The organism is Streptomyces sp. NPDC031274, from assembly GCF_055570235.1.
Genome location: NZ_JBVIHP010000008.1, coordinates 227,047 through 283,054 on the forward strand (window position 1 = coordinate 227,047; position 56,008 = coordinate 283,054).

The following is a 56,008-nucleotide window of genomic DNA, read 5'->3' on the forward strand; positions in this document are numbered from 1 at the left end:
TTGCCGATGTTCAGGACGTCGGGGCCCTGGCCCGACGTCGTCGCGGTCAGAATCCGGTTCAGCAGCTCCGACCAGGGGATGACCTCGAGCTTCACCTTGATCCCCGTCTGCTTTTCGAACTTGGCGAGTTCGGGTCCCAGGATCTTCTTGTCGGCCTCGAGGTTGGGCCCTTGGTTCGACGCCCAGTAGGTCAGCGTCTTCGGCGAGTCGTTGGACCCCTCACCACCCGTCGACGAACCTCCGCCACAGGCGGACGCGGTGAGGGCGAGCGAGAGAGTGACGGCGCCGACGGCGGCGGCTCGGATTCTGCGCATGGCTCCAGGTGTCCCTTCCGGAGGGAGTCATGGGGCGGATGGCTCAGCGCCGGCTGGAGGCAGCGCTGCGTTCAACTCTTGAATGACCTCATGACTTAATTTAGGACGTGAGTTAAACCGGCAGGGAAGATACCGTCAAGGGGTCGCACAGAACCAACTTCGAGGCAGAGCAGGCCGGAAGGAACCACATGGCTGGGCAGCGCAACGGGCGCACGGTGCACGACCTGCGGCGGGAGAACCGCGCCGCCGTACTGCAGCGGTTGTACTTCGAGGGGCCGATGAGCCGCTTCACGCTCGGCCCCGCCACCGGGCTGAGTTCAGGTTCCATCAGCAACGTCGTGGCCGAGCTGGTGACGGAGGGGTGGGTGGAGGAGGCGGGCAGCGTGGAGTCCGACGGCGGGCGCCCGCGCACGCTGCTTCGGGTCGCGCCGGGCCGTGGTCAGCTGATCGGGGTGGACGTCGGCGAGACCCGCGTACGCGTCGAACTCTTCGACCTCTCCCTCTCCGAACTCGCCCGAACCGAACGGCCGTTGACGCTCAAGGGCCATGACGTCGGCGGCATCGCGGAGCACATCCGCGACGGGATCGGCGAGGTGCTCGCCGCGGCGGGCGTCACGGACGAGGGACTGCTCGGCGTCGGGATCGGCGTACCCGGAATCGTCGCGCGCCAGGGCGAACTCGGCGCCGTCGTGCACGGGCAGACCATCGGCTGGAACGCGGTCCCGCTGGAGTCACTGCTGCGGGATTCGAGTCGGGAGGCACACCAACTGCCGGACTCCGTACCGTACTTCATCGACAACGGAGCCAAGACGCTCGGCCAGGCGGAGATGTGGTTCGGCGCCGGGCGCGGGACGCGCAACGCGGTGGTGGTCCTGTTCGGCTCGGGTGTCGGAGCGTGCGTCGTCACCGAGGACGTGGAACAGGGCCGCGCCGTCGAGTGGGGGCACCTCACGGTGCGGGTGCAGGGCAGGCGGTGCCGGTGCGGGTCGCTTGGGTGCCTGGAGGCGTACGCGGGTGCGGAGGCGCTGCTCGAACGGTGGCAGGAGGCGGGCGGGCGGCCACCCGGGGGGACGGACGAGGAGCACGCGCTCACCGCCATGCTCAACGCCGCCTACCCGCAGGACGACGGCGCGGCCGACCCGACGGCCCTGGTGGTCCTCGAGGAAACCGCCGAGTACCTCGGCGCCGGTCTCTCCGACCTCATCAACCTCTTCCAGCCCGAGCGGATCCTCGTCGGCGGCTGGGCCGGGCTCCAGCTCGGGCAGCGCTTCCTGACCGCGGTGAAGCGCTACATCCCCACGTACGCCCTCTCCTACCCGGCGGGGCGCGTCACCATCGACCTGGGCCGCCTCGGCCCGGACGCGGTGACGGTGGGAGCGGCCACGCTGCCGCTCGCCGACTTCTTCGCGCGGGGCGGGCGGCGTGCGGCGCCGGTGCGCGAGGCCGAACTGCCGGGCTGGCAGACCGCGTTGCAGGGGCGCGGGCCGTCCTAGGTCTGCTCTCCTCCGAGGCCACGGGAGACACTCACGGCGGTGGCGGAACCGGTGGCGGTGTCAGTACCGGTGGCGGTGGCGGCTTGTCCGAGGAGGGTCACCGCTTCCCTCGACGGTGAGCCGGGCTCGGTGACGGCGAGCACCAGGATCTGGTCCGCCGCCTGGGGGAGATGGAGGCTCTGCTGGGTCACGGTGAGGGTGCCGACGAGGGGGTGACGCATCTCGTAGCTGGCGAAGTCGCAGGGGTGCACCCCGTGATCGGTCCACATGGCGGCGAACTCGTCACTCTTGACGGTGAGTTCGCCGATGAGTGAGGTGAGCAGCGTGTCGTCGGGGTAGCGTCCCGCGACCATCCGCAGATTCTCGACGACGGCCTTGGCCTTCCCGGTCCAGTCGGTGTACAACGCGCGGGTGTGGGGGTCGAGGAACAGCATCCTGGCGAGGTTCGGGCGCTCCGCCACCCGCTCGGGGCTGTCCGGACTCATGTGCGCCGCGAACAGCGCGTGGCCGAGCCGGTTCCAGGCGAGCACGTCGGCGCGACGGCCGCTGACCAGCGCCGGGACGCTCTCCAGCGTACTCAGCAGGTGGAGCGTGGTGGCCCCCACGTGCTCGGGCCGCGGTCGCCGGGCCGGGGCCCGCCTTCTGCCGGCGTCGGCGAGGTCGTGCAGATGCCCGCGCTCCGACTCGTCGAGGCCCAGGGCCCGGGCGACGGCGTCCAGGATCTCCGGGGACGCCCCTACCGACTGGCCCTGCTCCAGCCTCGTGTAGTACGAGGCACTGACACCGGCGAGCAACGCGAGCTCCTCCCTGCGCAGGCCGGTCACGCGCCGCCGCTCGCCGTAATCCTTCAGGCCGACGTCCTCGGGACGCAGCTGGGAGCGCCGTACGTACAGGAAGTCGCCGAGCCGGCCTCGTTCACCCATGTCCCCCAGTCTGCATCGGCCCACGCGCGACAGCCTGACCCTGTGCGGGGTAGGCAGCGGCGGGTCTGGCTGACCTGCGGGGATGCGACGACGGTGGTGGTCCGAAGCCATTCCTCCCGGCCATGGAGCACCTCGATGGAACACATGGAACACATGGAACACATGGAACACATGGAACAGACGGACCTGACAGACCTGACGGAACAGACGGAACTGACCGAGCAGATCGAACTCGGCGATGTCACCGTCACCCGAGTCAAGGAGTACTACGGCCCCGTCGGCATGACGCCCGGCGCCTTCCTTCCCACGAGCCCGGAAGACGCCTGGCGCGACAACGCGGCCTGGCACGCGCCCGACTTCCTCGACCCTCGGACGAACGTCGTCAACGCCGCGGTCCAGAGCTGGCTGCTGCGCAGCGAAGGAAAGACCATCCTCGTCGACACCGGCGCCGGCAACCACAAGGAGCGTCCGTACTCCCCGGTGTGGAGTCACCTGCGCACCGATTTCCTGGCCACCCTGGGGCGCGCCGGTGTCGCCCCCGAAGACGTGGACATCGTGATCAACACGCATCTGCACGTGGACCACGTCGGCTGGAACACCTACCTGGACGACAGGGACTGGGTGCCCACCTTCCCGAACGCCACCTACCTGCTGCCCAAGGACGACTTCGACTTCTGGAATCCCGAGAACGGCCACAAGCCTCTGCTCGGCCGCGGCAACCAGAACGTCTTCGAGGACAGCGTCGCCCCCGTGCACCGGGCGGGACAGGTGCACCTGTGGGAGGGAGGCCACCGGATCGACGCCCATCTGCGCCTCGACGCGGCCCCCGGACACACTCCCGGCTCCAGCGTTCTCACCCTCGTCAGCGGCACGGACCGCGCGGTCTTCGTCGGCGATCTGCTGCACAGTCCCGTCCAGCTCGTCGACCCGGAACACAACAGCTGCTTCTGCGAGGACCCCGTCGGCGCCCGCGCCACCCGCCGTCGGGTCCTCGGCTGGGCCGCCGACCACAACGCGCTCGTCGTCCCCGCACACCTGGGAGGCCACGGCGCCGCCGAGGTCGAACGCTCGGGCGACGCGTTCGCCATCAAGGGGTGGGCGCCCTTCACGCCGTACGTGCGTACGGAGGGAGACGAGGCACAGGTGATGACCGCATGACCACCGCGAACCGCGCTACGCACCGCCACACCACGAATCGCCACACCACGAACCGCCGCACCGCTCACCACACCGTGTCCACAGCGCAGGGCGCAGTCGTCGGCGCCCGCCACGAGAACGTGACGGTCTTCCGCGGCATCCCGTACGCCGCGCCCCCGGCCCTGGCCGGACGCTTCGCCGCGCCCGCGCCGCACGCCCCGTGGGACGGAGTCCGGGACGCGACCGCCGCGGGCCCGACCGCACCGCAGGCCGAGCGGAACCTGGGCGCCATCGACATGTCGCCCTACTTCGGGCCCGGTTGGATCCCAGGCGACGACTACCTCACCCTCGACATCTGGACCCCTGACCACCCCGGCCGCCAAGGGCAGGACCAAGCCCTTCCGGTCATGGTCTTCGTGCACGGCGGAGGCTTCGTGGCGGGCTCGACCAGGGCGGGCCTGTACGACGGCACCGCTTTCGCGCGCGACGGCGTCGTCCTGGTGACCGTCAACTACCGCCTCGGGATCGCCGGTTTCCTCGACCTGCCCGGAGCTCCGCGCAACCGCGGTCTCCTCGACATCCTCGCCGCCCTGCGCTGGGTGCGCGAGAACATCGCCGCGTTCGGCGGGGACCCCGACCAGGTCACGCTCTTCGGCCAGTCCGCCGGCGCCACCCTCACCGGTGCCGTCATCGCCACGCCGGAGAGCAGGGGCCTGGTCCGGCGGGCCATCGTGCAGAGCGGCAGCGGCCTGGGGGCCTTCTCGCCCGAGCAGGCCGCCCGGGTGACGAAGGCGGCAGCGTCCGCCCTGGGCGTCGCGCCGCACGCCGACGCCTTCGACTCGGTCCCCGACACGCGCCTGGTCGAGGCCGCGTCCCGAATCGGCGGGATCGGCCTGCGGACCACGACCGCCCACGACCCGCTGATCGGGCTCAGCCCCTTCAGCGTGGTCGCGGACCGCCAGCCCGCCGACGCCGTCGCCGCCGGACAGGGCAGCGCCGACATCGATCTCCTCATCGGTACCAACGCCGAGGAGGGCAACCTCTACCTCGTCCCCTCCGGCGCCTACGCCAGCTCGACCATGGCCGATGTCCTGGCCGCCGCTGAACGCTCCCACCCCCGGCCGGACTTGCTCGTCGACACGTACCGCGCGGCGCACCCCGAAGCAGGACCGGGGCAGCTGCGGTCCGCCGTCATGGGTGACGCCCTGTTCGGCGCGGGAAGCTGGGCCCTGGCGGATGCGCACGCCGACCGGTCCTCGGGCGCCACCTACAGCTACCGGTTCGAATGGCGCTCGCGCGCCTTCGACGGCCTGCTCGGCGCCACGCACACGATGGAACTCCCCTTCGTCTTCGACCTCGACACGGAGCAACTGCACGCCCCTGGTGCCCTATTCGGCTCCGGTGCCGTCCCTCCTCCCGACCTGGCACCCCGCATGCACGCCGCCTGGGTCCGCTTCGCCCGCACCGGCGACCCCGGCTGGGTCCCGTACGACACCGTCCGCCGGACCACGATGGTCATCGGCCACCCCTGGACGCCCCGGGAGGACCTCCGTGGCGATGTGCGCCGAGCCTGGGAGGTGAGGAGGTAGGCGCACGCGGGTCGGGCCGCCGCGTGTCCCTGCCGAAGAGACGGTATGAACTCATTGCTCGGCCGGGCCGCCGCTTTCCTCTTCCCCGACGCCGAGGGGCACCACGGCGTGCTTCCTCCGCTCCTCGTCCTGTTGACCTTTGTCACGGGCCTTGTCGACGCCGTCAGCTATTTGGGCCTCGACCGTGTCTTCGTCGCCAACATGACCGGCAATGTGGTCTTCCTGGGCTTCGCGCTCGCTGGCGACGTACAGCTGTCCGCGACGGCGTCGCTCCTCGCGGGCGGCGCCTTCGTGGTCGGAGCGTGGGCGGGCGGCCGCATCGCGCCCCGGGTCGCGGATCCGCACCGGCTGTTCGCGCTCCTCGTCGCGGCGCACGCCGTGCTGGTGGCCGCGGCCCTGGTGCTCGACCTGGCCGCCGACGTCGGTCACGTACTGATCGCGCTGCTCGCGCTCGGCATGGGGGCGCAGAACGCCGTGGTCGGCAGACTCGGCGTACCCGACCTGAACACCACCGTCCTCACCCGCACCCTGACGGGCCTCGCCGCCGACCGTTTCGGCCCGGCTTCCGTACGCAGGTTCGTGTCGGTCGCCGCCATGTTCGCCGGTGCGCTCGTGGGTGGGCTGCTGCAGCTCCGTCACGGCACGGCCGCCGCGCTGGCGCCCGCGATCGCGCTGCTCGCCGTCGTCGCCCTTGCGGCACACCCGCCCGGACGTACCCGCGGCTGAGCCACCCGATCCACCACGCGGCTGCTACCGCGCCCCTTCGACGACCGCAGCCCGCGGCGCGTTCACGTGACCGGACGCCTGTGTCGAGTACCTGAGCGCAGATCTAGAGCGTCCCTCGCCGGACGGCGACATCGTCCTCGGCCGGGAGCTGGTTCCCCAGGCGCGCCAGCGGGGAGAAGGCCATGAACAGCGGGGAGAGCGCCAGACAGACGGCGGTGAGCAGCAGACTCGTGCGCAGCCCCCACGCGCCTGCCAGGAAGCCGCCGAGCAGCGAACCGAGCGGTGTCAGTCCCATGCCGACGAAGTTGATGGTCGCGACGGCACGCCCCTGCATGCGGACGGGCGTGATGGCCTGCCGTACGGCCATCATCGTGACGTTGACCAGCTGGCTGAAGACGCCGAAGACGAAGTTGATCGCCATGAGCGAGCCGATGGTGACGGCCGAGGGGCCGTGCAGCGCGGGAACGCAGAGCATCACGCCGTCGGCAAGCACCGCCGAGGCCACAAGGACCCTGCCGTAACCGAACCTCCCCGGCAGTCTCGCCGAGAGCAGGGAGCCCACCACCGCGCCCGGCCCCATGGCGGCGAGAGCCAGGCCGACCGCCATGCCCGACAGGTGCAACTCGCGCGGCAGGAAGAGCAGATAGACGGTCATCGCGGCGGCGAACGAGAACTGGAAGAGGGCTGTGGCGACACCCGCGGCCCGCAATGACGTGTTGCCGACCACGAGGCGGAGACCTTCCAGGATCTGCCGCCGGACGCGCGAGGGCCGCTCGCTTTGCTCGGCGCCCGCTGTCCCCTCGACCGGCTCCGGCAGCGACTCACCTCGTCGGATGCGCCGGATCGACAGGAAGGACAGCGCGAAGAAGAACGCGGCGACCACAGTGGCGATCGGCGCGGAGAACAGCGACACCGTCGCGCCGCCGAGCGCGGGCCCGCCGATCTGCGCCGCGGATCTGCTGCCCTCCAGCGCGCTGTTTCCCGCCAGCAGCTGATCACGGTCCAACAGCCGTACGAGCGAGGCCTGGTAGGCCACATCGAAGAACACGCTGAGGACGCCGACGAGGAAGGCGACCACGAGCAGCGCCGGAATCCCGAGCACTCCGAGTACGTACGCGAGAGGGACCGCGGCCAGCGCGAGAGCGCGCCCGAGATCCGCGACGACCATCACGCTGCGGGAGCGCCGACGGTCCACCCACGCCCCGGCGAAGAGCGAGAAGAGCAGGATCGGCGCCTGTTCCACCGCACGAAGGGCACCGACCTGACCGGCGCCCACGTCGAGTGCCACCACGGCGATGAGCGGCAGGGTCACCTGCCCTGCCTGCGCTCCGAGTTGCGAGGCGGTCTGCCCCAGCCAGAGCCTTCGGAAGTCGGCGTCCCGCCACAGGCTCGAAGGAGGACGCGCGGAAACAGCACGAGAAACGGCACGGGAGAGGGACGGCACAGGGACCCCTTGAGGCAGCGAAAGGTTCGCCGTGCCGCAGCTCGATGGCAGCACGCGATGACAGGCCGACAGCGGCCTACGACGTCAACGCGTGCTCAGTGACCGGGCATCTCGATCTCGACTCCTCGGGGATCATGCGGAGTTGGCAGACTAGCCTTCCGCCCGCGTGCCCCGGAAGCCCCTGCAACGGCCGGCCTGCACGGAGTGCGGCCGGCCGATGGAGCCATCTGCTGTCCGAAGCCTTTCCGAAACCTTTCGGAAGCGTCAGGCCGCGGCGGGTGCCGCCTTCTCGGTGAGGCGGGTGACGACCTCGGTGAGGGCCGCGGTGACCTCGGCGTCGTCGGCCGGGTGGGTTTCGGCGAAGCGCGTCAGGGAGGCGGGGATGGACAGCTTGACGTCCTCCAGGACCGCGCCACCGGCGAGGCCCGCGGCCTTGCGGGCCTCGTCCTGCGCCCACACGCCGCCGTACTGGCCGAACGCGGTACCGACGACGGCGACCGGCTTGCCGGAGATCGCACCGGCGCCGAACGGGCGGGACAGCCAGTCGATCGCGTTCTTGAGGACGGCGGGCATGGTGCCGTTGTACTCGGGCGAGAAGAGGAGGAAGGCGTCGACGCCGCCGGCCACCTCGCGCAGACGGGCCGCGGCGGCCGGGACGCTGCCCTCGACGTCGATGTCCTCGTTGTAGAAGGGCACGTCCGCGAGACCCTCGAACAGCTCGACGTCCACACCCGTGGGCGCGTGCTTGGCGGCGGCCTCGGCGAGCTGGCGGTTGTGGGAGCCGGCGCGGAGGCTGCCGACGAGGGCGAGGATGCGTACAGACATGGCGGAACTCCTGAAAAAGGTGCGGACGGAACTCACCTGCGGGACATGAGAACAAGCGGACCGGGGTCCGTTTAAAGTTGTACCACCTATCCGGACCGCGGTCCACTTAGCTGCTCACGGCGTTACGCTGGTCCCATGACCGGCTCCCTTCCCCCACCTCTCCCCCCACCCGACCCGCCGGGCGGGGCGGCTGAGCTCGTCATCACCCCGGTCGGCGGACCGCCGTCGCTCAGGGCCGACGCGGCACGCAACCGCACACGCCTGCTGGAGGCCGCCTCGCAGCTGATGGCCGGGTGCGGGGCCGCGCAGCTGACCATGGACGCGGTGGCCGCGGCGGCCGGCGTCGGCAAGGGGACCGTCTTCCGGCGCTTCGGTGACCGCACCGGGCTCCTCGTCGCGCTGCTCGACCACCACGAGCAGCAGCTCCAGGCCGCCTTCCTCTCGGGCCCCGCCCCACTGGGCCCCGACGCCCCGCCCCTGGAGCGCCTGCACGCGTTCGGTCCCGCCCTCATCCGCCACGAACGCGACCACCACGAGCTGATCCTGTCCTCACGGACCGATCCACTGCGCACCTACGACGTCCCGGCGAACCGGCTGCGCTTCACGCACATCGCGATGCTGCTGCGCCAGGCGGGCGTCGCGGGAGACACGGAACTCCTCGCGCACACCCTGCTCGGCTCCGTCGACAGCGCGCTGGTCCATCACCTGGTCGTCGAGCGCGGCCTGCCGCTCGACCGCGTGGAGGCCGGGTGGCACGACCTCGTCACCCGCCTGGTGGCGCGACCGCGCTCATTCCCAAGGAGCCACAGCGGGTGTGGGCCCATGTCGGGGCCGAGCAGCCAGGCCGAGTCGTAGCCGGACGAGCGGGAGTATCGGTCCGGGCGTACGAGGTCGTCCAAGGCGTTCATGTGCCCACTGGTCATGCGGCCATCCAACCCGGAGGATCAGGTGCGGGGCCAGTGGTCATCGGCGGCGGCCGGGGCGATCATGTGGTCGTCGCGAGGAACTGCGTCGCCGCAAGCTCCCCGTACAGCGGATCGGCCGCCACCAGCTCCTCGTGGGTGCCGGAGGCGCGGATCCGTCCCGCGTCCATCACCACGATCCGGTCGGCCAGCGTCACCGTCGAGAGGCGGTGCGCCACCACGAGGACCGTCACATCGCGGGAGACTTCGGCGACGACGTCGCGCAGGGCCAGTTCGTTCACCGCGTCGAGCTGTGAGGTCGCCTCGTCGAGGAGCAGGAGGCGCGGCTTGCGCAGCAGCGCCCTCGCGATGGCCACGCGTTGGCGTTCGCCGCCGGACAGCTGGGACCCGCGGTGTCCGACCAGCGTCTCCAGGCCGTCCGGCAACCGTTCGACGAGCGTGTCGAGACGGGCGCGTACGAGTACGTCCTGGATCTCGTCGCCGGTCGCGCCGGGCGCCCCGAAGAGGAGGTTCTCGCGCAGGGTGCCGGCGAGGACGGGCGCGTCCTGCTCCACGTATCCGATGACGGAGCGCAGTTCGGCGAGCGGCCACTCGTGCACGTCACGGCCGTCGACGAGGACGCGGCCGCCCGTCGCGTCGTAGAAGCGCTCCAAGAGGCCGAAGACAGTGGTCTTGCCCGCGCCCGACGGGCCGACGAAGGCGGTCATGCCGGGGCCCGGGATGTCGAAGCTCACGCCGTGATGGACGTACGGAAGGCCCTCGCGGTAGCGGAAGGTCACGTCCTCGAAGGCGACGGCGGCGGGTCCTTGCCGCTCCTGCGGGTGCGCGGACTCGGTGACCTCCTCCGTCTCCAGGCGTTCCGCCCGTACGATCCGCGCGACGGCCGCCGAGCCGACCTGGTACTGCGTGACACCCTCGACGAGTCGGGACACGGGGTCGATCAGATAGAAGAGGAAGAGCAGGAAGGCCACGAGCGTCGAGACCGAGATCGCGCCGGACGCGACCCGCGCGCCGCCGATGCCCAGGACGGCCAGGAACGAGACCTGCACGGCCAGGCCCACCGAACTCCAGGCCACCGCCTGCCACTTGGCGGACCGCACTCCGTGCCGCCAGGCCTCCTGGGCGGCGGCCTGCACGACGGCGGTCTCGCGCTCTTCGGCGCCCGAGGCCTTGAGGGTGCGGAACGCGCCGAATGCGCGCTCCAGCGCGGTCGAGATGGTGCCGACCGCCTCCTGGGCCCGCTCGGTCGATCGCGCGATCTTCGGCATCACCAGGCTCACCGCGCCGCCGATGAGCACGATCACGCCGAGTGTGACGCCGAGCAGGACGACGTCCATGAGGCCCATCATCACGATCGTCGCGATGAAGGTGAGCCCGCCCGCCACGGCGGCCACCACGGACTGTGTGGTGACCGCGCGCAGCAGTGTCGTGTCCGAGGTGATCCGGGACATCAGGTCGCCGGGCTGGGTGCGCTCCACCTCCGGCAGGCGCAGCCGCAGCAGCCGCCCTATGAGGGTGCGCCGCGCCGCGAGCACCACGGATTCGGCGGTGCGTTCAAGGACGTACGCGCCGACGGACTCGATGGCGGTGCCGAGCACCACGAGCGCGGTGAGCAGGAGGATGATCCCCGCGATCGAGTCGTCGCTGCCGAGCCGGTCCACCAGGGCTTTCGCGGCGAGCGGCTGGGCGAGGCCGGTCGCCGCGCCGATCAATGTGCACAGGGCGCCGAGGGCGACGGCCGCGCGGTGCGGGCGGAAGTAGCGGTACAGCGCCCGCCAGGTCTCGGCTGCGGGGAGCCGCTCCCGCGTCGGTCTCGTCGGCGTCGACGTCGGCCTCTCCTGGGCCGGCTGCTCCGGCTCGCTCTTGGTCACGTCAGGCAGGACGCGGACAACGGGTGATCTGCCTGACAGCTGTTCGCCGGGATCGAACGCGGCCGCGCACTTAGGTGATGAGCCGTCAGATCCTACACTCCGTCACCCGCCTGGTGGTGCAGCACCTCCGCTTCCGCGTGTCACACCCCGCGGCGCTACCCGTTTCGGGTCAAAATGCGTAAAAACATATATTCATCTGATTCGTTCATCTTCCTGCGGTCTACACATGGTTGCGAACAGGAAGCGAGCGAACGGAGTGAGTATGCGCTCAGTCGGCCGAAGGCACGCGCTGGGTCTCGGACTTGCGGTGACAGCGGGCGCGGGTCTTGCCGGGTGCGGTGCGAAGGAGTGGGGATCCGAGGATTCTGCTTCCCCGTCGCCGTCGCCGTCGCCGTCGGGACGGGGGCAGGGGCATGGGCACGGGCATGGCCGCGAGGGAGAGGACGGTCAGCACGGCGCCCAGCGGAAGCAGCATCCGGCGAGGCCGATCGGCGACGGTTCGACGACATACACGGGGAAGCAGCCGAAGCAGCCGGACACTCCCGTCCCCCTGGAGCCGGGTGAGAAGCCCCCGCAGTTCGTGGTCTTCTCCTGGGACGGTGCGGGCGAGGTCGGCAACGGCCTCTTCCCGCGCTTCCTGAAGCTGGCCGAGGACCACGACGCGCGCATGACGTTCTTCCTCTCCGGGCTCTATCTCCTTCCCGAATCCAAGAAGCGTCTCTACAAGCCGCCGAACAACGCGGTCGGCGCCTCCGACATCGGTTATCTCACCGACGGCCACATCAAGGAGACGCTGAAGTACGTCCGGCAGGCCTGGCTCGAAGGCCATGAGATCGGCACGCACTTCAACGGACACTTCTGCACGGGCACGGGCAGCGTCGCCAACTGGACGCCCGCGCAATGGCACAGCGAAATCGACCAGGCCGCCGCCTTCGTGAAGGAATGGCGCACGAATACCGGCTGGACCGATCTGCCGTCGCTGCCCTTCGACTACGACAAGGAACTCGTCGGCGGCCGCACCCCCTGCCTCCTCGGCCAGAACAATCTGCTGCCCGTCGCCCGCGAACGCGGCTGGCGTTACGACTCCTCGTCACCCGGCGGATCACAGCGGTGGCCGGGAAAACGCCACGGTGTATGGGACCTGCCGCTCCAGCAGATCCCTTTCCCCGGGCACCGTTTCGAGGTCCTGTCCATGGATTACAACGTCCTGGCCAACCAGTCGAAGAATTCGACGCGGGCACCCTCGTACAACTATCCCGGCTGGCGCACCCAGGCGACCCACTCGTATCTCGCCGGTTTCCGGCGCGCGTACGAGACGAACCGTGCCCCCTATTTCATCGGCAACCACTTCGAGGAGTGGAACGGCGGCATCTACATGGACGCCGTCGAGGAAGCCTTCAGGGGAATGGCCGGGAAGAAGGACGTACGTCTCGTCTCCTTCCGGCAGTTCGTCGACTGGCTCGACGTCCAGGACCCAGCCGTCCTCGCCAAGCTGCGCGGGCTGGAAGTGGGAGAGCGTCCCGAAGGCGGCTGGCACAGCTTTCTCGGTAAGTCGACCAAGCGAGAAGTCAACAGAGAGACGGAGACAAGAAGTTGAGCGTGAATCGGTTGAAGCTGAAGTACGCGCCGGTGAAGTACACATCGGTGAAGTACGTGACGGTGGCGGGAGTCGCGGCCCTCGCCGTTCTGGCGGGCCCCGCGGCGGCCGGTGCCGACGCCGTGAGCCCGCATGCCTCGCACGCGCCCGGGGCCGCCGCGGCCACGGCCCCGCGACCCACGCTGACGGCGAAGTCCACCGTGGGCAGCGTGCACGCGTGGCACGACTTCCACATCTACGGCGTCAGCCACCACATGCGGGCGGGCACGCGCGTCACGCTGCAACAGAAGCAGGGCAAGCGGTGGGTTTCGCTGCCCGCGTCGGTGTACACCGCGCGCTCCGGGGCGTACAACATGCGGGTCAAGCTCGGTTGGAAGGGACGCAACTCCCTGCGCGTCGTCGGCGGCGGCGCCATCTCGCCCGTCATCTATGTGACGGTGCTGCGCTGAGCCGACGGACCCACCCGGTTGCCCGAACCCGGGCATGAGCTCACGAGCCCGTGCCCGGGAGACGGTCGGGGGCCTCAGCCGACGTCCCGCTTGCCGAGCCCGGTCCGGGGCGCGAGCCCGAGCACGCCGACCTTTCCGGTGTGGCGGTTGGTCTGGACGAGGCGGGCGGCTTCGGCCGTGTCCTGGAGGTCGTACGTCACCGAGAGCGCGGGCCGGATGTGTCCGAGGTCGAGGAGCCGGGCCACCGCGGCCTGTTCCTGGAGGTTGGCTCCGTGGCTGCCGATGACACGCTTGAGGCGCATCCAGAGGTAGCGGTTGTCGAACTCGTGGAGATATCCGGTGCTCGATCCGCAGGTGACGACGGTGCCGCCGCGGCGCACCACGAAGACGGACACCCCGAAGGTCGCCCGGCCCACGTGCTCGAACACGATGTGCGGGTCCTCCCCCACCGCGGCGCGGATCCGCCTGCCGAGCTTCTTGCCGACCGCCGTCGGATCGGCCGGAGCGGTGCCGGTCAGGCCGATCTCCGCACGGTTGATCACCGCGTGACAGCCGAAGGCGCGGGCCCGCTCGGCCTTCTCCTCGCTGCCGACCACACCCACCGCGATGCCGCCGCCGCCCCGCACGAGCTGCGCGGCGTACGCGCCGAGGCCGCCCGCCGCGCCCCAGATCAGCACGATGTCGCCCTGCGTCATCCGCGCGCCGCGGTCGCTGACCAGCATGCGGTAGGCGGTGCCCGCGCACAGCGGATTGCCGGCTGCTTCCTCCCAGGTCAGCCGCCCTGACTTGGGCAGGAGTTGACTGGCACGGGCCACGCAGTAGTGGGCGAGCCCACCAAAGTTGGTCTCGAAGCCCCAGGCCAGCTGGGAGTCGCCGAGCATGCCGTCGGCGTGGGTCGCCGGTTCCTCGTCGTCGACGTAGGCGGGCGTGACCACGACCTCGTCACCGACGGCCCAGCGGCGCACCCCGGCCCCCGCACGGACGACGACACCCGCCGCGTCCGAACCGACCACGTGATACGGCTGATCGTGTCGCGCGGCCCATCCGCCCTTCGCGCCGAAGTGCCGCAGAAAGGCGAACGTGGATATCGGCTCGAACATCGCCGACCACACGGTGTTGTAGTTTATCCCGCTCGCCATGACCGCCACCAGGACTTCGTCCGGGGCGAGTTCCGGCATCGGAACCGGTCCCACGTGGAGCGTTTTTCGGACGTCTTTGTCCGCCACCCCCGTGAAACTCTCCACGTCCTCCCTCCGCAGATGCGCGGCGGTGAATTCGGCGGGTAAGGGAAGACGGCGCAGCTCGTCCGCGCCGGCCCCCGCTACGACTGCCTCTGCGAGCACATCCATGACGTTCCTCCTTCGGTACAGCTGTCCGATGGTGTGGGTTCGTGCAATGTGGATTCGTACGGTGCGGGTTCGAACAGTGCGGCGTAAAACCCGTCTTTCACAAGCCGATCGGCTCCAATTCACCAGGATCGCTAACCGACCCGTCGCACTGTCATCACTTTCCGAGTAGAGGCCCCCTCATTTCCGTCGCTAATGTCCGGCTCACCCGCACTGAAAGGTGAGAACTCACATGGCAGAAGAGAGCGCGAACGCCGCTTGGGGCGAACGCATGGGCACAGCTGACCGGGTCGTGGTGGGAGTGTTCGTCGGCATCCCCTTCGTCGCGGTGATCGCGTCCGTCGTCGTGCTGTGGGGATGGGGTGTCACCTGGCACGATCTGGTGATCGGCGCGGTGATGTACGCCATCGCCGTGCACGGCATCACCATCGGCTACCACCGCCTGTTCACGCACAAGGCGTTCAAGGCGGCCCGCCCCCTGAAGATCGCCCTCGCGGTGGCCGGGACGATGGCCGTCGAGGGCGACGCGATCACCTGGTGCGCCGACCATCGCCGCCACCACCAGTTCGCGGACCAGGACGGCGACCCGCACTCCCCCTGGCGGTTCGGCACCTCGGTGCGCGCGCTGCTCAAGGGCATGGTGTGGGCGCACGTCGGCTGGACCTTCAACAACGACAGGACCAACCAGCAGAAGTACGTTCCCGACCTCCTCGCCGACCGCGATCTGGCCCTGGTGGCGCGGTGGCAGCCACTGATCGTGCTGTTCTCGTTCGGTGCGCCCGCCGTGGCGGGCGGGCTCTGGGGCGACGGCGTCTGGGACTCCGGCGCCGCCTGGTCCGCCTTCTTCTGGGCCGGGCTCGTCCGCATCGGTCTGCTCCATCACGTCACCTGGTCGATCAACTCGATCTGCCACATCAGCGGCGCCCGGCCCTTCCGGGTCCGCGACCGCTCGGGGAATGTGTGGTGGCTCGCTCCGCTCTCCGGCGGCGAGTCCTGGCACAACCTCCACCACGCCGACCCGACGTCCGCCCGGCACGGCGTGCTGCGCGGCCAGCTCGACTCCAGCGCCCGGCTCATACGGCTCTTCGAGCTGGCCTCGTGGGCGAGTGCGGTGCGGTGGCCGGACGAGCGGAGGCTGGCCCGGCTCTTTGACCCCGACGTCAGGACCCCTCAGCGGGCAGCCCAAGGCCCGCCGCGAGGGTCGGCCAGGAAGCCTTGAACTCCTGCTGCCAGGAGGACCAGGCGTGCGAGCCGCCGCGGTAGAAGTGAACCGTCGCCGGGACCCCGGCGTGCTCCAGCTTCCGGGCGAACCCGTGCGCCTGGCCCCACAGCGTCCCCTCCAGGACCGCTCCTTCGAGGTTGCCGAAGTCGCTGCTGGGGATGCCGCTGCCCTGCGAGACGTAGAGCCGGGTCCCTGCCAGATGCTCGGCCAGGGCGGCGGGGTTGTGGCGGTTCCAGTTCTCGCGGTTCAGGAAGGGGCTGCCCCAGAGTGCGGAGGGAAGTTGGAGCTCCCGGGCGACGATGGCGCTCATCACCGTCGGCATGCCGAGGGCGGTCGTGTCCACGACACCGCTGTACGAAGCCGCCGCGCCGAAGGTGCCGGGGTGCCGGGCCGCGAACGCCAGGGCTCCGTAGCCACCGGTGGAGACTCCGGCGACGGCGCGGATGCCGTTGGCGCGGTAGGTGTCGCGCAGAAGAGCCGTCAACTCCTCGACCTGGAAGGTCTCGTAGTCGGGGGCGGTGGTGCTGCCGTAGTTCCACCAGTCGGTGGGGATGCCGGTGGGGCCCGACGCAGGAAGGACGGTGATGACGTCCTTGTCGGCCAGGAAATCCTCGACGTCCGTCTCGCGGGTCCATGAGGTGTAGTCGTCGTGGGCGCCCTGGAGGAGATGGAGCACCGGCCATGTGCGGTCCTTCTGTTCCTTGAAGCGGGTCGGCAGGATGACGCGCACGGGGAGCTGTTTGCCCACGGCGGGTGAGTCGACGGTGAGGTCGACGGTTCGGGAGTCGAGCCACTTCTCCCTGACGACGCGCGCGCCATCGGCCGCTCGGGCTGCCACGGGCGACGCGGTGGGGGCTCCCAGGGCGGTGGAGGTGCCCAGGGCCCCGCCGGTGGCGAGGAGGGCGGCGACCGCGGCGAGGGCGGCGAGCTTCTTGCGGGGTCTGCGGTGCTTCTGCGGCATGGGGGTGACCTCTTCTCGGGCGTGCGGGCGTGGTGGGCGTGCGGTCAGGCGTCGTGCAGGTCGCGGGTCAGGAGTTCCGCGAGCGTGTCCACGACCGGGGGGTCGAGCAGGGAGAGGTGGTGGCCCGGCAGTGGGGTGACCGTGAGGTCGGTGCAGTGGGCGTCCCAGCCGAGGCTTTCGTCGTCCCTTTCGTAGCGGAGGTCGCGCACGGTGTGCGGGGCCGGTTCGGTCGCCCTGTAGAGGAGGGTCCGGCCCGCGTACGGGCCTGGCGTGTGGCGTTCGCCGCTGCGGAGGTCGAGAGCGGAGGTGCGTTGGTGGTCGAGGACGGCCTGGGGCAGGTCGACGGCCTGCTCCAGGAGTTTCATGACGAGGGCGATCTGCTCCGCGTCGTCCAGTCGCGCCAGTTCCTCGAAGGGCAGGGGGAGATGGGTGCGGTAGATGCGGGTTATGTACGCGGCGAAATCGGCGTAGCGGCGGCGGGCTTCCGCTACGGGGGTCAGGCCCCGGGGCGCGGGCAGGGGCAGTACGGAGTCGAGGAGGACCAGAGCCTTGACGGCGCCGTGCCGCGTGAGGAGCCTCGCGGCCTCCTGGGCGAGAAGACCGCCGTAGGACCAACCACCGACGATCCAGGGCCCGTTGGGAGATACGGCACGGATGCGTTTCGCGAAGTGCTCTGCGCGGGTCTTCAGGTCCTCGGGAGTGGTCAGCCTGTCGAAGCCGTGGACGGGACGGGTCCCGGACAAGCGCTCGGCGAGGCGTGCGTACACCTCGGACGTGCCGCCTGCGGCGTGGGCCAGGAAGAGGGGGGTGCCATCCGCCCTGTCGGCGAGGACGCGTAGCGGGCCCTCTCCCTGCGTCTCCCCCGGCGCCTCCCTTACCGCCCGCGACAAGGGGGGCTCCACCTCGCGGCACCGGGTGGACCGGGAGCCCGGCAGCAGATCCGCGACCCCTCTCAACGTCGCCTGCCGCAGCAAGACCCCCGGCTCCACCTCCACCCCGAACTCCCGCTCCACCGCGGTCCGGATGCGTGCCGCCGTGAGCGAGTCGAGGCCCAGGTCGGTGAGGGGGGTGTCGGCGTCGATGCGGTCGGGGGTGTAGCCCATGACGTCGGCCACGCAGACGCGGAGCCGGTCAAGTGGGCCCGCGCCCCGGGCGGGGGCCGGTACGCGACCTGGCGACTCCTGCGGGCCGGGCTCCTCCCCGGCCCAGAAGCGGCGGTGACGCCAGCGCGGTGGGGGTACGTCGGCGATGCGCGCGCCCGGATGCAGGCTCTGACGGGGTACGGGAACGCCCACACCTCTCACGAGCAGCGAGGCGAGGGACGTACGGAAGGTGAGCGCGTCGTCGGTGTCGCGGTGCAGGGTCGGAAGAATCAGCGAGCCGTCGGCGTCCGCGTCCCGCAGGGTCTCGGTCAGCGGGTGCAACTGCGTGGGGTGCGGGGCCACTTCGACGAACACCCGGTGACCGTCGTCGGCGGCGGCGCGTACCGCCTGACTGAAACGGACGGGGCGCCGCAGATTGGCCACCCAGTAGTCGGCGTCGCAGGGTGCCGGGTCGCGGGGGTCCGCCAGGACGGTGGAGTAGCGGCGGAAGGCGGGCCGCGCGTGCCGTACGGTGCCGAGCTCTTGGGCGAACTCGTCGAGCAGTGGGTCGACGTGGGACGAGTGTCCGGCGCCTGTGACGCGCAGGGAGCGGGCGAAGCCGCCCTCCCTGGTGACGTGGTCGATGAGTCCGCGCACGTCGTCGGCCGAGCCGGTGACCACGCTCTGCGCCGGGGACGCGTGCACGGCGACCTGGAGCGTACGGAAGTCGGCGGTCAGGGCCTCGATGTGCTCGCCGGGGCGGTCCACCACGGCCATGGCGCCGCCTGTGAGCCCGGCGAGGAGCCGCGACCGGATCGCGATGACGCGCGCGCCGGTCGCCACGTCCAGGGCGCCGCAGACGACTGCCGCGGCGATCTCCCCCATGGAGTGGCCGATCACGGCGGCGGGCTCGAAGCCGTACGACTTCCACAGTTCGGCGAGGGCGACCTGCATCCCGTAGAGCGCGGGCATGACGACGGCGGGCGAGGTCAGTTCGGCGCCAGGGGCCATGCAGCCCCGCAGGGAGATGTCGGCCTGATCCCGCAGGAGCGGCTCAAGGCGGTCGACCGCGGCGGCGAACTCCGGCTCCTCAGCGAGGAGTTCGTTCCCCATTCCGGCCCACTGCGACCCGTACCCGGAGAACACCCACACCGCACCGGGGCCGATGCCGGACGACGCGCCCCCGGACGACACAGCCCCGACCACCACCCGTCCATCGGGCTCCCGCCCGGCCAGGCGGGCCAGCCCCGTGGTCAGTTCCTCCCGGCCGCGCGCGACGACCGCCGCCCTGTGGCGGCCACGTCCGACGCGGCCCGCCAGGGTGCGGGCCAGGTCCTCGGGGCGGACGGATCGGCTCTCCGGCCCTTGCAGCCATGCGGCCAACTCGCCCGCGTACGTGCGTACGCGGTCCTCGGTGACTCCGTCGAGCAGGGCTACGGCGGGGCTTGTGGCCCTCTGGCGTGCGCCGCGCGGCACGCGGTGTTCAGCGAGGACCACATGGGCGTTCGTGCCGCCGAAGCCGAACGCCGACACTCCCGCCCGTGCCGTGCCCGAGTAGCGGGGCCACGGCTCGGGGCCCGTGACGACGCGCAGGCCCAGGGCGTCGAGGTCGGCGTGCGTGCCGGGGGCGGTGAAGTGCAGATGGGGCGGGATCTCGTCGTGGTGCAGGGCAAGGACCGTCTTGATGAGCCCCGCGATGCCCGCCGCGGCCTCCAAGTGGCCGATGTTCGTCTTCACCGAGCCGATGAGCAGCGGCTGGTCGGCGGCCCGTCCACGCCCCGCTCCGAGCGCGGCAGAGAGCGCGGACGCCTCGATGGGGTCGCCCAGGGCCGTGCCCGTGCCGTGTGCCTCGACGTAGTCCACGACCGTGGGCCCAGTGCCATGGCTCTGCTCCAGGAGTGTGCGCTGGGCCTGTGCGCTGGGGGCCGTGAGTCCGTTGGAGCGGCCGTCCGAGTTGACGGCGGTGGACTCGATGACGGCGAGGACGCGGTCGCCGTCGCGCTCGGCGTCCGCCAGGCGCTTGAGGACGACGACTCCGCAGCCCTCGCCTCGCACCATGCCGTCGGCCGACGCGTCGAACGCCTTGCACCGGCCATCGGCGGCCAGCGCACCCGCACGCTGGAAGCCGAGTGTCACCGCGGGGGAAAGGAGCAGGTTCACCCCGGCGGCGAGCGCCATGTCGCTCTCCCCCGCGCCGAGGCTGCGTACCGCGTGGTGCACGGCGACGAGCGACGAGGAGCACGCCGTGTCGACGGCCATGCTCGGGCCGCGCAGGTCAAGGAGGTAGGAGAGGCGGTTCGCGGCGATGCTCAGGGCCGCGCCGGGCGGGGTCCAGGCCCCGATCGACTCCGGGTCCGCGGTGGTGAGATGGGCGTATTCGTTGCCGCTGATGCCCACGAAGACGCCGGTACGGCTGCCCGCGAGGGACGGCGCGGACAGCGCCGCGTGGTCGACGGCCTCGCGGGCGACCTCCAGGAGCATGCGCTGCTGCGGATCCATGGCGGTGGCCTCGTCCGCCCCGATGCCGAAGAACTCGGCGTCGAAGCCCGCCACATCGTCGACGCCCCCGTCGCCGAGGAAGCCGCCGTGTCTGCTGATGTCGTCCGGCAGGTTCCTCCCCTCCCGCACGAAAGGCACCCAGCGGTCGTCGCCGACGCTGCCCACGGCGTCACGTCCCTCGCTCAGGAGCCGCCAGAAGGCGGCGGGCGAAGTGACTTCGCCGGGCAGTCGGCAGCCGATGCCGATGACCGCGACGGGTGAATCGCCCTGCGCGACCGGCACATCCGGCCGTGCGGGTGCACCGCCGTGCTCCGGTTCGCCGCGTGCCACCCGCTCCGCGAGCGCGCCGATCGTCGACGCCTCCCAGAGCAGCGTCGCGGGCAGCCGCGTACCCGCGAGGTCGCTGAGGCGCGCCGTCAGGACGACCGCGTCACGGGAGGTGAGACCGAGCTCCGCGAGCGGGCGGTCGTCGGCGATCTCCTCGGCCGCCAGGCCGTACCAGGCGCTCAGGCTCTCGACCACGGCGGCCCGGATCGCCCGGATCTCCGTGTGGCCCGCCCCCCTCATCGCGCACTCTCCGCGCCGCCCCGGCCTTTCTCACCGAGGGCGCCGAAGGCGCCGCGCAGGTAGTGCGCCCGGCCCGCCGCTCTGGCGACCTTGCCGCTGCTCGTCCTGGGCAGCGAGCCCGGCGGGATGAGGAGGAGTTCGGCCAGGCGCAGTCCGTGCCGGGCCGATACGGCGGCCGTGGCGTCGCGCAGCGCGGCGATTCGGTCCTGTTCCGTAAGCTCCGCGCCGCGCCGCTGCTCGGCGACGACGACCAGGACGTCGGTCTCGGTACCCGTCCAGGGCACGCAGAACGCGGCGAGCCGGTCGCGGCGTACGAGGTCGACGGCCGACTGCACGGTCTCCTCGATGTCCTGGGGATAGTGGTTGCGGCCGTCCACGATGATCAGGTCCTTGAGCCGCCCGGTGACGTACAGCCGTCCGTCGTGGAGCGCGCCGAGGTCCCCGGTGCGCAGCCACCCCGCCTTGCCCTCGTCCCGTGCGGCACCGGGCGGGCGTACGCCGAACACCTCGTCGGAGAGCCCGCTGCGCTTCCAGTAGGAGAGGCCGATGTTGGGCCCGCGCAGCAGGATCTCGCCGACCTCGCCCGGCCCCACCGGGGCGCCGGTCGTCGGCTCTGCGATGCGCAGCTCCTGCCCTGCCGGGGTGCCGCAGGCGACCAGGTGCGTCGCTTCCGGGTCCGTCGACTCCCTCACTTCGAGCCGCCCTTCGGACAGGGCGAGCGGATCGCACGCCAGGACCGTGGGGGGCGCGGCGAACGTGTCGGTCGTCACGAACACGGTGGCCTCGGCGAGGCCGTACGCCGGGCAGTGCGCCTCGGGCGCGAGCCCTGCGTCTGCGAACGCGTCGCGGAAGCGGTCGACCGTGCCGGGGCGTACGGGTTCGCTGCCGTTGATGAGGACCTTGACCCGGTCGAGGCGCAGCTCGGCGGCCTCGTCCCGGTCGATCCTGCTCGCGCAGTAGTCGTACGCGAAGTTGGGGGCCGCACTGATCGTCCCGGGGTATGCGGCGAGCAGCCGCAGCCAGCGCACCGGGTGCTCCAGGAAGGCGACCGGGTCCATGAGGACCGAGGGGAAGCCGCCGACGACGGGCGCGGCCACGCTCAGGACTAGGCCCATGTCGTGGAAGAGCGGCAGCCAGCCGACCGTCGTGTTGCTCGCCGCGTCGGCCGCGAAGGCGTCGATGGCCTGACGGGCGTTGGCCACCACGTTGGCGTGGCTGATCACGACGCCCGCCGGGCTGCGCGTGGAGCCGGAGGTGTACTGGAGGTAGGCGATGTCGTCCGGTGCGATCCGCTCCGGAAGGGCGACGGCGGACCTCTCGCTCGGCCGGTCCACCAGGACCACCGGCACCGGTGGCAGCCCCTGCTCGGTCATGAATCGCGCGACCCCGGCGGCGGTGCCCGATTCGGCGAGCACGCACGTGGGCTCACAGTCGGCGAGGACAGCGGCCAACCTGCCTTCATGTCCGGGGAGTTCGGGGCCGAACAGCGGCACCGCGATCACTCCCGCGTAGAGACAGCCCAGGAACGCGGCCGTGTAGTCGAGGCCCTGCGGGAGCAGCAGGGCCGCTCGCTCGCCGGGACCCGCGCTCGCCGCGATCCGTCCGGCGATGGCACGGGCGCGGGTGTCGAGGCCCTGCCAGCCGAGGGTGTGGTGCAGGCCTGGCGACGAGGGTTCGGGGAACTCCACGTAGGTGAAGGCGCGTTGGTGCGGGCGGGCGGCCGCCCAGTGTGCCAAGTGGTCGGTCAGCAGTGGGCCTTCGGGCGGCTGGAGGGTCTGGGTGCTGGACATGGCGGCTCCAACTGGACGGCGCGGGGACCGGAACGGGGCGTGGCGAGTACTGAGGCGGGGCTCGGCAGGGACCGGGACGAGCGGTGAACCAGGTTCCGCCCGGATGTGACCCGTGAGTAAGACGGCTTGCTGACAGATCGTCTGACACCCTCTGTCACTTCACTGACAAGTCCCCGCGCCGGATTCGGCGTCGAGGGCAGCAGCCACGGCCGCCGCGGCCCCGGAGAATCCGGCAGCGGAACCGCGTCACGTTCGGCGGCACCACCGCATCGCGATCGAGGGGAGCCGCACGTGGGCCGGGGAAGGCTGACCGCTCTTCTGGCGATGCTCGCCCTGGCCGGATTCATCACGACCCTGGACAACACCGTCATCAACGTCGCGCTGCCGACCGTGCAGCGCGACCTCGGCCTGACGGTCACCGACCTGGAATGGGTGGCCACCAGCTACGTACTGAGCTTCGGCTCGCTCCTTCCGGCCGGGGGCAGGCTCACGGATCTGCTCGGCCGGCGGGTGGTCCTCGCGGCGGGGATCGTCGTCTTCACCACCGCCTCCCTTGCCGCCGCCCTCGCGGACAGCGGCGGGACGCTCATCGCGGCGCGCACGGTGCAGGGTGTGGGCGCGGCGCTCGTCATCCCGGCGTCGCTCGCGGTGGTCGCCGCCGATCTGCCCGCCCGCAGGCGCGCCATGGCGGTCGGCCTGTGGACCGCGGCGCTCGCGGTCGCGCTGGCGCTCGGCCCCGTGGTGGGCGGGTTCGTGACCGAACGGTGGGACTGGAGCTGGGTGTTCCTGCTCAACGTCCCCTTCGGCGTCCTCGCCCTGCTCCTGGTGCCCGCGGTCCCCCGCGCCGTCGCCCGCGTGCGGCACGGGCTGCTGCCGCTCCTCGATCTGCCGGGGGTCGCGCTCTCCACGACCTCTCTCTTCCTCCTCACGTACGGGCTCGTCAGGGGCGGCGAGCACAGTTTCAGCACCCCGCCCGTGCCGCTCTGCCTCTGGCTCTCGGCGGCCACCGGGATCGCGTTCCTCGTCGTCGAGTCGCGGACGTTTCTGCCCCTTGTGGATCTGCGGCTGCTGCGCAACCGTTCGCTGAGCGGGGGCGCGGCGGCCCAGGTGCTGTGGGGCATCGGTGTCAACGGCGTGTTCTTCTTCACCGCGCTCTACCTCCAGCGGGTGCTCGGCTTCTCGCCCACCAAGGCGGGCCTCGCCTTCCTGCCGCTGGCCGGTGCGCTGCTCGTGACGACGCCGTTCGCCGAGCGGGCGGCCAAGGCGGTGGGGGCGCACTGGTCGATCGCCGGTGGGCTCGTCCTTGTCGCGGGCGGGCTCGTGTGGGTGTCGGGGGCGGGGCTGCACGCGCAGTACTGGGATCTGCAGCCCGGGCTCCTCCTGATCGGCGCGGGGTCGGCCCTGACGACTCCACTGACGGTACGTTCCGTCGTCGATGTCCCCGCGACGCGCACCGGAATGGCTTCGGGCCTGGTGAGTGCGGCCCGTGAGATCTCCGGGGTGTTCGGGGTGGTCCTGGTCGGCGTGGTCCTCACCCGCACGGAGCGCACGGCACTGCGGGACGGCGCCGATCCACGCAGCGCCTTTCTGGACGGCTACGACACGGGGCTGCAACTGGCCGCGCTCTGCGTCCTGTTGGGAGCCGTCGTCACCGCCGTCACGCTGCGTCGGCCTGCCCGGCACCGGCGGAAAACCGGTACCACGGGCACCACCGGCACCGATTCGGTCCGCGTCAGGGGCGTGACGCGACATCCGGGGCGGCGTCGGCTGCTCCGATGACGGTCACGTAGCCGTCCGGGCCGATGACCGCGACGTCTCCCGTACGCAGCCATCCGCCCGGCAGCAACCGCCGCCTCGTCTCGGCCGGGTCGCGCCAGTACTCCGCGCACACCTGCGGGCCCCTCACCAGGAGTTCACCGGCGTGCCCCAAAGGCAGCTCGATTTCCGGGGCTCCCTCCCGGCCGATGCGGACCTCGGTGCCGGGCAGCGGCAGGCCGGATGTGCCGGGTCTGGCGTTGGCGCCCCGTGGATTGGCGAGGACGGCGCCCGCGGCTTCGGGGATGCCGTAGCCCTCGACGAGCACGGCGTCCGCCGAGTCCCGGATGCGGTCGGCGGTGTCGGCGTCGAGGCCGTCGGTCAGCCAGGTCCGCACCGTGGCGAGGGCTTCCCACTCATGGGCGGGGCGCGCGAGAAGGCGTCGGCAGTCATCAGGTTCGGCCGACAGGAGGGTCACCTTGCGGCGGCGCGCCGTGCGCAACAGCGCCTGGGGTTCGGGGTACGGCAGGAGGACGGTACGCGTCCCGGTGAGCAGCGGTGCGGTCAGGCCGAACAGCATCCCGCGCGGCCGCCACAGGGGCGTGACGGCCAGAGCGGTCTCCTGTCCGTCGCGCAACTGAGGGTGCCACAGGGCGAGTTGGTGGGCAGCTGCGACCAGATTCGCGTGCGTGAGCATCGCCGCGGGGCCGTCGGCGGCGACGTACGAGAGGACTGCCGGATCACCCGGCTCCGGCCCCACGCCGACCGCCTTCGGCCTGAGCGTCTTCCGTATACGACCGCTCCCCGGCCACTCCCCGCCGATCGGGACCATGACGACGCCCCGTACGCACGTTTCACCGCGCACCGCGTCGATCCGCTCCCCCGCGAAGTCGCCGGAGACCACCAACACCGCTTCTGAGTCGGCCAGTTGATGCGTCAAAGCCTGCCGTGGCGCTCCCGGGTCGATCGCCACGACGACCGCCCCGAGCCGCAGCACCGCATGCCACGCCACCGCGAACCACGGGCAGTTGGGCAGCACCAACGCCACCCTGTCACCGCGCCGGACACCCAGCGTCCGCAACGTATCGGCGCACGCGCCCGCAGCGCGGTGCAGCCCCCGGAAGCCGGTCCGGCCGCGGTGTCGCCCGGCGGCCGCGTCAAGCAGATCGGGGATCGTGACGTCGGGGACGTGCAGGCGGTGCGGCACCCCCGCGGCATAGAAGCGGAGCCACGGTCGTGGGTCCTGGGCCTTCACCTGTGGCTCGGTCATGACCTGATCGTGGCGCAGGATGCCGGGCCGCCACTTGTACCTCACGCACAGTTCCCGCCCGGTGGGCTGTGGTTCCACTGACTATCGACGCCTGGTTACCGCTCCGTAACTTCACGGCGGGCACAGCAATCTCCCCTTGAGACGAAGGAGCACCCCGTGCACAGGCCAAGAGCGAAACGGAAGAAGAGGCTGCTCGCGCTGACCGCGGCCGTCGCCCTGGCGGGCCTGGGGCTCGGCGTGCCGACCCTGACGGCGGGCGCCGCCGCGACGCCGGACGCGTCGGCGGTGTGCGACGCCCCGGACGAGCGGATCTACCAGGTACCCGGTGCCGTCCCGACCGATCCCGGCAGCGTCATCGCCTGCCGGGCCACCCAACTCCCCCACGTGCCGGGCGATGTCGCGATGCACGCCTGGAAGGTCCAGTACAGCTCGAAGGACAACGCGGGCAGGGCGGTCGCGGTCTCCGGCACCGTCGCCGTGCCGGACGCCCAGTGGAAGGGACGCGGCAGCCGTCCTGTCGTGGCCTTCAACCCCGGGACCCTTGGGCTCGGTTCGCGGTGCGCGTTCTCCAAGCAGCTCGCGGGCGCGTTCCAGGACGAGTACGAGGGCGAGAACATCGCGGCGCTCCTGAAGGCCGGATACGCCGTCGCCGCCACCGACGGTGCGGGCTATCTGGACGGCCAGACCCATCCGTACGTCTCCGGTGCCGACGCCGGGCACGCGCTCCTCGACATCGTGCGCAGTGCGCCCGCGATCCCCGGCAGCGGCATCGACCCGAAGACGAAGGTCGGCCTGTGGGGCTACTCCGAAGGCGGTGCGGCCAGCCTGTGGGCGGCGCAGCTCGCGGCTTCGTACGCTCCTGAACTGAACGTCGTCGGCGACGCGTCCGGCGGCGTGCCGGGCGACTTGAAGGTGGTGGCCAAGGGGCTCGACGGCGGCCCGTTCGCGGGCTTCCTGGTCGACGCCGTGCTCGGCCTCTCCTCCTCGCACCCCCACATGCCGTTCGAGGAGCTCATGAACGACCAGGGCAAGGAGACGCTCAAGAAGGCCAGGTCGCACTGCCTGCTCGGGACGATCTCGACGCTCGCGGGCCAGAAGATCGAGGACAACACCACCGACGGGCTGAGCCTCGAGCAGCTCTACGCGCTCAAGGGAACGGACGGCAGGACGTGGGGCCAGGTCGTCGACGAACAGAAGCTCGGCGTCGGCATCGGCCGCGCGGGCTCCGGCGCCACGCACGAGATCGACTTCCCCGTGCTGCAGTACCGCGGCTCGCTGGAGGAAGTCATCCCGATCGAGACCGAGGACGCGACGCGCAAGGCGTACTGCAAGGCGAACATCACCACCCGGTGGATGACCTATCCCGGTGAGCACCTGACGACCGATCAACTGGCGAAGGACGACACGGTGAAGTGGCTCGGCGACCGCTTCGACGGGAAGCCGGAGTTCGGCAACTGTCTGCTCCCGTGAGTTGTCTCGCACTCGCTGCCTCTTGTCACCCGGGTGACAAGAGGCAGCATCATGTCCATCCGTCCCCGATGGGCCGCCACGCACCCGTGGCGGTATCTTCACCAAACCTTTGTCCCCCGCGCGCAGAGGGAGCACTCCATGGTGAACGGTTCGACGCTGCCCGCCGGTGTACCCCCGGCAGGCGGCCCCGCATCCGCGGGCACCCCGGCAGAGGAGTCGCACGCCGCGTTCAGAGCGTTCCCCTCGGGCCTCCACGATCACGTGAGACCGTTCCTCGACGACATCACCTCGGAGGTGGTGCGGGCGATCCGCACGGAGATACCGGAGTACGCGCGCCCGACCAATGACACGTACATGCATGTCGTGAACCGGGGCGTGGAACAGGCCCTGGAGGGTTTCCTGGCCCGGATGGCCCACCCGGACACCGACTGGGAGTCGGTGAAGGCCACGTACCAGAACATCGGCAGGGGCGAGGCGGACGAGGGCCGCAGCCTCGACTCCTTCCAGTCGGCACTGCGTCTCGGCGCGCGCGTCACCTGGCGCCGAGTGAACGCGATGGTCGACGCCGACCTGCTGCCCCGGCACGTACTCGCCGCCTTCGGCGAGGCGCTGTTCCTGCACCTGGACGAGATGGCCGCGGCGACGACCGCCGGCTACACCGAGGCCAGGCTGCACGCGGCGGGCGAACTGCAGCAGCGCCGGGCCCGCCTCATCGACCTGCTGACCGCCGATCCTCCCGCATCGGCGGAGGCGATCGCCGACCTCGCGCAGACCGCCCAGTGGCCCATCCCGCGCGAGGTGGCCGTCGTCGTCATCGACCACGCCCTCACCCCGGAGACCGTCAGGCCCATCGTGCCGCCGGAGTTCCTCGCGCGCTTCTCCGAGCAGCCCGGCTGCATCGTGGTGCCCGACCCGGAAGGCCCGGGGCGGGCCCGCTCGATCGCCGCCGCGCTGCAAGGGCTGCGTGCGGTGATCGGCCCGACGGTCCCGCTGCACGAGGGCGCGCGCTCCCTGCGCTGGGCGCTCGACGCCCTGGAGCTGTCCCGGCGCGGCATCCTGCCCCGGGCGGGCCTGCTGCACTGCGCCGACCATCTGGCGACGCTGCTGCTCTTCCATGACGAGGCGCTGATCGACGCGCTCGCACAACGGCATCTGCTGCCCCTGGACGAGGTGCGCTCACCGCAGCGGGAGCGCCTGGCCGAGACCCTGCTGTGCTGGCTGCGGTGCGGGCACAACGCGAGCGAGGTCGCCACGCGCCTGGCCGTGCACCCGCAGACGGTCCGCTACCGCCTGCGGCAGCTGGAAGAGGTCTTCGGCGACCGGCTGCACGATCCGGTGGCGCAGTTCGAGATGCAGTTGGCGCTGCACGCGTTGAGCCTGCGGCCGGTTCCCGGTTAGGGCCCCAGGCCCCAGGGGCGCGTCACCGGCACGTCACCCGGACGCGCCGCGAGGGCGGCGGCCCCCGACCGTTATCGAGCCGTAATGTCCCCTTCGTCCCAAGTCCCAGGCGAAGGAGAGTTTTTACGTGCGTGCCCGTCTCATGGCCGCTGCCATCGAACCGACTGCCCCGGCCGTCCTGACCACGACGCGGACCCCCCGGACCCCCACCCGGCCCCTGCCGCGCCTCGTGGTTCTCTTCCTCCTGCCCCTGCTCACCGCCCTCAGCGGCCCCTTGCTCGCCCCGGCGCACGCCCACGCGGACGCGCCGGTACGGCACGTCCCGTCCGCCACCAGCCTGCTGGCCCCGCCGCGCGTACCCGACGACCCGTGCACCAGCAAGGACCCAGCGGTCTGCCTGATCCGGCAGATGACTCCGGAGGAGCGGGAGCGGGCGCGCGAGGTGCGGCTGCGTTACCACGCACTCCTGGACACCATGGAGCGCGTGGCCGACCGTATGCACGAGGAAGGGCGCTCCGACGAGGAGATCGCCCGCGTCCTCGTCGACATGCGCAACGAGGCCAAGGACATCACCCGCGCCGGAATGACCCCCGAGGCGGTGCAGGCCCTGGAGCAGCGGAACATGAAGAAGTACGGCAATCCCCTGGGACCGACGGCGGAACAGCAGTTCCTCAAGTACGGCAGCTGGCACAAGGTCATCGAGGCGGCGACCCGCACCAGCGCCGCCGTCGACCAGGAACTCGGCATCCCGCCGCGCGTCTGACCTCCATGCTGCTTCAGGATTACGACCGTCACGGCCGGACGTGGGCCCTCGACCCCCGGACGGGTCTCGTCTCCCCCGGGTCCGGCCGCTGTCACGGCTTCGCCCACGTGAGCGACGAGGCGACGGCGGCGCTGTACGCCGACCCGTCCGACGGCGAACCGACCCTCTGGCTCCAGTACCGCCAACGCCGCTGGAACTGCGCCACAATGACGGCCCATCAGTCCCCCGGACCGAACGGCACCCGCCGCTTCACCGTCGAGGACGCGCGGGGAACAGCTCTCGAACTGCTCTACCCCGCACCGGATCCCGGTCCCTTCGACCCGACGTACGACTGGATCGACGCGGAGGGCGACGACTTCTTCCTCTGGGCGGCCGGTCGTCTGACGGACATGAACGCGGACACCACGGCGCGTACCACACTCCTGACGCACTTCCGGGCCGGTTTCCTCCCCACCTAAGGTCGCAAGTAACCTTTCCGAGCGATGAGTTGATGCCTCCCGCCGAGTCTTCACTCACACAAGGAGCAACCGAACAAGACCGGGCCGCGCACAAGGTTCGCGACCCTCACCCGGAGGTACACCATGTGCGCCCACCAGCCCCCGTGCCCGCTCGCCGAAAGCCCCGACCACGTCGCGGCCCGGATCCTCTCCGCCCACCCCGAACAGGGCTGGAGCCTGCTGTGCAACGGCACGATCGTCTTCGACGACACCGGCGAACTGCTGCCGGACGGACGCGTGGTGGCGGTGGCGCGGCCGCTGGCGATGGCGGCCTGATCCCCCCAGGGTCACCTCACGGCGCGATCGCGCCCAGCAACGCCCGCGCGCACAGGTCCCGCACCTGTGCGCGCGCCAGTTGCTCCGGCTCCTCGAGCCACTCCAGGCACACAGCCACCATGAAGGCGAGCCAGCCGCGCACGGCCAGGCGCAGGGTGGGCAGTTCGTGCGGCGTGGATGCCGTCTCGGGGTCCGCGGCAAGGGCTTCCAGGATCTGATCCTCGTGGGCCGCCAGACCCTCGCGGTAGATCCTGCGGACCGTGGCGTCGCCCGTCTCCTCCGCCCGGTGGAAGGCGCGGAAGCCCTCCGCGTGCGATTCGACGTACGCGAGGAACATGTCGAGGCCCGTGCCGATCTGGTCGCGGACCGGCACTCCGGGCACGGCCGCCGTCAGGCGCAGCATGCGATGGCTCTCGCGCCGCACCACGGCGGCGAAGAAGTCGCTCTTGGTCGGGAAGTAGTGGTAGAGCAGGCCGCGTGAGACTCCGGCGATCTCCGCCACCCGCTCGATCCATACGTCGTCGTACGGATTCTGCGCGAAGAGACGCGCCCCCGCCGAGAGCAGTTGCTCCCTGCGCTCCTCGCTGCTGAGTCTGCGGCGCGTGCGCTCCTGCGGGTTCGTGCGCTCCTGCGGTTCCGCGGCCATGGGAGCACCTTACTTGACGTGGATTCAACAGCGGGACCAGACTGTGGGTCCTTATTGAATCCGCGTACAACAGGCTCAATGGGTCTGCGGCACAAGGGAGATGGCACACATGGCGCAGGTGTCGCAGTCGTCGCAGGCGGCGGAGGGAGCCGAGCGGGCCGGGTCCGCCGGGCCCACTGAGCCCGCCGGGCCCACTGAGCCCGCCGGACCCGCTGGACCCGCCGGACCCGCTGGACCCGCTGGACCCGCTGGACCCGCTGGACCCCCCAAGGGGTTCCGCAGCGCCGAGCTGGGGTGGCCGCGTCTCGACCTCGTCCCGCATCCACCGCGCCGCCTGCCCCTGATCGGTGACGTCCTGGGCTCTCATGTCCGCACACCCGTGCAGGACTCGATGCGGATCGGCAGCAGCCTGGGGCCCATATTCCGCCGCAAGGCCTTCGGTAAGGAGATCGTCTTCGTCTGGGGCGCCGAACTCGCGGCCGAGCTCGCCGACGAGTCGCGGTTCGCCAAGCACGTGGGCCTGGGGGTCGCCAATCTGCGGCCGGTCGCCGGGGACGGCCTGTTCACCGCGTACAACCACGAGCCCAACTGGCAGCTGGCGCACGACATCCTCGCTCCGGGCTTCAGCCGGGACGCGATGGCCGGCTACCACCCGCTGATGCTGGACGTCGCCCGGCAGCTGACCGCCCGCTGGGACGAGCGCGAGGAGACCGGGCGGTCCGTGGACGTGCCCGGCGACATGACGAAGCTGACCCTGGAGACGATCGCCCGCACCGGCTTCGGGCACGACTTCGGTTCCTTCGAGCGGTCCAGGCCGCACCCCTTCGTGTCGGCCATGGTCGGCACGCTCTCCCACGCCCAGCGCCGCAACGTCGTGCCGCCCGCGCTCGCCCCGCTGCTGCTGCGCGGCGCCACCCGGCGCAACGCCGCCGACATGGCCTACCTCAACCGCACCGTCGACGACGTGGTCGCCGCCCGCCGCGCCGCGTCAGGTCCGGGCGACGGCGATCTGCTCGACCGGATGCTGGAGGTCGCCCACCCCGACACCGGCGAGCGGCTCTCCGCCGAGAACATCCGCCGTCAGGTCATCACCTTCCTGGTCGCCGGGCACGAGACGACCTCGGGCGCCCTGTCGTTCGCCCTGCACTACCTCGCGCGCTCGCCCGAAGTCCTGGCGCGCGCCCAGGCGGAGGTGGACGAGGTCTGGGGCGACGCGGGGGAACCGGCGTACGAACAGGTCGCCAAGCTCCGCTATCTGCGCCGCGTCCTCGACGAGTCGCTGCGGCTGTGGCCGACCGCGCCCGGCTTCTCCCGCCAGGCCCTGCAGGACACGACGATCGGTGGCGTGCACCCCATGCGCCAGGGAGCCTGGGCGCTCGTCCTCGCCACGCTCCTGCACCGCGATCCGGCGGCCTGGGGCGAGCGGCCCGAGGAGTTCGATCCCGACCGCTTCGCCCCTTCGGCGGTACGTGCGCGGCCCGCCCATGTCTTCAAACCGTTCGGCACGGGCGCACGGGCCTGCATCGGCCGTCAGTTTGCGCTGCACGAGGCGACGTTGGTCCTCGGCCTTCTGCTGCGCCGCTACGACCTGCACGCCGATCCCGGGTACCGCCTGCGGGTGGCCGAGCGCCTCACTCTCATGCCCGAAGGCCTCACGCTGCGGCTCACCCGCCGCGCCAAGGCCGGGTAGGACTGGATTGTCAGACCCGTGCGCAAGAGTGGAGGGTCCACCGGTGCGAGCCGCCGGACCGTCCGACCCCGCGCAGAGGAGCTCTCGACATGACCAGCACGTCGACCCCCGAACTGGCCGCCGCCCAAGCCTGCTTGCGGCTGCTGCACACCGCACGCGCCGCGCTGTCCGGTCCCTCACCGGCCGCGGCGGCCTCGCTGCTCGCGGGGCCCATCGCGGAGGCGGACGAGGCGCTGCGCCGCGCGGGCCTGACGGGCAACGAGGCCGAGCTCCTGAACAGGATCTACGACCTCGAGCCCGACCGCCCCGATCCCCGGGCCTGCCCCGCTTCGGCTGGTTCGGCTGGTTCGGCTATGTCGACTGGTTCGGCTCCGTCGACTTCGGTTCCTTAGGCTTCGGCTCCGTCGTCATCGGCTCCTGGGGCTTCCAGGTGAACTTGTCGCCGCCCACCCAGCGCACCAGGTCCGGGTCGTCCACGTCGTGCACGACGACACCCACCTGTGCGGCCACCTCAAGGACGTCGACGAGTTCCCTGGCCTCGCCGACCACCTCGCCGTCGAGCTCCACGATGCGGAAGGGCGGTCGGCCGGGGTTGACGCCAAGGACCGTGATCCGAGGGTTCGCCATATAGAGGTGCGCGCTTTCGGTCATATCTGCAGGCTTCCACGCTCCGGCTCCGTCATGACCTTCACGACCTGCCCGTTCGGCCGCTCGGGCTACGCAACCGGTCGCCTCGGGGCGCCCGGCCTCCGCTCACGCGAGGCGTTGGTGCGGTCACCCGACGCCCAGGGATCACCCGTGCTCGACGCTCAGCGGCGCGAAGGCGATCCGGGTCAGGGAGCCGTCGTCCGTCCACCGCACCTCGACGGTGTCCACCGTCGCGCTCACCACCGTGGCCGCCTCGGCGAGGGACGCGGGTTCGGGCTCCGCGGTGAGCGTGGCCAGAGCCGCGTACAGCGCCGTGCCCTCCGCCTCGGCCGTGAGGCGTGGCAGACGGGCCCACCGGGTGAAGGCCGTGCCCTGGGGTGCGCGCTGTTCGTCCTGGCCGGTCCAGCCGTGCAAGGGGTGGAGCGCCGAGAGCAGGGACTCCTCGGGCCCTGTCGCCCAACCCGTGTGGGTGACGCGGGCGCCGTGCGGGGCGCCGACGACGCGGTGCACACGTAGTTCGTGCCGCCCCTTGGCCACGGTGACGCTCTCCACGCGCAGCCCCGGCACCATGGGCGGCCCGCTCACGAAGGCCGGGGTGTGCCGGGACGCGGCCCAGCCCCAGCCCTCGCCCTGACCCGCGCCCAGCGGATGGATGCGGCTGCGGGCACTGCGTACTCCCGCCACCTCCACCGCCATATGGTTGTCCGCGGTGTTGCCGCGTGCCGTGGGGCCGGTGCTCGTGGAGTAGGCCTGGCGGGCGTAGAGCGGATCCTCGTGCGCCGCCGCCTCGGCCTCGTGCGGGCGCGCGTGGTCGCTGCCGTGGTTGTGCAGCCGTACGATCCCGTCGGCGCGGGTGCTCTGCACAAGGAGGCCGGGTGCGGGCAGCGCGAGGACGTGGTCGCCGCTCTCGCTGGGTGCGGGTTCCTCCGTGGCGGTCCACAGGGGGTGGGTGGCGGGTGCCAGGAGGCCGACGAACGCCTTCGACGCCCAGTAGGGGGACGCGGGGCCCGAGTAGGGCTGGAGGGACGCGTCGTGCGGGCCGTGCCAGCCGAGGCTGAGCAGTCCGTCGGCGCCGACGGAGCCGCGGTCGAGGAAGTAGCGAAGAGATCCGCTGAGGAGTCGGCGCGAGGTGCCCGGTGTCAGGGGCGTGTGGCCGGTGACGGCACCGAGGGCCACGGAGGCTCCCGCGGCGAAGCGGTAGGTCAGGGAGCGGCCGAAGTGGATCGGGGCGCCGTCGGCCCCGAAGAGGAGCCCGAAGCTCTCCAGGTGCTCGTGCAGGCGGGGGCCGTGCCAGGCCAACTGATCCTGATCGTCCGCCAAGTGGGCGTCGAGCGTCGGGTACAGGTGCAGGGCCCAGCCGTTGTAGTGGTCGAAGGCGCGGCCGTCTCCGTCGGCGTACCAGCCCTGGCCTCGGTACCAGGTCTCCAGGAGTCCGAGGGCCCGCTCGCGTGCCCGGGCCGTCTCCGCGTCGCCCCGGCCCACCGACTCCAGGAACCCGGCCACGGTGTAGGGGAAGAGGTACCAGTTGTTGGGCGCGGGGACGTGGCGGAGCGCGCCGCGCAGCCACTCCTCCGCCCGGTCCTGTACGTCGGTGTCGAGGCGGTCCCACAGCCAGGGGCGGGTGAGGCGCAGTCCGAGCGCCACGGACGCGGACTCCACCATCGGCTGGCCCTGGACGTGGTGGTCCAGGATCACCGGCCAGGACTCGGCGTCGTCGCGGCCGGGGCTGCGGGTGCCCGCGTCGAGCCCTTGCGCGTACCGGTCGAGCCAGCCGTGCGGGTCCTTGCCGTCGGCGCCGGCCACCCTGAAGGCGGCCGCGAGGAGGGTACGGGCGTATCCCTCCAGACCGTCCGACCGCACGCCCGAGGCCGATGGCCGCCCCGGCAGGTCGAGCAGGGCGCCGCGTGGCGTCGCCCACCGCCAGGCGGCGTCCAGGAGACCGTCGGCGGCGGCCTCCCAGTGCTCACGCGTGTAGCCGGTGAAAGGGCTCAGCTCACGGTCTTCTTCAGGCAGCCCGGGGATTGCGGGCAGTGCGGTGATGCTCATGCGAGGTAGGCCAGCCTTTCGCGTCGTACGGCGTGGGCGAAACCGTCGCCAGCGGCCCAGCGGCCGAGTTCGGCGACGGCGAGATCCGCGAGGCGACCCCACTCGTTGCCCTGCGAACCGGCCAGATGGGGGGTGATCATGACGTTGTCGCACTCCCACAACGGGTGTTCGGGGGGCAGGACTTCGGGGACGGTGACATCGAGGACGGCGCGGATACGGCCGCCGAGGGCGGCCTCGGTGAGGGCGTCCTGGTCGAGCACCGCGCCACGGGCCGTGTTGATGAGCACCGCCTCGTGGCGCATGGCGCCGATCAGCTCACGACCCACCAGGCCGCGGGTGGCGGGCAGCAGCGGCGTGTGGACGCTGACGACATCGCTGCTCCCGAACAACTCGGCGATGCCCACCGGTTGCGTGCCGAGTGCCAGGGCTTCCTCGTCCGAGACGTACGGGTCGTGGAGGAGGACCTTGAGGTCGTAGGGGCGGAGGAGTTCGATGACGCGGCGGCCGATCATCGAGGCGGAGAGGATGCCGACCGTACGGCCGTAGTTGCCCACGTCGTGCGAGAGGCTGAGCCAGTCGTCGCGGCGACGCGTGGCCTTGAACTCCCTTGCCCGCTCCATGGCTTGTTTGCCGGTGAGCAGGATCATGGCGACGGTGTACTCGGCGACGGGCAGGGCGTTGGCCGCGGCGGCCGACGACACCTCGATGCCGCGGTCCCAGCACTCCGGGGTGATGTGGCCGCGTACGGAGCCCGCGGTGTGGACGACGGCCCGCAGCCGTGGCGCGGCGTCGAGCACGGCGGCGTCAAGGGGCGGGCAGCCCCAGCCGGTGACCAGGACCTCCACGTCCCGGAGCACGGCGCGGGCCCGCTCCGTGGTGAAGTCGTCCAGGACGGTGTCCGGAACCAGATCACAGACCCGGCCGAGGGCGGCGAGCGCGTCGGGGCCGAGCACGGCCGTCGCCGCGTCCCGCGCCATGGCGAGCGCGGTGTGCGGACGGTGGCTGCCGTTCTTCAACAGATTCCCTTTCCCATGGCTCACGTGTTCCCGTACTCACGTACTCACGAGTTCACGTGGCCCACTTGTTCACTTGGCTCACTTGGCTCACTTGACCGAGCCCGCGGTGAGACCCGACTTCCAGAAGCGTTGCAGCAGCATGAAGGCGAGGATCAGCGGCAGCACCGCGAGGAGCGAACCCATGATCACCACGGGGTAGTACTCGGGCGAGACGGTGGCCGAACTGTTCCAGGTGTAGAGGCCCAGACTGACCGGATACAGCTTCTGGTCCGAGAGCATCACCATGGGCAGGAAGAAGTTGTTCCAGATGGCGGTGAGCTGGAAGAGGAACACCGTCACCAGGCCGGGTCCCAGCATCCGCAGGGAGACGCGCACATACGTGGTCAGCTCCCCCGCGCCGTCGACGCGCGCCGCTTCGAGCACCTCGTCGGGTACGTACCCCTGGCTGAAGATCCGCCCGAGATAGACACCGAACGGGTTGAACAGGACCGGTATGAACACCGCCCAGAAGGTGTCGACGACGCCCGTGGCCGAGGCCATCAGATACAGCGGCAGGGCGAGCACCGTCTGCGGCACCATCACCGCGGCGAGCACCAGGCCGAAGACCTTCTCTTTGTGCGCGAAGCGGTATTTGTCGAAGGCGTAGCCGCAGGCGACGCTCACCAGTGCGCTGATCGCGGCGCCCAGGACGGCGTAGAGCAGGCTGTTGGTGTACCAGCGGCCGTAGAGCCCGCCGTCCATCGCGAACAGGTCGCGCAGGTTCTGTACGAAGGAGAAGTCGGTCAGCGAGAAGAAGTTGCTGCTGAACAGCGCGTCCCGGTTCTTGGACGCGGCGAGCACCAGCCACAGGACGGGCAGCAGGGTGTAGAGCACCGCGATGCCGACCACGGTGTTGACGACGGTGCGGCCCAGGAGGCGGGGGCGGCCCGCGGTGAGGGTGTCGGCGCTCATCGCGCGGCCTCCTTCTGGGAGCGGTTGGTCCAGCGGGTGACGCCGTAGGACAGGGCGACCGTGCAGAGCAGGAGGATCACCGAAGCGGCGGCGGCGAGGCCGTAGTTGTTGCGGGTGAAGGCCGCGTCGTAGATGTACATGCTCGGCGAGAAGCGCGTGTTGATCATCGGGGACGACTGGCTGAGCAGCATGGGTTCGGTGAACAGCTGCATCGCCCAGATCAGGGTGAACATGGCGACCATGACGATCGAGGAGCGCACCAGGGGCGCCTTGATCCCCAGTGCGGTGCGCACCGGTCCCGCGCCGTCGACCACGGCGGCCTCGATCACTTCTCGGGGTACGGCCTGCAGCGCGGCGTAGAAGATCACCATGTTGTAGCCGAGGTTGCTCCACAGGGCGATGTTCACGATGGAGGGCAGGACGGTGTTCACGCCGAGGAAGTCGATGGTGATGTCGCCCTTGGCGAGCAGGTCGACGACCGGGCTGAGTCCTGGCGTGTAGAGGTACAGCCAGATGAGGGCCGCGATGATGCCGGGCACCGCGTGCGGCAGGAAGAGCGCCAGCTGGGCCCAGGCGCGCAGCCGTACGACTCCCGAGTCGAGCAGCAGGGCGAGAGCGAGGGCGCCGATCACCATGAGCGGGATGTAGATCAGGCAGTAGAGGACGACCGTGCCGAGGCTGCCGAGGAAGGTCGGGTCGGTGAGAACGGCCGTGTAGCTGCGCAGTCCCACGAAGACCGTGTGTTCCGGGCCGAAGCCGAGGCCGGGCTGGTCGTCGCTGAAGAAGCTCAGCCAGACCGCGGTGCCGACGGGTATCAGGAAGACCGTCACCAACAGGATCAGGAAGGGGGTCATCAGGACGCCGCACGCCACATGTTCACGGCGCCGGGCACGCGCGCGGGCGCGGCGGGTGGGGACGGGGGCATCGGCGGTGCGGGTGGCGCGGGCCGGGGGCGCGGTCGTGGTCATCGGGGTCACCTGCCTTTCTGCTGGTGCTCGTCGGCGAACGGGGGCTTCGATTGCGCCGGAGCGCTCGGGTCGCTCGGGTCGCTCGGGCCGCTCATGTGCTGCGCTCCGTGATGGCGAGCCCGAGTGCCTTGAGGTCCGGCATGGTTCCGTCCTGCGCCGCGCGTACGGCGTCGATGAGCGAGCCATTGCCGCCGCCCGCACGGGCGAAGCCGTCCTGCATCACCCGCTGGGTCGCGGTCATCCGCGGCCCCCAGACCCAGCCGTCGTGGATCGTCTCGGCCTGTTCCTCGAAGAGGCGGTAGATGTCCTGGCCGGAGTAGTAGGCGCGGTCGAAGGCTTTGCGGCCCACGGCGACCAGGTCGGGGACGGCCGGGTACTGGCTGCTCGTGCCGCTGGAGAGGCGGGCGCGCAGGGCGTCGGGGTGCGAGACCTGCCACTCGATGAACTCCATGGCGGCTTCCGGGTGCCCGCTGTCCTTGGTGATGGCGAAGGTGGAGCCGCCGTGCGTGCCGACGACCGGGTTGTCGGGGTCCCACTGCGGGAGCGGGGCGATGGCCCACTGGCCCTTCTGGCCCGGTCTTGCGTTCATCTGTGAGCCCGCGTCCCAGGCGCCGCTGAGTCGGCTGAGAACCAGCCCCTCACTGAGCTGGGAGTCGTAGTGCCTGCTCTCGGTGGCGTTGACGAGCAGCAGTTCCTCGTCGACGAGCCGCTGCCAGTACGCCGCCACCTTCCGGGTCGGACGGTCCGTGAGCGATACGTTCCAGGCGCCGTCGCGGGTGTCGAACCACTGGGCGCCCGCCTGCCACGCCCACGAGGCGAACTGGGTGCCGCCGTCGGTGGGGAAGACGGCGATCCGCCTCTTGCGCGACTTGTCCCGTACGGTGCGGGCGGCCTCGGTGAACTCGTCCCAGGTGCGCGGGACTTCGATCCCGTACTCGTCGAACAGGTCGGCGCGGTAGTGCAGCACCATCGGCTCGACGTCGAGCGGGACGGAGTAGACCTTCTTCTCGAAGGTGGTGAGGCCAAGGGCTTGCGGCAGCAGCTTGGCGCGCAGCCTCTCACTCATCAGTGAGGTGATGTCCCGGGCGACGCCGTCGATGGCGAAGCCGGGGACCTGGGGGTATTCGAGGGTGGCGACGTCGGGGGCGTTTCCGGCCCGGGCGGCGTTGCTGAGCTTGGCGTATCCGCCCATGGCGCCCGACGGAATCTGCTGGAACTCGACCTGGATGCGGTCGTGGGTCTTGTTGAACGCGTCGACCACTTCCTGACTTCCGCGCAGTGCGGACCAGAAGGTGATGCGCGTGGTGCCGCCCTTGCCGCGTGACGTACTGGCCGCGCTGCCCGAACAGGCGCTGAGAGCACCTGCCATGGGAACTGCGGCTGTCACGGCGAGCAGGGACCGGCGGCTCGGTCGACCAGGCATGGGTGGGTGCCTCCCGCGGCTCTTGTTCGGGACACGGGAATCCTGATCGCGTGAACGATGACGGTCAATAGATCGATCAAAAGAAACTAAAGCGGTCAAACGATCTCGACGCGAGTGGTGGATCCACGGACCTTGAGCTCCGGCAGAAGTTCCGCTCGCTGGGTCGTCACGGCGCCCGGCTCCGCCAACTCGTCGAACCTGCGCAGCAGAAGCCTCGCCGCCGTCCGTCCCACCTCGTACTTCGGCGGGGAAACGGCGGTCAGCGGAGTACTGCCGAGGGCGGCCACCACGTCGTCGTACGCCACCACCGAGCAGTCCTGCGGCACCCGCACGCCGTGGTCCATGAGCTGCTGCACGAGCATCAGCGCGTCGACGTCGCCGTGCAGCACGGCGCCCGTCGCCCCGTGCTCGCGCAACCGCGCCGCGAGGTCGAGCGGCTCGCGAACCCGGCCAGGCCCCGCGTTCGCGGCGCTGAGCATCACGGTCCAGTCCTCGATCTCGGGCCGGGACGCGGCGATCTCGGCGAAGGCGGTACGCAGCGCGCGGGCCGTCGGGCTGTCGTCGCGGGCGGCCAGGACGATCCGCCGGTGGCCGAGCCGGACGAGATGGTCGACGGCGAGGTGGATGCCGTACCAGTGGTCGGTGCAGACCGAGTCCATGGCGTGCAGCGCACTGCCCGCACGCGGTCGGCGCTCCATCAGGACCGTGGGCACACCCGACGCGGCAAGCCAGGCGTAGTCCGCCTCCTCCTCGGCCGCGGTGCGCCAGCGCGGGGCAATGAGGAGCCCCTGCACCTTCTCGGCCAACACCCGCTCGACCAGGGGCCGTTCGGCGCCCTCCACCTGCGGCGCGATGTGCAGCGCGACCCGCATCCCGGCCTCGTAGAGGACGCTTCGGGCCCCGTGCATCGTCTCGTACAGGTAGGTGTGCCGCTCGGGCACCATCAGCGCGACGGCCCCGCCCTGCGCCACCGGCTCGGCCCGCGGGGCGCCGCGCTCCACCGGTCCGACCGACCGCGCGGTGCCGTGCCCGCGCCGCAACTTGCCCTCACGGGCGAGGTCTTCGACGTCCCGGCGCACGGTGATCACCGAGACCTCCAGGTCGTCGGCGAGATCACTCAGCCGCGCCTCGCCCCGCGACTCCACGACCGCGAGTATCCGCTGCCGCCTGACGTCCCTCGGCTCCCGCATGCTGCCGACCCCCTCGCCACGCACCCGTCGGGTGTTCGTTTGAGCGTTTCCGCTGGAGGATATCGATCATTGCCCCGCCTGTGTCCAGGTCGGCGATGTTCGTTACTGGCGGCTCAGTGAGCGTGTGATGCCGGCCGCCACCGTGGTGACGAGGACCCAGCCCGTGGCGACGAGGAGATAGGAGAGCCACTGGTACCAGCCGTCCGGCGCGAACGCCGACTCCTGCCCGAAACCGACGATCGGAAGGAGCAGGTCGAGGGTGTAGAAGACGGGGTTGAAGTCGGGAGCCTCGTCGGACTTCAACGGGCGCGGATGGTGGAGGGCGAAGGCGAGCGCGCCGGTGAGCAGCAGGACGAGGAGCCATCCGGCGGCGCGCATCGGGCGGAATCCGTATCCGACCGTCACTTCCTGGAGCCTGCCCCAGATCCTTGCGTACGGGGGCAGGGTACGGCGGTGGCGGCGGAGCCTGGCCAGCTGCACGGTGCGGGCGGCGGCCTCGTCGCCCACCGTGCGGTACGCGGTGGCCAACTGCTCGTAGCCCTGCGGGAGATAACCGGCCACCTCACGCTCAAGCAGCGGAAGGCGCCGCTCCGCGGGCAGGTGAGGGGCGAGCCTGCGGTACCCGAGGCCGTCGAGTTTGACCTCGCCCGGCCATACCTCCGGAGGGACGTGCAGCAGGTCCAGCTGGGAGCGGCGCAGATTCACGGTGCCCTGGATCGGAGCGGCGTCCCGCAGCCACAGTTCGCCGATGACACAGCTGCTGGCGCGCAGTGCCGTCCCGCCGGGGTGGGAGAGGCGGGCGTAGGCCAGATTGACGTGCCGCGGGATCCTGGCGCCGCTCAGGTTGAGCATGCCGTGGGCGCGCAGCCGCATGGCCCGCAGATCGGTGCCGACCGACAGGGTCTCGGCGTGCAGGGCGACACCGCCGGGCGCGCTCAGTTCGGCGTCGTCGAGGTTGATCTGGCCTCCGACGGTGGCGCCGTTGAGCCGGACCTGGCCATGGGTCACCAGGCCGACGGCCCATATGTCCGCGCCGATCACCGCGTGGTTCAGCTGGAGCACCGCTTCCGCCGCCACGCCGGGCTCCGGCGCTTCGGGGTCCGCCGCGTCGGGCTCCGGGGCGTCGGGCTCCGGGGCATCCGGTGCGGGCGGCGCGTCGGGGGCAGGCGGAGTGCCCAGCTGCGCCCCGTTGGTGAAGAAGGCGCCGGTGATCTGCGCGCCCGCGAGCCGCACGGGGCCCGCTATCCGGCAGCAGGTGATCCGCAGGGCCAGCTCGACCCGGAGGTTTCCCGCCGTCAGCCCCGGCAGGACCGAGTCGCTCAGGGCCAGGGTGCGGAGCTGGGCCCCGTACAGGTTCGGCGTCTCCTCGAAATGGCAGGACCGCAGCCGTACGGGATGCCCGATCGTTCCGTACATGAGGTTGAGCCGCCCGGTGATCCGCGCGCCCGTCAGTTTCATGCCCGCTATCTCGCCGGCCCGCGTCGGGCCGTCGAGCAGCAGCGCCCGCAGCACCTCGGCGCGCACCGTCCGCTCGGGCCCCCATGATCCACCGTCCCGGGGGTCGTCGTCGGGGCTCTCGCGGAAGTCGACGCCCTCGCCGAGCGCGAAAGCCCGCCAGACGCGGATCTCCGCCGGTGTCGCGTCGGTGATCTCCATCAACTGGATGCTGTCCCGGGCGTGTTCGGGCTGTCAACCACGGGCTGGGATCCGCCAACAGGAAACCTAATTCGAAATGGCATCCATTTTCATATAGCCTCGGCGCCGCACCTCCGAGACACCCCGGGAAAGGACCCGAACTCATGGCCGTCCCCAAGCGCAAGATGTCCCGCAGCAACACGCGTCACCGCCGAGCCCAGTGGAAGGCGAGCACCCCGCAGCTCGTGCCGGTCACCGTCGACGGCTCCGCCCACCTGGTTCCCCAGCGGCTTGCCAAGGCGTACGAGCGCGGCCTGCTGCGTCCCTGAGGCTGAGCCGGAGAGCTCCGAGCAGTCACCCCTGCGCCCGCCGGGAGAGTGGAAGTTCGCGGCCACCCGGGAGGACGCGGCCCTGCCGCGCCGGGCCCGGCGGGAGGCTGCCTCAAGATGCCGGTGAGGAATCTTTCCTATCGGCTGAGGAGCTGTTGATCGACATGCCCGGACTGTTCCACACGCAGCGTGCCGGACGTCTGCTGACCGCCTTGAGCTGTGCGTTCGCCGCCGCGTCCGTCCCGCTGTTCCCCTCCGGGAACGCCTTCGCGTCGGCCGGGGACCCGCCGGTCGGCAGGGCCGTGGCCGCTCCGCTGCCCGGCGGGCTCGGCCCCTGTGTGCCGGGCACCTGCCCCTCGGGCTCCTACCCGCCCATCTCGAACGGCGCGATCCGCTACCGCGACAACGCCATCAACGTCTTCGCGGGCGGCGACTTCCTGGTGCGCGGGAGCGCGGCGGAGGCCGAGGGGCGCGTCGTCGTCCTCGGCGACTTCGACCAGAACAAGAGGGCCGGGGTCAGCGGCATCTACAACGTCGGCGAGGCGGGCGTCGGCTCCCGGGTCGCGCCTCCGATCGGTTCCGACTGGCTCACGACCGGGGGTGACGTCACCGTCGCCGCGGGCCAGCAGCTCCTCGCCGAGCAGGGGGTCGTACGTCACGCGGGCGCGGCGAGCGGCACGATCCTGGCCCAGGACGTGACCCGGGACCCGGACGCCGCGGCGCCGTACACCGCGCTGCGCGGTCAGCTCAATGTGGCGAGCCAGTGCTACGCGCACGGAGAGAACGGCAGCCGCACGCCGACCGGCACGGCCGTGCACGCGGGCGGCGAGACGGTGTTCACCGGGGACGGCACATCGGCGCGTCAGGTGTTCAACGTCGACTTCGACCTGGCCGGCGCGAGCGGCGGGCAGGAGGGCATCCGGTTCGTGAACATCCCGGACGGAGCGACGGTCCTGGTCAACGTCCTTGGCGCGAAGCGGGTCGTCAACACCTACAGCGGCGGCATCGACGACGCGACGGATCCGCTCAACGCTCTGCGCGAGCGCCTGCTGTGGAACTTCCCCGACGCGACAGACCTGGAGATCAAAGGCACCGGGCAGTTCCAGGGCAGCCTGCTGATCGGCCAGAACGCGTCGGACACGACGGTCAGCGTGCCCGGCATCAACGGACGGTTCTTCACGGCCGGTTCGATCACTCACACCAGCTCGCTGAGTGGCGGAGGCGGGCAGGAGTTCCACAACTACCCCTTCGTGGGTGACCTGCCCGAGTGCGGGACCGCGCCGACGGAGACCGGCTCCGTCGAGGTCGCCAAGAAGGACGCGGCGAACGGCAAGGCGCTGCCCGGGGCGGTCTTCGAGCTCTGGCACGAGACCAACGGAGTCCCCGGCGTACAGACCTCCGGCGCCGACCCCGATACCCGGGTAGGCACCCCGTGCACCACGGATGCCCAGGGCGAGTGCCGCCGGGCGGTGCCGCTCGGCACGTACTACTGGGTGGAGACCAAGGCCCCGAACGGGTACGACCTGCCCTCCCCGGCCTCCTTCGGTCCGCTCGTCGTGACCGAGGACAACGCGCGCGAGGGCGTCACGGTGACCGCGAAGAACAAGAAGACGGCCGTCAACGAGAAGGTGGGCGCCCTGCACGTCACCAAGACGGACCGCGGCAACGGCCGCCCGCTGGCCGGGGCCGTGTTCGAACTGTGGCGCGAGACCAACGGCAGGGCCGGACTACAGACCGGAGGGGCGAACCCTGACACTCGCAGGGGGCAGGGCTGCGCCACGGACGGCCGGGGCCGCTGCGACTTCCCCGACCAGCCGCTCGGCTCCTACTACCTCAAGGAGACGGCCGTACCGGACGGATACCGGCTGCCCTCCCCCGCGGTCACCGGCCCCTACCGGCTGACCGAGGCCAACGCCACCAAGGGCGTCACCGTCCGGCTCAGCAATGTGCGGGACGACACGGGCAAGGGCGGCAAGGGCTGAGCGTCGAGCGGGGCGAGCGAGGCTCGCGCACCGGCGGCTGACGGGCGGTCATCCGTCAGCCGCCGGTGGTGCACGGCATCGGTGCACGGCGTCAGTGCACGGCGTCAGTGCACGGCGTCAGTGCACGGCGTCAGTCAGCCGCCGGTGCCGGGCTTCGTGCCCCACACGTAGATCCGGTCGCCCTTGTTCAGCAGTTGGTAGAGCCGCTTCGCGTCCGGCACCGTCAGGTTCACGCAGCCGCCCGACCCGGAGGAGAAGAGGTCGTGCCGGGTGCCGTGCAGGGCCTGGCCGCCGTCGAAGAACTGGGCGTAGGGCATCGGCACGTTGTAGATCGTCGAGAAGTGGTCCCGGTGCTTCCAGTAGATCCGGTGCCAGCCGCGCCGCGTCTCCAGACCGTCGCGCCCACTGCGCACCGGCACCGGCGCGAAGACGAGGCGCTGCCCCACCTGTACCCAGAGGATCTGCCGGGTCAGATCCACACAGACCACTCGGTACGCCGGGGACGGACAGCCCCGGCGGGCTGCGGGGTCGCGCCGCACCTGGTCGGCGACCATCATCCGGTACGTGCGCAGCGAAGCGAGCCCGTCGGCGGGCGAGACTCCGAGGCGCCGCTGCAACCGCCGGATCGCCGCGCAGTCCTCCGGCGACTGGACCCCGTCGACCGGTCTGCGCAGCTCCTTCTCCAGCTGCCGCTGGTAGGGGGCGGTACCGGCGGTGCACGGCGGCTCCGGGCTTACGGACGCCGCGGCTGCCGGGGCGGCGGGCAGCGCGAGGAGCAGGACGATCGCGGTCAGCAGGGAGCGCGGGATGGCGCTCACAAGAGCGCGAGGGCCAGGTGCGGAGCCAAGGTCACGGCCGGAACCCAGGCCGGAACTATGGCCGGAACCACGGACAAGACCAAGACCAGGACCAGAACCAGGACCAGGACCAGAGAGGGTGCAGCTTCGGCGAATCATATAATGAGATTTGCCACTTGCTCCCTTTCTAGGCTGGTCTGTTCAGGTTTCCCTCGTAGTCGTCGGGCGTGTCCAGGTCCGCCGGCATGCTGTCCAGGACGGTGAAACTGCGGTCGAGTCGAGTGATGCGCAGTACCCGCCAGACGCGCGTACTGCTGCGCACCAGCCGCAGCGGGCGCCGCCTCGCGAAGGCCTGCCCCTTGAGGCGCACCAGCAGTCGCAGACCGCCGGCGTCCAGGAAGGACACCTGCCGCAGGTCCGCCACCACGCCCCCGTCCGACCGGTCCAGTAACTCCGTTATTCGCGACCCGAGTTCCTGTTCAGCCCATGCGTCCAGTTCACCGTGGAACGTCAGAACGATCGATCCGCCCACCACACGGTGATGCAGCCCAAAACCCGGGTCGGGCGTGCCCATGGTCCACCCCCTAATTCCCTACACCCCGCATACGAAGAGTTACGACAACGCGAGCGGCGCGGCCCTGAGGTCGGCGCCCGACGCCGCCGAGGTCTGGGGCGGCACCGCGATTGGCACCTACATCTTGCCCGCTCAGAGCCAGTTCATACCTCAGGGTGGTATGACCGGCCACTGCGCGGCGCATATTCGAGGCAAGTTGGCCATAGTTACTCTCCGTAATTCATGCACTGTTCGCCAGGTACAGAGGTCTACCGACGAGACACTCGACCGGTGTCGCGGCATCCGGTTGTGATGGCCATATGCGACCGTCGCACCACTCACCCGAATCCCGCCCGACCCCCACGTTCCATTGCGCAGAACGCAGCTCCGGTTGCGCCTCTTGATCGTGGGGATTCCAAGCGCCACGCTGTCTGCCACACGCGTCACTACCGACACCCAAGGAGCGGACATGGCGGCAGGGATGAACAGCGGGCCCGAGGGACTGCCCGCAGCGAACGCCTGGGGACGACGGGGATTCATCGGAGCCGTCGCCGCCACGGCTGCCGCCGCCGTCTCCGCACCCACGCCCGCGTCCGCGTCCACGGCCGCCCTCTCCCCCGAACGGCGGCCACGCCGCACACGACAGCTCTTCCTCGGTACGTACACCGCCCAGCAAGGCGGCGGCACCGGCCTCGGCCTGGCCACGTACGACGAAGCGACCGGAAACATCACCGGCACCGGCACACTGACCGGCGTACCCGACCCCTCCTACCTCTGCCTCCACCCCTCGGGCAAAACCCTCTACGCCGTCAATGAGCGGGAACAGGGCGGCGTGACCGCGATCGCGCTCTCCCCCTCGGGTCCCGAAGTCCTGGGAGCGCGTGGCACTGGAGGCGCGGGGCCCTGCCACCTGTCCGTGCACCCGGGCGGACGCTGGCTGCTCAGCGCCAACTATCTCTCCGGGAACGTAGCCGTCCATCCCATTCAATCCTCGGGCGCCCTGGACGAGTTGAGCGATCTGGTCACCCACTCCAGTCCACCGCCCGGCCCCGGCCAGGACGGGCCGCACGCCCACCAGATCGTGACCAGTCCGGACGGCGGTCATGTCCTCGCCGTAGATCTGGGCAACGACACCGTCTACAGCTACCGCCTCGACACGAAGAAGGGGAAGCTCACCCAGGTCTCGTACGCCACTCTGCGACCGGGTGCGGGACCCCGCCACCTCACCTTCCACCCCTCCGGACGCTTCGCCTACCTGGCCAACGAGCTCGACAACACGGTGGTCGTCTGCGCGTACGATCCCGCGAGCGGCCGACTGAATCCCGGTGCGCCGCAGTCCACCGGCACGGGCGAAGGCACCAGCTATCCGGCGCAGTTCGCCGTCACGCATGAGGGCACCTTCGCCTTCCTCGCCAACCGCGGGCACAACAGCCTTACGCGGTACGCCATCGAGGCGGACGGCGCCCGGCTGCGGCTGCTCGACACCGTCCCCGTCGGCGGGGACTTCCCGCGGCACATCGCCTTCTCACCGTCCCAGCGGCTGCTGTTCACCGCGAACCAGAAGTCGAACTCGGTGAGCGTCTTCGAGGTGGGCAGCGGTGGTCAACTGCGCCTGACAGGAAAGCCGTTCGCCGCCCCGATCGCGGTATGCGCGCTGCCTCTGTAGGCACGTGGCAGGCAAGTGGTAGGCGCGTGGCAGCACCTGGCGGGCAGCCACCTCGCCCGTCCCCGGAAGCCGAACGAAGGAAAGGCCGCACCCGTCCCATGACTTCCTTCCGCCCCGCCCCCGCATGGCTCTCCGACGCCGTCTTCTACCAGATCTATCCGCAGTCCTTCGCCGACTCCGACGGCGACGGCATCGGTGACTTCAACGGCATCACCGGGCATCTGGACCACCTGGCCTGGCTCGGGGTCGACGCCGTCTGGATCAACCCCTGCTTCACCTCACCGTTCAGGGACGCCGGTTACGACGTGTCCGACTACCTCTCCATCGCGCCCCGCTACGGCACCGACGCCGACCTGGCCGAGCTGGTGGAGGAGGCGGGGCGGCGCGGTATCCGGGTCCTGCTCGACCTGGTGGCCGGGCACACCTCCGACCGGCACCCGTGGTTCACCGCGTCGGCCGACGACCCCGACGACCACCGCTACATCTGGGCTCCGGAGGGCGGTCCGGATGGTTTCGTACGGTCCCCCGGGAGCCGCCCCGGCGCGTATCTGCCGAACTTCTTCGACTCCCAGCCCGCCCTCAACTTCGGTTACGCGCACATGGATCCGGCCGAGCCGTGGCGGCAGACCGTCGACGCCGAGGGTCCGCGCGCCAACCGGGCCGCGCTGCGCGACATCATGGACCACTGGCTGCGCCTGGGCCTCGCCGGATTCCGCGTCGACATGGCGCACTCCCTCGTCAAGGACGACCCGGACCGCGGCGCGACGGCCGCGGTGTGGACGGAGCTGCGCGGCTGGCTGGATTCCGCCCACCCGGACGCGGTGCTGCTCTCGGAGTGGGGCGATCCGGCCGTGTCCGTCCCCGCCGGGTTCCACGCCGACTTCTTCCTGCAGTTCGGCGGCCCCACCAACGGCGGCCCCCTGCGCTCTCTGTGGAACAACGGCGAGGGCACCGCGGACGAGGGGTGGGACCCGCTCGACTGCTTCTTCGACCCCGGCGGGAAGGGGTCACCCCGTACGTTCGTCGAGGCGTGGCGGGCGGCCCAGGAAGCCGTCGGTGACGCCGGGCACATCTCGCTGCCCACCTCCAACCACGACTTCTCCCGCCTCAACTGCGGCCCGCGCACCGCCGAGCAGCTTCCGGCGGCGTTCGCCTTCCAGCTCACCTGGCCCACGCTCCCCGCGATCTACTACGGCGACGAGATCGGCATGCGTTACGTGCCCGGCCTTCCCGACACCGAGGGCAGTGTGCTCGGCCCGCGCTACAACCGGGCCGGCTCGCGCACCCCCATGCAGTGGGACGACAGCGCGAACGCCGGCTTCTCCAGCGCCCCGGCCGGCCGTCTCTACCTCCCCGTCGACCCCGACCCGCTGCGCCCCTCCGTCGCCGCTCAGCGCGCCGACGACACCTCTCTCCTGCACCTCGTGCACCGCCTGATCGCCCTGCGCAAGGCCACCCCCGAACTAGGTCCCGGCGGATCGGTGGAGGTGCTGCACAGCGGCTATCCGTTCGTGTACGTCAGAGGCGGGCGCCATCTCGTGGTGATCAATCCCCGCAGCACACCGGCGGCGTTCGCCTCCCGTCTCGTGGACGGGGCGGGCCCCCAGACGCTTGAGGCGAAGGGCGTGGAGGCAGACAGCGGCGTTGTCACGGCGCGGGGATTCGGGTACGGCGTCTTCGATCTGCGTTCCGCATGAGTCCATAAGTCCATGAGCCTTTAACAGTCGATTGAGTCCCGGCGGGACAGGTGTCCCATTGGGACATCACAGGTGTACAGTCGAAGACATGAACAAGGCGACGGAATCCGGCCCAGGAGCCCCGAGGCCGACCCCGGCTCCGGCCACCGACCGGAGCGGCGAGGACCGCAGGCAGCGCAAGGCCCGCCAGACGCGGGAAGCGCTCGCCGACGCGGCCATCGACCTGATTCTTGAGCACGGCCTCGCGGCCGTCACCGTGGAGGCCGTCGCCGAGCGCGCCGATGTCACGCGCCGCACCTTCAGCCGCCACTTCGGCAGCAAGGAGGCCGCGGCGCTCGACTTCACCCGCGCCGACGGAGACAGCATCAACGCGGCCCTGCGCGCCCGCCCCGCCGACGAGCCCCCGCTGGCCGCCTATCGCGCGGCTGTGCGGGACTGGCTCGACGCCCCGGAGGCTCCGGCCCTGCACCGTCGGGCCCGGAGGCGCGAGCTGCTCGCCCTCGTCGACACGGAGCCCGCCCTGTTCGCCGCGTACGAACGCGTCCGGGTCGACGCCCAGGACGAGTCCGTCCGGATCATCGCCGACCGGCTCGGCACCGACCCCGCCCGGGACCAGCGCCCGGCCGTCGTCGTCGGCGCTGCCGCCGGAGTCCTGACCGCGGCCCTGCGCAGCTGGGCACGCGGCGGGCACGAGTACGACGCAGACCTCACCGCGCATGTGGAGCGGGCCTACGCCGTCCTGACCGGGGAGGCAGCCCTCGCGGCCCCCCACATCGCACAAGGAAAGTGAAAAGCGCCATGAGCACCACCCCCGCCACCACCGTCCCCGACTACGCCACCGAGTTCGCGGGCAAGACCGCCCTGATCACGGGCGCCGCCTCCGGCATAGGCCTGGCCACCGCCCGCCGCCTGGGCGGGGGCGGCGCGAACGTCGTCATCGCCGACTACAACGCCGAGGGCGCCGAGAAGGCCGCCGCCGAGCTCCTCGCGGAGGGCGTCAAGGCCGCCGCGGTCGCCGTGGACGTCACCGAGCCCGCGTCGGTCGAGGCCGCCGTGCGGTTCGCCGTCGACACGTTCGGCGGGCTCGACCTCGCGGTCAACAACGCGGGCATCGGCGGCGAGAGCAAGCCGACGGGCGAGTACGACATCGATGTCTACAACCGCGTCGTACGCACGAACCTCGACGGCGTCTTCTACTCGATGCGCTATGAGCTCCCGGTCCTCGAGGCCGCGGGCGCGGGCGCCATCGTGAACGTCGCCTCGATCCTCGGTTCCGTCGGCTTCGCGGGCTCCCCCGCCTACGTCGCCGCCAAGCACGGTGTCGTCGGCCTCACCAAGACCGCCGCCGCCGAGTACGCGGCGAAGGGCGTCCGCGTGAACGCGGTCGGCCCCGGCTTCATCGAGACCCCGCTCCTGCAGCAGATGAACCAGGGCGAGTACGACGCGCTCGTCTCCCTGCACCCGGCGGGCCGCCTCGGTCACTCCGAGGAGGTCGCCGAGCTGATCGTGTTCCTGCTCTCGGGGCGCGCCTCGTTCATCCACGGCAGCTACCACCTGGTGGACGGCGCGTACACCGCCCGCTGACCTACGGTTCCCACCCGGCCGGGTCTACGGCTTGGTGAAGTCGACGTCCTGGGCCCTCGCGACGATCTCGACCTCGTCGCCGGGGGCCCATTCCGCTACCCGGGACACCATCGCCGCCGGGACCATGTCGCTGATGCCCTCGGCGGCCGGGATGTCGTACGTGGCGGTCGTCGACGGTCTTGCGCAGGAGCCTCTCGCCCCGGTCGGCGTCCGTCGGGAGGTGTGTCTCCCAGCCGGGGGTGCCGGGTTCGTCGACGGTCCCTGGCTCGCCGTCGTTCTGATCTCTCACTCCTGGTCCACCGTCCGGCCGTTCGCCATGACCAGGCGTACGTCGCCCAGGGCCGCCACGTCCGTGAGCGGATCTCCGTGCACCGCGATCAGGTCGGCGCGGTAGCCCGCGGCGAGGCGCCCCACCTGGTCGGCGATGCCCAGTGCGTCGGCGGCCTCCGTGGTCGCCATGTCGATGACGCGGTGGGGTTCGGCCCCCAAGTGCTGGTAGAAGCCGAGGCTCTGGGCCAGGCCGTCGCAGCCCGCCCGCTGCACTCCCGCGTCCGTCCCCGCGATCAGCCGCGCGCCGTGCTCCGCCATCGTGCGGACCTGGTCGAACATCGCCTCGGCCCGTTCGGCGCCGAAGAACATGGGCAGCATCCGCCAGTTCGGGCTGATGGTGGGGCAGATGCGGATGCCCTTGTCGACCATGGTGTCCAGGACGTCCTCGCGCAGGTCGAGGCCATCGCGGGTGAGCCAGGTGCAGTGCTCGATGGTGTCGACACCGGCCATCACCGCGGCCACGATGCCCGCCGTGCCGTGTCCGTGCGCGGCCACCGGCAGCCCGGCCCGGTGCGCCTCGCGGACGATCACGCGCAGTTCGGGGGCGTCGAACTGGGCCTGCCAGGTGGCGGGGCCGCTCTTGGTGAGGCCGCCGCCGGTGGCCATGACCTTGATGACGTCCGCGCCGAGCTCCGCGTTCTGCCGCACCAGGGCGCGGATCTCGCTCTCGCCCTCGACCTCACCGCCCAGGAACCAGCAGTGGCCGCCCTTGGTGGTCAGCGGTGTGGTGGCGGCGACGATCCGCGGGCCCGGCACCCGGGACGCGGTGATCTCCTCGCGCAGGCGCAGGGTGATGCGGCCCCGGTCACCCAGATCGCGCACCGTGGTGACACCGCTGCGCAGGAACTGGAGCGCCCGCTCCTCCATCGCCGCCATCAGAGTGGTGTCGCTGTGCGCGTCCAGGACGGCGACGGGGTCCTTGCTCGCGTCGAAGACCAGATGGACGTGGGCGTCGATGAGGCCGGGCAGCACCGTGGCGTCGGGCAGTGCGAACCGCTGCGACACGCCGTCCGCCAGGGGCTCGACCTCGGCCCGGGCGCCCGCGGCGACGATGTCGGCACCTCGTGTCAGTACGGCGCCGTCCATGACGTACTGGCCACCTGGCCCGGTCAGAACCCGCCCTGCCGTGATCAGCGTCTGGCTCGTCTGGCTCATCTCTGCCTTTCCAGGAAGGAGTTGGAGGAGCTGGCGGTGAAACCGGCCTCCATCTTCCTTCATGGGAGGGCAGGACGGGATGTTCGCGCGCCGTCCCGCGGGTACCCATAGCCTGGGCCGAGTGCCCGCGCAGGACGTCGCAGAGCGGAGGTCAGGGTCTGGTGAGCACGGAATTCACGGTCCTCCTTGTGGCAGGCGCGATCCTGGCGGCCGCGACACTCGCGGTCGCGATCGCACTGCTCGTACGTCTGGTCCGCGCACGCCGCGATCTGCGCAGAGCGGGCCTGCCGGTCGAGCGCCAGTGGGTGTTCTGGGCCGCCATCGCCTATCTCGTCCTGCCGGCCGATCTGCTGCCCGATCCGGTGTTCCTCGACGACATCGGGGTGCTCCTGCTCGCGCTGCGGTCGATGAAGGCGGCGAATTCAGGCGTCGGGCGGAGTGGGGCGCAGTAGGGGGCGGCGCAGGTGCCGGGCTTTGGTCAGCAGGATGTGCATGCGTTCGGTCACCTGGCCGAGGTCCTCGACGGGCTCGTCGAAGGCGAGCCGGACGTCCGCCTGGCTGCTTGCCTTCTCGAGCCGCAGCGTGAGCGCGTAGCGGTCGATGGCCAGCGGGCGTACGCGCACCACGCCGTGCAGGCTGTCCGAGCACACGAGCCGGGTCAGCTGCTCCACGGCGTCCTCGTGGGAGTCGGCGAGATGGGTGAGCAGCCGCGCCTCGGCCTCGGCCAGCGGATCGGGGGCGGCCAGGGCCAGTTCGTCGAGGTCGATGCCGATGCGGCCGCCGGTGGAGTCGTGCAGGACGGCGCAGGTGGGCGCGAAGAGGAAACCCTCCGCGTCGGGTACGAGTGACCCCGAGAGCCACAGCCGGGCCCGGATCCGGTCCCTGACCGGTACGGGGGCGACGTCGGCGAACTCCACGAGGGTGGACGGTTCGCCGCGCGGCGCGCAGATCATCGCGGTGGCCAGCGCGCTGTCCGGTGGCGGTGACAGCATGAGGATGCCCTCCGGCGTGACGCTGTGCGCGCCGACGAGTTCATCCCTGCCGATCTCCGTGGTCACCGCGCAGGACCAGGCGGTGGTGAGCAGTGAGCGAGCGCGTGCCGCTGCGGTGGGCACGGACGTGCTGACGTGACGGACACCCATCCTTCAACCTCCATTAGGTAAGCCTTGCCTAACTTATCGGAGATCGCGGAACAGGGCCAGTACGCGAAAGACCCCGCGCGGTGAACCACGCGGGGCCGGTCGGATGCACCGGGCAGGGCCCCGGTCGCGTACGTCAGTTGATGTCGCTCATGTCAGCTGTCGAGGTCAGTGCCCGCGGGCGATCCACTCCTCCAGATGCGGCGCCTCCGCGCCGATCGTCGTGCTGTCGCCGTGCCCGGTCCGCACCACCGTCTCCGGGGGCAGCGTCAGGAGGCGGTCCCTGATCGAGTCGACGATCGTCGGGAAGTCGCTGAACGACCGGCCCGTCGCTCCAGGACCGCCCGCGAAGAGCGTGTCGCCGGTGAAGACCGTACTCAGGGCGGGCGCGTGGAGACTGACGGCGCCCAGGCAGTGGCCCGGGGTGTGCAGGACCTTCAACTCCGTTCCCGCCACGGTGAGTTCCTGCCCGTCGGACAGCTCGCCGTCGGGGGCGCGGTCGGGGTGGGTCTGCTTCCACAGCTCCGCGTCGGCGGGGTGCAGCAGGATCGGCGCGCCGGTGCGGTCCGCGAGCGCGGGGGCCGCGTCGATGTGGTCGTCGTGGGCGTGCGTGCACACGATCGCGACGACCCGGCGCTCCCCGACCACGGCCGCGATGGCGTCCGCGTCGTGCGCGGCGTCGATGACGACGACCTCGCTGTCGTCGCCCACGATCCATACGTTGTTGTCGACGTCCCAGGTGCCTCCGTCGAGGGAGAACGTGCCCGAGGTGACCATGTGGTCGATGCGTGCCGCCATCAGAAGACCACCACCGAACGGAGGACATCGCCGTGGTGCATCCGCTCGAACGCCTTCTCCACGTCCGCAAGCGCGATCGTCTCCGTGACGAACGCGTCCAGGTCGAGCCGCCCCTGCTGGTAGAGGTCGATGAGCATCGGGAAATCGCGTGAGGGCAGGCAGTCCCCGTACCAGCTCGACTTGAGCGCGCCGCCGCGCCCGAAGACGTCAAGGAGCGGCAGATCGATGCGCATCTCGGGTGTCGGCACGCCGACCAGGACGACCGTGCCCGCCAGGTCGCGGGCGTAGAAGGCCTGCTCGTACGTCTCCGGGCGGCCGACCGCCTCGATGACGACGTCGGCTCCGTTGCCGTCGGTCAGCTCGCGGATCGCCTCGATCGGGTCCGCCGAACGGGAGTTGACGGTGTGCGTGGCGCCGAGGCTCTTCGCCGTCTGGAGCTTCTTGTCGTCGATGTCGACGGCGATGACCTTCGCGGCTCCGGCGAGCCGCGCGCCCACGACCGCCGCGTTGCCGACTCCGCCGCAGCCGATCACGGCGACCGAGTCGCCGCGGCCCACGTTGCCGGTGTTGATGGCGGCGCCGATACCGGCCATGACCCCGCAGCCGAGGAGTCCCGCGGCGGCGGGCGACGCGGCCGGGTCGACCTTGGTGCACTGCCCGGCGGCGACGAGGGTCTTCTCCGCGAAGGCGCCGATGCCGAGCGCGGGCGAGAGCTCGGTGCCGTCCGTGAGCGTCATCTTCTGCTTGGCGTTGTGCGTGTCGAAGCAGTACTGGGGGCGGCCACGCTTGCACGCGCGGCACTGGCCGCACACCGCGCGCCAGTTGAGGATCACGTAGTCGCCGGGCGCGACCTCCGTGACACCGTCGCCGACCGACTCGACGACGCCCGCCGCCTCATGGCCGAGGAGGAAGGGGAACTCGTCGTTGATGCCGCCCTCGCGGTAGTGCAGGTCGGTATGACAGACCCCGCAGGCCTGCACCTTCACCACGGCTTCTCCGGGCCCCGGGTCCGGCACGACGATCGTCTCGATCCGTACCGGCTCGCCCTTCGCGCGCGCGATCACGCCCTGTACCTGCTGCGCCATGAGGTCAGCCCTTCTTTCTTCCGGCGTTGCTTGCTCGTCCGGCATCGCATGTTCTTCCCGCAATCCTCACAGACCGGGCCCGCCCCCGACGACCCAGGACTCCGAGTTCCGGTCGTCGTCTCCGCCCTCGGGTTCTTCCTAGCCCGGCGCCGCCATAGGGTGAACGCGTGCGCGATCTCGCCGCTCAGGCCCTGCTTCCGGTCAACGCGACGCTCGGTGTGGCGCTCCTCGTACTGCTGCTCGCCGCGGCCACGACGGCCGCCGTGTTCCGCCTCTCCCCCGACGGCTCGTACGGCAGGGCGCGGGAGATCCTCGTGGCCGGTGTGCGGGCGGCGGCGCAGCTGGGCGTGGTGTCCCTGGCGATCGGCTGGGTGATCCACCACGTCGTGGCGCTCTTCGCCTTCCTGCTCCTGATGCTCGCCGTCGCCGCGCGCACCGCGGGGCGCCGCATCACCGCCAACGGCAGCTGGTGGTGGGCGGCGCTGCCGATCGC

Annotated in this window: 48 protein-coding genes and 2 pseudogenes (2 of these 50 running past the window's edge); 24 read left to right on the plus strand and 26 right to left on the minus strand. The window is 71.0% G+C overall.

Features of this window, described 5'->3' with window-relative positions; genetic code table 11:
- Positions 1-314 carry the beginning of an ABC transporter substrate-binding protein gene (locus tag ACZ5CR_RS15760; RefSeq protein ID WP_468857677.1) on the minus strand. It extends 1,006 nt beyond the left edge of the window, so 314 of the gene's 1,320 nt are visible here — the first part of the coding sequence; the start codon lies at positions 312-314; the stop codon falls past the left edge of the window.
- Positions 315-502: 188 nt separating this feature from the next.
- Between ACZ5CR_RS15760 and ACZ5CR_RS15765 the strand changes: the two genes are divergently transcribed.
- Positions 503-1,807 carry an ROK family transcriptional regulator gene (locus ACZ5CR_RS15765; protein WP_468857679.1) on the plus strand — a complete coding sequence of 435 codons (1,305 nt, stop codon included), beginning with the start codon at positions 503-505 and terminating at the stop codon, positions 1,805-1,807.
- Here the strand turns inward: ACZ5CR_RS15765 and ACZ5CR_RS15770 are convergent.
- Positions 1,804-2,730 carry a helix-turn-helix transcriptional regulator gene (locus ACZ5CR_RS15770; RefSeq protein WP_468857680.1) on the minus strand — a complete coding sequence of 309 codons (927 nt, stop codon included), beginning with the start codon at positions 2,728-2,730 and terminating at the stop codon, positions 1,804-1,806. The genes ACZ5CR_RS15765 and ACZ5CR_RS15770 overlap by 4 nt on opposite strands.
- Positions 2,731-2,901: 171 nt before the next feature.
- Between ACZ5CR_RS15770 and ACZ5CR_RS15775 the strand changes: the two genes are divergently transcribed.
- The 3 genes from ACZ5CR_RS15775 to ACZ5CR_RS15785 are packed head-to-tail and all read left to right on the plus strand — an operon-like array spanning position 2,902 to position 6,182.
- The gene (locus tag ACZ5CR_RS15775) at positions 2,902-3,888 is read left to right on the plus strand and encodes an MBL fold metallo-hydrolase (RefSeq protein WP_468857816.1); all 987 of its coding nucleotides are present in this window, start codon (positions 2,902-2,904) and stop codon (positions 3,886-3,888) included.
- Positions 3,885-5,456, plus strand: a complete 1,572-nt coding sequence (locus ACZ5CR_RS15780) for a carboxylesterase/lipase family protein (RefSeq protein WP_468857682.1) — start codon at positions 3,885-3,887, stop codon at positions 5,454-5,456. Before ACZ5CR_RS15775 ends, ACZ5CR_RS15780 begins: the two co-directional genes overlap by 4 nt.
- Before the next feature lie 45 nt (positions 5,457-5,501).
- Positions 5,502-6,182: a YoaK family protein gene (locus tag ACZ5CR_RS15785; protein ID WP_468857683.1), complete on the plus strand. Its 681-nt coding sequence runs from the start codon at positions 5,502-5,504 to the stop codon at positions 6,180-6,182.
- Between the two features lie 103 nt (positions 6,183-6,285).
- On the opposite strand, the gene ACZ5CR_RS15790 is transcribed toward ACZ5CR_RS15785, so the two are convergent.
- Both ACZ5CR_RS15790 and ACZ5CR_RS15795 read right to left on the minus strand, forming a co-directional pair.
- Positions 6,286-7,626, minus strand: coding sequence for an MFS transporter (locus ACZ5CR_RS15790; protein WP_468857684.1), 1,341 nt, complete (start codon positions 7,624-7,626; stop codon positions 6,286-6,288).
- A gap of 264 nt (positions 7,627-7,890) precedes the next feature.
- Positions 7,891-8,451 carry an NAD(P)H-dependent oxidoreductase gene (locus ACZ5CR_RS15795; RefSeq protein ID WP_468857686.1) on the minus strand — a complete coding sequence of 187 codons (561 nt, stop codon included), beginning with the start codon at positions 8,449-8,451 and terminating at the stop codon, positions 7,891-7,893.
- Positions 8,452-8,586: 135 nt separating this feature from the next.
- On the opposite strand from ACZ5CR_RS15795, the gene ACZ5CR_RS15800 reads away from it, so the two are divergent.
- Complete coding sequence (locus tag ACZ5CR_RS15800; RefSeq protein WP_468857687.1) at positions 8,587-9,306, plus strand: TetR/AcrR family transcriptional regulator; 720 nt, start codon at positions 8,587-8,589, stop codon at positions 9,304-9,306.
- Positions 9,307-9,436: 130 nt separating this feature from the next.
- On the opposite strand, the gene ACZ5CR_RS15805 is transcribed toward ACZ5CR_RS15800, so the two are convergent.
- Complete coding sequence (locus ACZ5CR_RS15805; protein ID WP_468857818.1) at positions 9,437-11,143, minus strand: ABC transporter ATP-binding protein; 1,707 nt, start codon at positions 11,141-11,143, stop codon at positions 9,437-9,439.
- Between the two features lie 364 nt (positions 11,144-11,507).
- Between ACZ5CR_RS15805 and ACZ5CR_RS15810 the strand changes: the two genes are divergently transcribed.
- Together ACZ5CR_RS15810 and ACZ5CR_RS15815 are read left to right on the plus strand one after the other, a co-directional pair.
- Positions 11,508-12,842 carry a polysaccharide deacetylase family protein gene (locus ACZ5CR_RS15810; RefSeq protein ID WP_468857689.1) on the plus strand — a complete coding sequence of 445 codons (1,335 nt, stop codon included), beginning with the start codon at positions 11,508-11,510 and terminating at the stop codon, positions 12,840-12,842.
- Between the two features lie 2 nt (positions 12,843-12,844).
- Positions 12,845-13,291 carry a hypothetical protein gene (locus ACZ5CR_RS15815; protein WP_468857690.1) on the plus strand — a complete coding sequence of 149 codons (447 nt, stop codon included), beginning with the start codon at positions 12,845-12,847 and terminating at the stop codon, positions 13,289-13,291.
- Positions 13,292-13,365: 74 nt separating this feature from the next.
- On the opposite strand, the gene ccrA is transcribed toward ACZ5CR_RS15815, so the two are convergent.
- Positions 13,366-14,640: a crotonyl-CoA carboxylase/reductase gene (gene ccrA, locus ACZ5CR_RS15820; RefSeq protein WP_468857691.1), complete on the minus strand. Its 1,275-nt coding sequence runs from the start codon at positions 14,638-14,640 to the stop codon at positions 13,366-13,368.
- Positions 14,641-14,869: 229 nt separating this feature from the next.
- Here ccrA and ACZ5CR_RS15825 point away from each other — a divergent pair, with 229 nt between their 5' ends.
- Positions 14,870-15,856 carry an acyl-CoA desaturase gene (locus tag ACZ5CR_RS15825; protein WP_468857693.1) on the plus strand — a complete coding sequence of 329 codons (987 nt, stop codon included), beginning with the start codon at positions 14,870-14,872 and terminating at the stop codon, positions 15,854-15,856.
- On the opposite strand, the gene ACZ5CR_RS15830 is transcribed toward ACZ5CR_RS15825, so the two are convergent.
- From ACZ5CR_RS15830 to ACZ5CR_RS15840, 3 genes are read right to left on the minus strand one after another with little or no spacing between them, the layout of a single operon-like run.
- Positions 15,798-16,820, minus strand: a complete 1,023-nt coding sequence (locus tag ACZ5CR_RS15830) for an alpha/beta hydrolase (protein WP_468857695.1) — start codon at positions 16,818-16,820, stop codon at positions 15,798-15,800. The two genes, ACZ5CR_RS15825 and ACZ5CR_RS15830, sit on opposite strands and share 59 nt — an antisense overlap.
- A 44-nt stretch (positions 16,821-16,864) precedes the next feature.
- Entirely contained in the window at positions 16,865-20,968 is a 4,104-nt protein-coding gene (locus ACZ5CR_RS15835) for an acyltransferase domain-containing protein (RefSeq protein WP_468857697.1), read from the minus strand.
- Positions 20,965-22,758, minus strand: a complete 1,794-nt coding sequence (locus ACZ5CR_RS15840; protein ID WP_468857698.1) for a fatty acyl-AMP ligase — start codon at positions 22,756-22,758, stop codon at positions 20,965-20,967. Before ACZ5CR_RS15840 ends, ACZ5CR_RS15835 begins: the two co-directional genes overlap by 4 nt.
- A 291-nt stretch (positions 22,759-23,049) precedes the next feature.
- Here ACZ5CR_RS15840 and ACZ5CR_RS15845 point away from each other — a divergent pair, with 291 nt between their 5' ends.
- Complete coding sequence (locus ACZ5CR_RS15845; RefSeq protein WP_468857699.1) at positions 23,050-24,537, plus strand: MFS transporter; 1,488 nt, start codon at positions 23,050-23,052, stop codon at positions 24,535-24,537.
- Here ACZ5CR_RS15845 and ACZ5CR_RS15850 read toward each other — a convergent pair.
- Positions 24,491-25,783 carry an AMP-binding protein gene (locus ACZ5CR_RS15850; RefSeq protein WP_468857701.1) on the minus strand — a complete coding sequence of 431 codons (1,293 nt, stop codon included), beginning with the start codon at positions 25,781-25,783 and terminating at the stop codon, positions 24,491-24,493. The genes ACZ5CR_RS15845 and ACZ5CR_RS15850 overlap by 47 nt on opposite strands.
- A 156-nt stretch (positions 25,784-25,939) precedes the next feature.
- Between ACZ5CR_RS15850 and ACZ5CR_RS15855 the strand changes: the two genes are divergently transcribed.
- From ACZ5CR_RS15855 to ACZ5CR_RS15875, 5 genes are all read left to right on the plus strand, one after another.
- Positions 25,940-27,253, plus strand: a complete 1,314-nt coding sequence (locus ACZ5CR_RS15855) for a lipase family protein (RefSeq protein ID WP_468857702.1) — start codon at positions 25,940-25,942, stop codon at positions 27,251-27,253.
- Between the two features lie 138 nt (positions 27,254-27,391).
- The gene (locus ACZ5CR_RS15860) at positions 27,392-28,651 is read left to right on the plus strand and encodes a PucR family transcriptional regulator (RefSeq protein ID WP_468857703.1); all 1,260 of its coding nucleotides are present in this window, start codon (positions 27,392-27,394) and stop codon (positions 28,649-28,651) included.
- Between the two features lie 127 nt (positions 28,652-28,778).
- Positions 28,779-29,414: a hypothetical protein gene (locus tag ACZ5CR_RS15865; protein WP_468857704.1), complete on the plus strand. Its 636-nt coding sequence runs from the start codon at positions 28,779-28,781 to the stop codon at positions 29,412-29,414.
- A 5-nt stretch (positions 29,415-29,419) separates the two neighbouring features.
- Complete coding sequence (locus ACZ5CR_RS15870) at positions 29,420-29,872, plus strand: hypothetical protein (protein ID WP_468857705.1); 453 nt, start codon at positions 29,420-29,422, stop codon at positions 29,870-29,872.
- A 123-nt stretch (positions 29,873-29,995) separates the two neighbouring features.
- Positions 29,996-30,187 (plus strand): DUF5999 family protein, encoded by a 192-nt coding sequence (locus ACZ5CR_RS15875; protein WP_468857706.1) that lies wholly within the window; start codon positions 29,996-29,998, stop codon positions 30,185-30,187.
- A 16-nt stretch (positions 30,188-30,203) separates the two neighbouring features.
- On the opposite strand, the gene ACZ5CR_RS15880 is transcribed toward ACZ5CR_RS15875, so the two are convergent.
- The gene (locus tag ACZ5CR_RS15880) at positions 30,204-30,833 is read right to left on the minus strand and encodes a TetR/AcrR family transcriptional regulator (protein ID WP_468857708.1); all 630 of its coding nucleotides are present in this window, start codon (positions 30,831-30,833) and stop codon (positions 30,204-30,206) included.
- Between the two features lie 109 nt (positions 30,834-30,942).
- On the opposite strand from ACZ5CR_RS15880, the gene ACZ5CR_RS15885 reads away from it, so the two are divergent.
- Positions 30,943-32,523, plus strand: a complete 1,581-nt coding sequence (locus ACZ5CR_RS15885; RefSeq protein ID WP_468857709.1) for a cytochrome P450 — start codon at positions 30,943-30,945, stop codon at positions 32,521-32,523.
- Between the two features lie 89 nt (positions 32,524-32,612).
- Positions 32,613-32,915 carry a hypothetical protein gene (locus ACZ5CR_RS15890; protein WP_468857710.1) on the plus strand — a complete coding sequence of 101 codons (303 nt, stop codon included), beginning with the start codon at positions 32,613-32,615 and terminating at the stop codon, positions 32,913-32,915.
- 34 nt (positions 32,916-32,949) lie between these two features.
- On the opposite strand, the pseudogene ACZ5CR_RS15895 reads toward ACZ5CR_RS15890, so the two are convergent.
- From ACZ5CR_RS15895 to ACZ5CR_RS15930, 8 genes and pseudogenes are all read right to left on the minus strand, one after another.
- Positions 32,950-33,174, minus strand: a pseudogene (locus ACZ5CR_RS15895) (hypothetical protein); the annotation flags it as partial.
- 141 nt (positions 33,175-33,315) lie between these two features.
- The gene (locus tag ACZ5CR_RS15900; protein WP_468857711.1) at positions 33,316-35,217 is read right to left on the minus strand and encodes a DUF2264 domain-containing protein; all 1,902 of its coding nucleotides are present in this window, start codon (positions 35,215-35,217) and stop codon (positions 33,316-33,318) included.
- The gene (locus tag ACZ5CR_RS15905) at positions 35,214-36,194 is read right to left on the minus strand and encodes a hydroxyacid dehydrogenase (protein ID WP_468857819.1); all 981 of its coding nucleotides are present in this window, start codon (positions 36,192-36,194) and stop codon (positions 35,214-35,216) included. Before ACZ5CR_RS15905 ends, ACZ5CR_RS15900 begins: the two co-directional genes overlap by 4 nt.
- Positions 36,195-36,320: 126 nt before the next feature.
- Positions 36,321-37,184: a carbohydrate ABC transporter permease gene (locus ACZ5CR_RS15910; RefSeq protein ID WP_453524115.1), complete on the minus strand. Its 864-nt coding sequence runs from the start codon at positions 37,182-37,184 to the stop codon at positions 36,321-36,323.
- Positions 37,181-38,152 (minus strand): carbohydrate ABC transporter permease, encoded by a 972-nt coding sequence (locus ACZ5CR_RS15915; protein WP_468857713.1) that lies wholly within the window; start codon positions 38,150-38,152, stop codon positions 37,181-37,183. The genes ACZ5CR_RS15910 and ACZ5CR_RS15915 overlap by 4 nt, the downstream gene beginning before the upstream one ends.
- Positions 38,153-38,243: 91 nt before the next feature.
- Complete coding sequence (locus ACZ5CR_RS15920; protein ID WP_468857714.1) at positions 38,244-39,575, minus strand: ABC transporter substrate-binding protein; 1,332 nt, start codon at positions 39,573-39,575, stop codon at positions 38,244-38,246.
- A gap of 95 nt (positions 39,576-39,670) precedes the next feature.
- Positions 39,671-40,765, minus strand: coding sequence for a substrate-binding domain-containing protein (locus tag ACZ5CR_RS15925; RefSeq protein WP_468857715.1), 1,095 nt, complete (start codon positions 40,763-40,765; stop codon positions 39,671-39,673).
- 102 nt (positions 40,766-40,867) lie between these two features.
- Positions 40,868-42,421 (minus strand): membrane-associated oxidoreductase, encoded by a 1,554-nt coding sequence (locus ACZ5CR_RS15930; RefSeq protein ID WP_468857716.1) that lies wholly within the window; start codon positions 42,419-42,421, stop codon positions 40,868-40,870.
- Positions 42,422-42,564: 143 nt separating this feature from the next.
- On the opposite strand from ACZ5CR_RS15930, the gene rpmF reads away from it, so the two are divergent.
- Complete coding sequence (gene rpmF, locus ACZ5CR_RS15935; RefSeq protein WP_468857718.1) at positions 42,565-42,729, plus strand: 50S ribosomal protein L32; 165 nt, start codon at positions 42,565-42,567, stop codon at positions 42,727-42,729.
- Positions 42,730-42,893: 164 nt separating this feature from the next.
- Positions 42,894-44,711 (plus strand): choice-of-anchor A family protein, encoded by a 1,818-nt coding sequence (locus tag ACZ5CR_RS15940; RefSeq protein ID WP_468857719.1) that lies wholly within the window; start codon positions 42,894-42,896, stop codon positions 44,709-44,711.
- A 134-nt stretch (positions 44,712-44,845) separates the two neighbouring features.
- Here ACZ5CR_RS15940 and ACZ5CR_RS15945 read toward each other — a convergent pair whose 3' ends face one another.
- Together ACZ5CR_RS15945 and ACZ5CR_RS15950 are read right to left on the minus strand one after the other, a co-directional pair.
- A complete protein-coding gene (locus tag ACZ5CR_RS15945) occupies positions 44,846-45,529 on the minus strand; it encodes a L,D-transpeptidase (RefSeq protein WP_468857721.1) in 684 nt (227 codons plus the stop codon).
- A 166-nt stretch (positions 45,530-45,695) separates the two neighbouring features.
- Positions 45,696-46,082 (minus strand): STAS domain-containing protein, encoded by a 387-nt coding sequence (locus tag ACZ5CR_RS15950; protein ID WP_468857723.1) that lies wholly within the window; start codon positions 46,080-46,082, stop codon positions 45,696-45,698.
- 448 nt (positions 46,083-46,530) lie between these two features.
- Here ACZ5CR_RS15950 and ACZ5CR_RS15955 point away from each other — a divergent pair, with 448 nt between their 5' ends.
- From ACZ5CR_RS15955 to ACZ5CR_RS15970, 4 genes are all read left to right on the plus strand, one after another.
- Positions 46,531-47,727 (plus strand): lactonase family protein, encoded by a 1,197-nt coding sequence (locus ACZ5CR_RS15955; protein WP_468857725.1) that lies wholly within the window; start codon positions 46,531-46,533, stop codon positions 47,725-47,727.
- Between the two features lie 98 nt (positions 47,728-47,825).
- Positions 47,826-49,424 (plus strand): alpha-amylase family glycosyl hydrolase, encoded by a 1,599-nt coding sequence (locus tag ACZ5CR_RS15960; protein WP_468857726.1) that lies wholly within the window; start codon positions 47,826-47,828, stop codon positions 49,422-49,424.
- Positions 49,425-49,512: 88 nt separating this feature from the next.
- Positions 49,513-50,214 carry a TetR/AcrR family transcriptional regulator gene (locus ACZ5CR_RS15965; RefSeq protein ID WP_468857727.1) on the plus strand — a complete coding sequence of 234 codons (702 nt, stop codon included), beginning with the start codon at positions 49,513-49,515 and terminating at the stop codon, positions 50,212-50,214.
- 8 nt (positions 50,215-50,222) lie between these two features.
- Entirely contained in the window at positions 50,223-51,008 is a 786-nt protein-coding gene (locus ACZ5CR_RS15970) for an SDR family NAD(P)-dependent oxidoreductase (RefSeq protein WP_468857729.1), read from the plus strand.
- Between the two features lie 24 nt (positions 51,009-51,032).
- Here the strand turns inward: ACZ5CR_RS15970 and ACZ5CR_RS15975 are convergent.
- Positions 51,033-51,318: pseudogene (locus ACZ5CR_RS15975) on the minus strand (cysteine hydrolase); the annotation flags it as partial.
- A complete protein-coding gene (locus tag ACZ5CR_RS15980; protein ID WP_468857731.1) occupies positions 51,294-52,493 on the minus strand; it encodes an amidohydrolase family protein in 1,200 nt (399 codons plus the stop codon). The gene ACZ5CR_RS15980 and the pseudogene ACZ5CR_RS15975, both read right to left, overlap by 25 nt.
- 161 nt (positions 52,494-52,654) lie before the next feature.
- Here ACZ5CR_RS15980 and ACZ5CR_RS15985 point away from each other — a divergent pair, with 161 nt between their 5' ends.
- Positions 52,655-52,945 carry a YkvA family protein gene (locus ACZ5CR_RS15985; protein WP_468857732.1) on the plus strand — a complete coding sequence of 97 codons (291 nt, stop codon included), beginning with the start codon at positions 52,655-52,657 and terminating at the stop codon, positions 52,943-52,945.
- Here ACZ5CR_RS15985 and ACZ5CR_RS15990 read toward each other — a convergent pair.
- The 3 genes from ACZ5CR_RS15990 to ACZ5CR_RS16000 form a co-directional block, all read right to left on the minus strand.
- Positions 52,916-53,635 carry a DUF2470 domain-containing protein gene (locus ACZ5CR_RS15990; protein WP_468857734.1) on the minus strand — a complete coding sequence of 240 codons (720 nt, stop codon included), beginning with the start codon at positions 53,633-53,635 and terminating at the stop codon, positions 52,916-52,918. The genes ACZ5CR_RS15985 and ACZ5CR_RS15990 overlap by 30 nt on opposite strands.
- A 165-nt stretch (positions 53,636-53,800) precedes the next feature.
- The gene (locus ACZ5CR_RS15995) at positions 53,801-54,430 is read right to left on the minus strand and encodes an MBL fold metallo-hydrolase (RefSeq protein WP_468857736.1); all 630 of its coding nucleotides are present in this window, start codon (positions 54,428-54,430) and stop codon (positions 53,801-53,803) included.
- Positions 54,430-55,515, minus strand: coding sequence for an S-(hydroxymethyl)mycothiol dehydrogenase (locus tag ACZ5CR_RS16000; protein ID WP_468857738.1), 1,086 nt, complete (start codon positions 55,513-55,515; stop codon positions 54,430-54,432). The genes ACZ5CR_RS15995 and ACZ5CR_RS16000 overlap by 1 nt, the downstream gene beginning before the upstream one ends.
- Positions 55,516-55,682: 167 nt before the next feature.
- Here ACZ5CR_RS16000 and ACZ5CR_RS16005 point away from each other — a divergent pair, with 167 nt between their 5' ends.
- On the plus strand, positions 55,683-56,008 hold the beginning of the coding sequence (locus tag ACZ5CR_RS16005) for an ABC transporter permease (protein WP_468857740.1). The gene runs 457 nt beyond the window's last position; only the first 326 of its 783 coding nucleotides appear in the window; it begins with the start codon at positions 55,683-55,685; its stop codon lies beyond the right edge, outside the window.

What these genes read in the sequence shown, in the direction of transcription:
- ACZ5CR_RS15765 (WP_468857679.1), top strand. Translation starts at nt 503, where the DNA reads ATGGCTGGGCAGCGCAACGGGCGCACGGTGCACGACCTGCGGCGGGAG.
- ACZ5CR_RS15770 (WP_468857680.1), bottom strand. Translation starts at nt 2,730, where the DNA reads ATGGGTGAACGAGGCCGGCTCGGCGACTTCCTGTACGTACGGCGCTCC.
- ACZ5CR_RS15775 (WP_468857816.1), top strand. Translation starts at nt 2,902, where the DNA reads ATGGAACAGACGGACCTGACAGACCTGACGGAACAGACGGAACTGACC.
- ACZ5CR_RS15780 (WP_468857682.1), top strand. Translation starts at nt 3,885, where the DNA reads ATGACCACCGCGAACCGCGCTACGCACCGCCACACCACGAATCGCCAC.
- ACZ5CR_RS15785 (WP_468857683.1), top strand. Translation starts at nt 5,502, where the DNA reads ATGAACTCATTGCTCGGCCGGGCCGCCGCTTTCCTCTTCCCCGACGCC.
- ACZ5CR_RS15795 (WP_468857686.1), bottom strand. Translation starts at nt 8,451, where the DNA reads ATGTCTGTACGCATCCTCGCCCTCGTCGGCAGCCTCCGCGCCGGCTCC.
- ACZ5CR_RS15800 (WP_468857687.1), top strand. Translation starts at nt 8,587, where the DNA reads ATGACCGGCTCCCTTCCCCCACCTCTCCCCCCACCCGACCCGCCGGGC.
- ACZ5CR_RS15810 (WP_468857689.1), top strand. Translation starts at nt 11,508, where the DNA reads ATGCGCTCAGTCGGCCGAAGGCACGCGCTGGGTCTCGGACTTGCGGTG.
- ccrA (WP_468857691.1), bottom strand. Translation starts at nt 14,640, where the DNA reads ATGGATGTGCTCGCAGAGGCAGTCGTAGCGGGGGCCGGCGCGGACGAG.
- ACZ5CR_RS15825 (WP_468857693.1), top strand. Translation starts at nt 14,870, where the DNA reads ATGGCAGAAGAGAGCGCGAACGCCGCTTGGGGCGAACGCATGGGCACA.
- ACZ5CR_RS15830 (WP_468857695.1), bottom strand. Translation starts at nt 16,820, where the DNA reads ATGCCGCAGAAGCACCGCAGACCCCGCAAGAAGCTCGCCGCCCTCGCC.
- ACZ5CR_RS15835 (WP_468857697.1), bottom strand. Translation starts at nt 20,968, where the DNA reads ATGAGGGGGGCGGGCCACACGGAGATCCGGGCGATCCGGGCCGCCGTG.
- ACZ5CR_RS15840 (WP_468857698.1), bottom strand. Translation starts at nt 22,758, where the DNA reads ATGTCCAGCACCCAGACCCTCCAGCCGCCCGAAGGCCCACTGCTGACC.
- ACZ5CR_RS15850 (WP_468857701.1), bottom strand. Translation starts at nt 25,783, where the DNA reads ATGACCGAGCCACAGGTGAAGGCCCAGGACCCACGACCGTGGCTCCGC.
- ACZ5CR_RS15860 (WP_468857703.1), top strand. Translation starts at nt 27,392, where the DNA reads ATGGTGAACGGTTCGACGCTGCCCGCCGGTGTACCCCCGGCAGGCGGC.
- ACZ5CR_RS15870 (WP_468857705.1), top strand. Translation starts at nt 29,420, where the DNA reads ATGCTGCTTCAGGATTACGACCGTCACGGCCGGACGTGGGCCCTCGAC.
- ACZ5CR_RS15875 (WP_468857706.1), top strand. Translation starts at nt 29,996, where the DNA reads ATGTGCGCCCACCAGCCCCCGTGCCCGCTCGCCGAAAGCCCCGACCAC.
- ACZ5CR_RS15880 (WP_468857708.1), bottom strand. Translation starts at nt 30,833, where the DNA reads ATGGCCGCGGAACCGCAGGAGCGCACGAACCCGCAGGAGCGCACGCGC.
- ACZ5CR_RS15885 (WP_468857709.1), top strand. Translation starts at nt 30,943, where the DNA reads ATGGCGCAGGTGTCGCAGTCGTCGCAGGCGGCGGAGGGAGCCGAGCGG.
- ACZ5CR_RS15890 (WP_468857710.1), top strand. Translation starts at nt 32,613, where the DNA reads ATGACCAGCACGTCGACCCCCGAACTGGCCGCCGCCCAAGCCTGCTTG.
- ACZ5CR_RS15900 (WP_468857711.1), bottom strand. Translation starts at nt 35,217, where the DNA reads ATGAGCATCACCGCACTGCCCGCAATCCCCGGGCTGCCTGAAGAAGAC.
- ACZ5CR_RS15905 (WP_468857819.1), bottom strand. Translation starts at nt 36,194, where the DNA reads ATGGCGCGGGACGCGGCGACGGCCGTGCTCGGCCCCGACGCGCTCGCC.
- ACZ5CR_RS15910 (WP_453524115.1), bottom strand. Translation starts at nt 37,184, where the DNA reads ATGAGCGCCGACACCCTCACCGCGGGCCGCCCCCGCCTCCTGGGCCGC.
- ACZ5CR_RS15915 (WP_468857713.1), bottom strand. Translation starts at nt 38,152, where the DNA reads ATGACCACGACCGCGCCCCCGGCCCGCGCCACCCGCACCGCCGATGCC.
- ACZ5CR_RS15920 (WP_468857714.1), bottom strand. Translation starts at nt 39,575, where the DNA reads ATGCCTGGTCGACCGAGCCGCCGGTCCCTGCTCGCCGTGACAGCCGCA.
- ACZ5CR_RS15925 (WP_468857715.1), bottom strand. Translation starts at nt 40,765, where the DNA reads ATGCGGGAGCCGAGGGACGTCAGGCGGCAGCGGATACTCGCGGTCGTG.
- ACZ5CR_RS15930 (WP_468857716.1), bottom strand. Translation starts at nt 42,421, where the DNA reads ATGGAGATCACCGACGCGACACCGGCGGAGATCCGCGTCTGGCGGGCT.
- rpmF (WP_468857718.1), top strand. Translation starts at nt 42,565, where the DNA reads ATGGCCGTCCCCAAGCGCAAGATGTCCCGCAGCAACACGCGTCACCGC.
- ACZ5CR_RS15940 (WP_468857719.1), top strand. Translation starts at nt 42,894, where the DNA reads ATGCCCGGACTGTTCCACACGCAGCGTGCCGGACGTCTGCTGACCGCC.
- ACZ5CR_RS15950 (WP_468857723.1), bottom strand. Translation starts at nt 46,082, where the DNA reads ATGGGCACGCCCGACCCGGGTTTTGGGCTGCATCACCGTGTGGTGGGC.
- ACZ5CR_RS15955 (WP_468857725.1), top strand. Translation starts at nt 46,531, where the DNA reads ATGGCGGCAGGGATGAACAGCGGGCCCGAGGGACTGCCCGCAGCGAAC.
- ACZ5CR_RS15960 (WP_468857726.1), top strand. Translation starts at nt 47,826, where the DNA reads ATGACTTCCTTCCGCCCCGCCCCCGCATGGCTCTCCGACGCCGTCTTC.
- ACZ5CR_RS15965 (WP_468857727.1), top strand. Translation starts at nt 49,513, where the DNA reads ATGAACAAGGCGACGGAATCCGGCCCAGGAGCCCCGAGGCCGACCCCG.
- ACZ5CR_RS15970 (WP_468857729.1), top strand. Translation starts at nt 50,223, where the DNA reads ATGAGCACCACCCCCGCCACCACCGTCCCCGACTACGCCACCGAGTTC.
- ACZ5CR_RS15980 (WP_468857731.1), bottom strand. Translation starts at nt 52,493, where the DNA reads ATGAGCCAGACGAGCCAGACGCTGATCACGGCAGGGCGGGTTCTGACC.
- ACZ5CR_RS15990 (WP_468857734.1), bottom strand. Translation starts at nt 53,635, where the DNA reads ATGGGTGTCCGTCACGTCAGCACGTCCGTGCCCACCGCAGCGGCACGC.
- ACZ5CR_RS15995 (WP_468857736.1), bottom strand. Translation starts at nt 54,430, where the DNA reads ATGGCGGCACGCATCGACCACATGGTCACCTCGGGCACGTTCTCCCTC.
- ACZ5CR_RS16000 (WP_468857738.1), bottom strand. Translation starts at nt 55,515, where the DNA reads ATGGCGCAGCAGGTACAGGGCGTGATCGCGCGCGCGAAGGGCGAGCCG.